The organism is Polycladidibacter stylochi (assembly GCF_001562055.1).
GTDB lineage: Bacteria > Pseudomonadota > Alphaproteobacteria > Rhizobiales > Stappiaceae > Pseudovibrio > Pseudovibrio stylochi.
This window is the reverse complement of the sequence record NZ_LLWE01000025.1, coordinates 1-57,066: the sequence shown is the minus strand read 5'-3', so window position 1 is coordinate 57,066 and position 57,066 is coordinate 1. Positions and strand designations below refer to the sequence as shown.

Sequence of the window (57,066 nt, the reverse complement as noted above, 5' to 3'; positions counted from 1 at the left end):
CAGCAGCAATTCGGAGTTTGATGCCTACTTTGCCCATCGCTCCCAAGGAGTTTTAGATATTATTGGTGGCGTTAATGTTGAAGCTGAACTTGTGACGCGGGAAGAGTTTGCACTTACTGCAGATTTGAGTGGGGCAATACGGCAAAGAGTTGTGGGGCGCACGGTTAGTCAAAAAACGACCAATAGTATAGGTGTGCAAAATGCCAGTGATGAAGAAACGGAAAACTATTCATTCAAACTGGATGCCTCTGTTGCATATGTGGTTGAGGCTTCAACCCAGCTAAGGATTGGTTATGAAGGGGACTATGGGACCCGCCGTGCTAGTAACCGCTTTTTTGTACAAGCTTCTCATCTGTTTTGATTGGGGCATAATGAAAAGGTCCGTTAGTTTAGCTTAAGTCTAGTACCTTTGCGTAGTATGCTTTCTGTTTGAGAGCAGTAATTGTTTTTGCTGGCTTCGTGTAGCACTAGAGGGGGCAGTATTTGCAGAGGGGCTTTGCTCGCAGATACTGCTTGAATGATAATCAGATTGGCATTTGCGTCTTCTGTCGGGTGGATTGGTTTTATTTTTATGCCACCAAAGCGGCCAGTCATGGGCTCAAGAATTTGCTGCAATCCATCAGCTCGAAAGATAATTGTTAGTGTCCCGGCGTCTTTAATCAGGTCTTTGGCGGTTTTAATCCATGGTTCCATCCCGCGTTCGTCCAGTACATGGGCGGTATGGCGGGCCTGCTTATCGGTTTCACGAAACTTGCCCTTGGCATAGTAGGGCGGGTTCATAATGATATGGTCGGCCTGGTTGGGGTGTAGGCCGGTTGCATGGCGCTGGGTTCCTTTGGCGGTGAGGTCAGTCTGCAGTAGTTTCACACGACTTGCGAAACTGGCGTTCTCGGGAAAATCAAGTGCGCCTTTGGCTAATGCAGCGGTAAATGGATCAATTTCAACGGATGTAACTGTGATTTCCGGCAGGCGCCAAGCTGCACAAAAGCCGGCGGTGCCAACTCCTGCTCCCAAATCCATCACATGTCCTTTGCAGCATTCTGGCAGGGCTGCGGCAAGTAAAACAGCGTCAATACCCGCGCGGTGATAGCCACGTTTGGGTTGCTCAACCAGCACGTGGCCACCTAAAAACTTGTCTTTTGTGGTCTCTAGAGTTCTTGCGAGTGCCGGTTTTGTTGTGGCAGTTATCGGGTTGTTTGACATCATTTTTCGCTTAGTTCATCGCCAAGCTGCTCTTGGCGCAATATGCTGCGTGCAGTTTCAAGTTGCTCGGCATCTACCATAATGCGCTGGTAGATCATAGGGATGCCAGCATATAGACTGTTCATGTTCTGGTCACTCAGCAAATAGCTGATGTTGTTTTCTTCCAAAAGGAAAACAACCTTACTAATTATAACGGGATCATGGGTGCGTAAAAGCTCTTCCATCATAATGCTTTCTGGTTTGTTGCTGCGGGAGTGATAGTTCCAGCTCTGTAAATTTAGTATAGCCGCATCGCTGGGCATACGCATAATCCAGCTTTTTGCTGTGTGTATTTTAGAAATATGAGTAATTGTGATTTTCAAGCCTTGCCCTTGTTATCGCGCACTTTTATTGTCCCAGAAAATTCACAGGAGAGTTGCACGTGGGCATGCCAGAAGCACAATCTGCACAACAGGCGACAGCCAGTATTAAGCCTTTGGTCGCGCTGGTGAGCGCGGACATGGAACGGGTGAACGAGTTGATCTTGTCTATGGCAGGTTCCAATGTGGAACTGATCCCGGAAATTGCCCATCACCTGATCGATTCCGGTGGCAAGCGCTTGCGGCCGATGTTGACCTTAGCCTTTGCGCAAATGTTTAAGTATACGGGCGATGGCCATGTGACACTGGCAGCCTGTGTGGAGTTTATGCATACGGCAACACTCCTGCATGATGATGTGGTTGATGAAAGCGATATGCGGCGTGGTAAAGAGGCTGCGCGTATGTTGTGGGGCAATCAGGCAAGCGTGCTGGTGGGTGACTATCTGCTGGGTCAGTCTTTTAAGATGATGGTGGAAGTGGGGTCGCTGGAAGCGCTGCGCATTCTTTCCGAAGCATCTGCCATTATTGCCGAAGGCGAAGTGTTGCAATTGGCGGCGGCACAAGACACCAGCACTCAAGAAGCGCAGTATATGCAGGTGATTGAAGCGAAAACAGCCGCTCTATTTGCTGCAGCTTCTGAGGTTTCTCCCGAAATCGCCGGCGAAAGCGATGCAGTACGTGCGGCCTGTCGTAAGTTCGGTATGGATTTGGGACTGGCATTCCAGCTGGTTGATGATGCGCTTGATTACGGTGGCTCCGCTCAGGACCTTGGCAAAGATATTGGTGATGATTTGCGCGAGGGAAAAATTACCTTGCCGGTGGTTTATGCCATGGAGCGCGGCACACCGGAAGATTTGGTATTCTGGAAGCGCTGCCTTGAAGAAGGCGATGTGCGTGAAGGTGATCTGGAACATGCCATTGCGCTTTTGAAAGCAACTGGTTCACTGGCAGATACTATCGAGCGCGCCAAAGCGTTTGGTGCTTCTGCCAAGCAAGCTTTGAGTGACTTGCCCGATGGCGCTGTGAAAGATGCGCTGGTTTCATGCGTGGACTATTGCATTTCACGGGTGAGCTAGTTTTTTCCAAATAGAATATGAAAGGGGCCGCAGCTGGTGCTGCGGCCCCTTTGTTTTTTAAGTTTATGTTTGCCACATGTGTTAAAGCGTACCGGTATCAGCACCTTTCAACACTGCTTGTGCTGCAGCTAAGCGGGCAACTGGCACACGGAACGGTGAGCAGCTCACATAATCGAGGCCGGTTTCTTCGCAGAAAGCGATAGAAGCCGGATCACCACCATGCTCACCGCAGATGCCAAGTTTAATATTCGGACGGGTTTTGCGGCCATGCTCGGCAGCATGTTTGATCAATTCACCAACACCGTCACTATCCAGCGTGATGAACGGATCTTTTTCGATCAAGCCTTTTTCCTGATACTTGCCAAGGAAAGAACCCGCGTCATCTCTGGAAATACCAAAGGTGGTTTGGGTGAGATCGTTGGTGCCGAAGGAGAAGAACTCGGCAGATTTGGCGATTTCTTCAGATTGCAGGGCTGCGCGTGGCAACTCGATCATGGTACCGATTGAGTAGTCCAGCTTGATGCCTTTTTCTGCTTCAACCGCTTCAGCCATAGCTTCAATACGCTGCTTGACTTCGTCCAGCTCGGCTTTCAAGCCAACCAGTGGTACCATGACCTCGGGTTTCACTTGAACGCTGCGAGATTTGGAAACTTCTGCCGCTGCCTCGAAAATGGCACGAGCTTGCATTTCGGCCACTTCCGGATAGGAAATGAGCAGACGACAGCCGCGATTACCGAGCATAGGGTTGAATTCGTGTAGCTCTTCGGCGCGTTCTTTCAAGTCCTCGGCGTCAACGCCCATGTGCTTGGCAACCTCGGCAATTTCCGCATCCGTTTTGGGCAGGAACTCGTGCAGTGGCGGGTCAAGCAAGCGAATGGTGACGGGTAGGTCATCCATCAGCTCGAAGATTTCGATGAAATCACCGCGCTGCATAGGCAGTAGTTTATCCAGTGCGGCGCGTCGTTCTTGCAATGTGTCGGCAAGGATCATCTCGCGTACGCTGGTAATCCGATCGCCATCGAAGAACATATGTTCGGTGCGGCACAGGCCAATACCTTCAGCTCCAAAGGAAAGAGCGACCTTCACATCGGTTGGCGTTTCGGCGTTGGTACGTACCCGCAGGCGGCGAATATTGTCGGCCCATTGCATGAGCTTTTTAAAATCGCCAGAAAGTTCGGGTTGACGCATTTTTACCTGACCGGCAATCACCTGCCCGCTACCACCGTCAATGGTGATGATATCGCCCTTTTTAAAAGTGCGGCCATCGGCAACCATCACTTCATTGCGCATATCCATGCGGATTGTGCCGGCACCGGCCACACATGGTTTGCCCATACCGCGGGCAACCACTGCGGCGTGGCTTGTCATACCACCGCGCGAGGTGAGGATACCTTCTGCCGCATGCATGCCGTGAATGTCTTCGGGTGAAGTTTCCACCCGGCAAAGAACAACCGCTTTGCCGTCGGCTTTTTCGGCCTCCGCTTCGTCGGAATTGAAGACGATTGCACCGCTGGCCGCACCTGGTGAGGCAGGCAAACCTGTGGCGAGTTCGTCGATTTCGGCGTCAGGATCAATGGTCGGGTGGAGAAGCTGGTCAAGCGATGTTGGGTCAATGCGTTTGACAGCTTCTTCCTTGCTGATGACGCCCTCATCCGCCATATCAACGGCGATTTTGAGTGCTGCTTTCAGTGTCCGTTTGCCGTTTCTGGTTTGCAGCATCCATAATTTACCGCGTTCAATGGTGAATTCCATGTCTTGCATATCGCGGTAATGGGTTTCCAGCTTTTTGCAGGCCTCGGCAAATTGTTGGTACATTTGAGGCATGGTTGCTTCTAGTGAAGGCTTGTCGGATCCGGCGGCGATGCGTGCAGCTTCGGTAATATCTTGCGGAGTGCGGATACCGGCGACAACGTCTTCACCCTGAGCGTTGATGAGGTATTCACCGTACAGGGCGTTTTCACCGTTGGAAGGGTTGCGGGAGAAAGCAACACCGGTGGCAGAATCATCGCCCATATTGCCAAAGACCATGGCTTGTACGTTCACTGCTGTGCCCCAATCGGAAGGCAAATCATGCAAACGGCGATAGGTTTGGGCGCGTGGTAGCATCCAAGAACCGAAAACAGCCCCTATTGCGCCCCAAAGCTGTTCGCGGGGGTCATCGGGGAAGGGTTTGCCGAGTTCTTCTTCGGTTTTGGCTTTAAACAGCACAACGACCTTTTTCCAGTCCTCAGCGGAGAGATCAGTATCAAGCACCAGATCGTGCTCGTCTTTATAATCCTCGATTATTTCCTCAAAGTAGTCGCCATCGACATTGAGCACCACATCAGAATACATCTGAATGAAACGGCGGTAGCTGTCGTAGGCGAAGCGTTCGTCATTCGATTCCTTGGCAAGGGCTGCAACGGTAGTGTCGTTGAGGCCAAGGTTTAGCACGGTATCCATCATGCCGGGCATGGAGACGCGGGCGCCTGAACGCACAGAAAGCAGAAGTGGGTTGGCTGGATCACCGAATGTGCGGCCTGTGAGCTTGCCTACGGTTTCAAGTGCTGCATTTATTTGCGCATCAAGTTCACTCGGATAGCTTTCGCCGCCTTTATAATACTGCGTGCAAACTTCAGTAGTAATTGTAAAGCCGGGTGGTACAGGTAAGCCTAATCGTGCCATTTCGGCAAGGTTTGCGCCTTTGCCGCCAAGCAGATTACGCATACTCGCATCGCCATCAGTGACACCTTCACCAAAGATGTAGACCCATTTGGTCATGACACCCCCCATATGAAATTACGGATGACCGGAATGGCCACCTCTTCAGAAAACTAATAGAGCGCAAAATGATTTGCATGATATATTTGTAAATATAGCAAGCATTTTGCAACACGCCTTTGGGGATATTGCGTATAACCTTAAGTTTATTATGACAATGCTTTGCAAATTTATCATGTTAGAAAGTTTGTTTTTCTGTAGTATGTTGCTATGTCCAATCGGGAGTGGCGAATTTATTTTCGGTTTCCAAAACAAATTACTGGTAGTTTCCATTGGCTTAGAAATTTTAATAGGTGAATGATGCCGCAATAAGGCCATATACCTATGTTAGCTGCACAAAATATTAAGGGTTTTTCTTCGGAAATGTGCTGTAATAAACTTTTGTAAAACGCAACACCTTATTATGCTTGCATTGGCCGGCTTGTTGTCGTTGAAATGTCTGCTACAGTTCAGCTCCAAAGGAAGCACTTAGGCTAAGATGGACTTAACTTGATTCTGGTATGTATGGCTCTACTTCCACTGTGATGTAAGAAGCGCTAATTTATTGTCATTACTGATTAAGTGACCTAACCAAAGAGAAGTAAGTATTGATGCGTAATCCTCGTCTCCCTCATGTTGCAGCATTGGCTAAGAAAACGGGCCGTGTTGTTGCGTTTTTTGTGGCACTATCGTCGTCCGTGGTCGGGAGCTTTGCATCAAATAGTGACCAAACACACTCGGAGAGCTTGTCGGGTTATTATTTAGCAGCGCGAACTGCTTTGATCGAGCAGGATTTTAAAAATGCCGGCCGCTACTTCTCAAAAGCCTTGGCGCTTGATCCCGATAATTTCTATCTTCAAGATCGTGCGTTTACAATGTATCTGGCTGATGGGCAAATTGATAAATGCCTAGAGCTAGGCAAGAAACTGCTCGAATCTGATCCTGAGCACTTTCTTGCCGGGTTTGTTCAGGCTGTTCACGATGTACACGCGCGGCAGTACAATGCTGTTATCGGCATGGAAGATGAGGTAAGTACCAACCCTCTCGCCCGCATGACTTTTGCCTTGCTCAAAGCATGGGCCTATGCGGGTAATGGTAATGTTGATGCAGGCGTTAAGGTCCTGCAAGAGCTTAAAGGCCCGACTTGGTTTGAGCTGTTTACCGATTACAATATCGCCTTGATGCTGGAACATGCAGGGGAGAGTGAAAAAGCGCTTCCCCACTATGCAAAAGCCTATGAGGCTGATCCTGGTGCGCTACGTTCCATGAGTGCCTATGTTAAGGCACTGGCAGCAAATGGTCAGCAGAAAAAATCACTTGAAATACTCGATAAGTTCGAAAAGCATGTCCCGGATCATCCCAGCATCATCTCGTTAAGGGCACATATTGTTAGTGGAGCCATGCAAAAGCCCATGGTTGGCAGCATTGATGCGGGCGTGAGCGAAGCTTTATACGGGCTGGGTGCAGCTATTAGCCGTGATGGTGAAGAGCTTTCGGCGGCATTCTTGCAATTATCGGTTTATCTTGAACCGCATTTTGATGAAGCGAACATTGCGCTTGCAGCACTTTATGAGCAAATGGGAAACTATGAACGCTCAATTGATTATCTGTCGAAGGTGAGCCCAAGTTCGCCCATGAAACGTGATGCTGAAATTCAAGAAGCGCTGCATTTAAATGTGATAGATGAACTTGAAAAGTCGAAAAGCAAACTTGAGGCATTGATTAAAGAAAAGCCGGATGATGTGGAGGCTTATACATCGCTTGGTAATGTGCTGCGCTCACATTCTAAATTCGCAGAGGCAGAGGCTGCGTATAGTGAAGGGCTCAAACTTGTTGCAGAGCAAAAAGAGCAGAACTGGGTTTTGCTGTATTTTCGCGGTATTACACGCGAGCGCCAAGATAAATGGGATCTGGCCGAAAACGACTTTAGGAATGCACTCGAAATTCAACCAGACCAACCAATGGTGTTGAACTATCTTGGATACTCTTTGGTCGACCGCGGGATGCGCTTTGATGAAGCATTGAAGATGATTAAAAAAGCGGTGCGCTTGCGGCCAACTGATGGTTACATTGTTGATAGTTTGGGGTGGGTTTATTACCGGCTGGGTAGATATGATGAGGCGGTGAAAGAGCTGGAGCGTGCTGTTGCGTTGCGGCCGCATGATCCGCTGATTAACGAGCATCTTGGCGATGCCTACTGGAAGCTTGGGCGGCGTCTGGATGCCGGATTTAAATGGAACCATGCCCGTGATTTGGACCCTGAGCCGGAAGACTTGAAGCGTATTTTGGGCAAGATCAAAAATGGTTTGAGTGCGGATACCACTCAAGAGTCTGCGGCTGTGGGTGACTAAGGTATTTGCCAAAGGCTTAACGGCTGGTGTGCCTCCCCGGTCATTCGATTGATTTAGGTTTGTTAGATGAATGTAGAAAGTTTTGGGTTAAAGTCAGCGCAGGCACTCGCGCAAGCCAAAGTAAATCTGGCCTTGCATATAACAGGCCAGCGCGCAGATGGTTTTCATCTTCTCGATTCCTTGGTGGTGTTTCCCAAAACCGGTGATATCATTGAGGCGCAAAAGGCCAGTAAGACGAGGCTTGAACTCATTGGGCCTTTTTCACATAGTTTGTTGCATGATGATCCGGTTGATAATCTTGTTTTGCGGGCAGCCCATTTGCTTGAGGAATCTCTTTCTGTATCGCAACCGGTTGCCCTTAGACTGGAAAAGAACTTGCCCGTTGCCGCCGGTATTGGTGGCGGGTCGGCGGATGCGGCTGCAACGCTTTTTGCGCTCTGCCAATTGTGGGGCATTAAGCCGGACCACACGCGGCTTAGCGAATTGGCCGCACAGCTGGGAGCTGATGTTCCCATGTGTTTAAACTCCAAACCTTGTCGTGTGCGTGGTATTGGTGATCAGATTGAAAATATAGCTGGATTGCCAGCATTTGCCGTGGTTCTTGTTAATCCTAAGGTGAATTTGTCAACACCGGCTGTTTTCAAGCAGCTTGCAGCGAAAGAAAACGGCCATCTACCCAAGATCCCGAACCGGTTTGAAAGTATTCACCAATTGTGCGAGTGGCTTAAGGCAACGCGTAATGACTTGCAAACACCGGCTATTTCGCTTGTGCCGCAGATACAAAAGGTGCTTGACGTTTTAGAGGCACAGCATGAATGCCTATTTGCCAGAATGTCCGGTTCTGGCGCCACATGCTTTGCCATTTGTACCGATTTAGAGGCGGCGGAGCGTCTGGCTGTGCATATTAAAGAGCGGGAAGATAATTGGTGGGTGCAAGCCGCTGCTGTTTAGTGAATTTGTCTTATCGTTAAACAAAAGCAGCCGGTCTTTTAAGAGGACCGGCTGTTTTTGTATCATGTTTCTTTTAAGCTCTGTTATTGTAGTTGAGCTCTTTAAGCGGTTTCCAATTTGACGTCGCGCTCTTTAGGGTTAAGGGCATGTTCGACATCGTAATCGTCTTGCCAGAGCTTGAATTTTGCCAATGGCACCGGCTTGGAGAATAAAAAGCCCTGTAGGATTTCGGCACGCATTCCTTTTAGAACGTTGTATTGGTTGGCTTTTTCAACACCCTCAATACACACTTCCATGCCAATTGACTGACCCAACTGGATAAGTGAGCGCACAATTTCACGAGCATCTTTCTCGTTTTCAATGTCTTCAATGAAAGTGCGGTCAATTTTGATCTTGTTAAAGCGGTGTTTGCGCAAATAATTCAGGTTGGAGAAGCCGGTACCAAAGTCATCCAGTGCTATCTTCACGCCAAGCTTTTGTATTTCGTTCAAGATTTCACCGGTGGATTCGCTGTAGTTGAGCAAAATCTCTTCGGTAACTTCCAGTTCCAAGCGAGAAGGCGGGAGGCTGTGTTTATCGAGCAGCCTTTGTACGAGGCTTGGGAATTCAGGGTGCCCCAGCTGGCTTGGGGAGACGTTCACACACATGGTTACATCAGGTAGGAATGCAGCATCTTGAATGGCTGTTTCCAGTACCCATTCACCAATTTCCTTAATAAGAGGCGTGCCTTCTGCAACTGGTAAGAAGGCTCCGGGTGGCATTAGGCCCTGCTTCGGGTGGTTCCAGCGAATAAGTGCTTCCGCTGCAATCGCCTTTTTACCAGTACCATCCATAATTGGCTGGTAATAATTAACGAATTCGCTCTTCTTAAGAGCCCGTTTGATTTCCTCTTCCATTTGCCGTGACATGAGAACACGCTCTTCCATGCTTTCACGGAAGATGACAAAACGATTTCGCCCTGCTTTCTTGGCTTCATAAAGCGCAATATCGGCGCGGCGCAGCAAATCAGAAAGGTCGGCACCATGTTCTGGGCTGAGAGCAACACCCATTGATGCTGTAGTGAGAATCCGGTGGCCATCTAGTTGTATGGCTTCGGCAACAGCATTCGCAATCAGCTGGCATGTTTCGAGTATTTCATCGGTGCTCTTGCGCTGATTGATCAGAATGAGAAATTCGTCGCCGCTGATGCGTGATACAAGGTCGGTTCGTGGTATCGTGCGGCGCAATCTGGTTGCAACTTGCAGGATAACATTGTCACCAACCGTATGGCCTAAGCTGTCATTGATTTGCTTGAACTGGTCGAGATCAAGGTAAATCAGGCCGGATTGCAAGTTTTGCATACGCGAGCGTCTGAGGGCACGTGAAGCCGATAGGGTAAAGTAAGTACGATTTGGCAGGCCGCTTAACGCGTCATGCAAAGCGGCATGGGTGGCCTCTGCCTCGTTCACAACCAGCTCGTCCGTTAAGCGAATAGAACGGCGTAATAATAAGAGCGTTGCCAGCAAAATTACCAGAAATGCACCAAGTAAATACGGCGCGGCGCGGCTATAGATTGTGCCGCTAGCGGCTGAAGTTTGCCAGGTTACATGAGCAACTTCTTGCCCCGAACTGCCATAGAGCGGGATAGAGGCAAATTGCCGTTCACCTATTTCCGGCTTTTTGCCGATAGTGATGTGCTTCAGGCCTGTAGAGGCCTCAAAAGCATCAATGGCGCGGGTATCCAACAGGCGCACCCAAATGAGGTAGCCGCCAATAAAATCTTTACCCTTGGAAATTCGGGTGGATGGAATAATGGCTGAAACAGTTGCTAATCCATAGCCATTATCCAAGTGTACAACATCGCGAATTGTAATTGGATCTGGCGATTTAGCCCTTAATGGCCCTGGTACATTGGCTTGTTTGCGGCGCTGTTTGGCTGCAGCTTTCAGATTCGCCAGAGTTTGCTTGAGCTGAAGACCCAATTGGGTTTCAAAGACTTTGTTGTGCCATGGCAAGTCTTGGCGGTAGGTGTAAATCGGCTTCATTTCATTATTTAAAATAATGAATACATCACGATCACCGCGGTTGCTTGCAGTGGGGGTCAGGTCTTCATCAAGGAAAATCTGGGCTTTGCGACTGGTGATCGCATTATATGCCTTGTCTGAAACGGCAATTCGCTCGACTTCGTTGGCAAGGCTGTTGCGATAAACCTGCAAGTAGCTGGATACCAAACGACGTTCTTTCGCAATTTCGTATTGCATGGCTTGTTCGGTTGACCAAAATAAAGCCAAACTAGCTATTATGAGCGCACTCAGTACCACCAGTAATAAAATAAAAGCGATCATGCGTGACATACGCCGACGGCTAGACGATAATTTTTCAGGCGAGTGGCCGCGCAAGATCACCGAGGCGACCGCGTCACTTGTTGAACCTTGGACTGACATGCGTTCTCTTGGTCGTTATTTCCGGAGCGGGGCGAACAACGGGAATCGTAACGACCCCTGATTGCTATTTTGAGATTGTATACTTGAGCGAGCCTGTCCAAAAAAACAATGTTTGAAACCATATATTTATTCGAGCTGTGAACAATGTGGAAATACGCAGCTTTCATTTAGAATTTTCGGCTGATTTGACCATAATGAAGGCAGAATTAATCGATTATTCTATTTAATTGGCAGTTACGGTAGGGATAATCTTTTTTTTAGAGCTCGGTTACTAAGGTTTATTTTAAGGGAATAGGCCCTGTAGAAACTAAGACAAGCACATAACTCGGTTTTTATATAATATTTAGACCCTTAAATGAGGCATGGGATGCGCGGCTAATAATTATATGATCGTGTAAAACAATATTGAGTGGTGAGAGCGCATTTTGGATTTTGTGGGTCATTTCGATATCTTGCCGTGAAGGGGTGGGGTCTCCCGAGGGGTGGTTGTGGACCAGAATGATAGCCGTTGCGGCTAATTCCAATGCCCGCTTGGCCACCTCCCTTGGGTATACCGGTGTATGGTCTATAGTTCCTTCTTGCTGCATTTCATCGGCAATTAGATGGTTTTTTTTATCTAAAAATAAAATACGGAACTGCTCTTTATCATTGTGGGCCATAGCTGCACGCAGATAATTTATAACTGCAGACCAAGAACTTAGCAGTGTTTTATCGTCAATTGACTGCTTGGCATACAATACAGCGCTTGCTTGTAATTGCTTTAAAAAAAGTGCGGTTGCTGGCCCGCACCCATCGACTTCCATAAGTCTTTTTTGTGGGGCGGCAAGGACTTTGGTGTAGGAGCCAAAGTGTTTAATCAGTTTTTTGGCAAGCGGTTTGGTATCGCCCTGCTTGATACAGGCAAACAGCTGCAATTCCAGTAGTTCATAGGGTTGAAAGCTTTCGGCACCCTGTTGCAAAAAGCGCTCTCGCAAGCGCTGGCGATGGCCATGATAATGCTGTGTGTTTTTTCCGGTTTTATTGAGCGCAGTTTTAGGCGCGCTTTGCGGCATGGCTGGTTGCGTTTTGGTGTTCGCTGATAACCCATCGGCAAAACCCAGTTGGGTTTGTTCGCCAAAGCCTTGCAGGCTGGAGGTTGGAGCGAGAGCTGCTGTTTCTTGTTTGCGCTTCACTCAAACCTCCTTTCTTGTTTGGGCTTACGCTCTATTAAACTTGCGTATCTTGGCCCCTTGCCTCTAGGGGATTGAATAGCCCTTTGGGTGAGAGGGTGAATATCTCGTTACCATCTTCGGTGATGCCGATTGAGTGCTCAAACTGGGCTGATAACGAGCGGTCACGCGTGGTGGCAGTCCAGCCATCCTTATCAGATACTTTTGAGTGCGGCTTGCCCAGATTTATCATGGGCTCAATGGTGAATATCATGCCAGGCTTAAGCTCTTCGCCTTTGCCTGGTTGGCCGTAGTGCATAATGTTGGGCATATCGTGGAACAGACGGCCCAGCCCATGGCCGCAAAACTCGCGGACAACAGAACAGCGCTGCGCTTCGGCATAGGATTGAATGGCGTGGCCAATATCGCCTGTGGTATTACCGGGTTTGGCAGCGGCAATACCAAGCATTAAAGATTCGTGGGTGACCTCGATCAGGCGTTCGGCGGCACGTTTGAGTTTGCCAACCGGATACATGCGCGATGAATCGCCATACCAGCCATCAACCACAAAGGTCACATCCACATTGACAATATCACCTTCACGCAGTGGTTTGCTGTTGGGCATGCCGTGGCAAATGACGTGATTGATCGAGGTGCAGCAAGAGTATTTATAGCCACGGTAATTTAGTGTTGCTGCATGGTAGCCGCCATTATCCATACCGAATTCATAGACAAAGCGGTCAATTTCGGCTGTGGTGACACCGGGTTTTACAATATCGACAAGTGCATCTAGGCAGCGTGCTGTAAGCTGACTTGCTTTGCGCATGCCTTCAAAATGCTCAGGACCGTATATTTTGATCTGTCCTGTATTTTTTAAAGGGGCAGAATCTGCCTCAATATAGCTCACCATGGCCCATAACTTCCTTAAGCTCTATCGCTTTATCTATAATTATTCGTCTATAGCCCTTATGCTCAAATTACCTGCAAATGACAAGATAGCGTTAGGCAACGCTTCCATAAACCTTCAAAAAAGAGCCGGAAAAACTTAGGTTCCTACGTGTTTTCCGGGGGTGGTTTCTTGGTTCTTTATATCAAAGAGGTTTTCGGGAAATGAAAAAAAAGCGTTTGGGTTGGGGAAGATGTCATTTTCCAGCTTGCAAAATGTTTAGAAGCGCTTTAGGCAATGGCTCAACAAGCGGTCGTGGTGGAACTGGTATACACAGCAGACTTAAAATCTGCCGCCGTTAGGCTTGCGGGTTCGAGTCCCGCCGTCCGCACCAAAATCCTCCGTAGAAATTAATAGTTAATTGTGTATCGACCGCCTTTTGCGGTCATATTTGCCGGTTTGTGGTGCTGGCGGAAGAAATCGTAGCCTTTTTTCAATTGCTGCCAAAACGCGATATTTGGATTAGTTTGAAAACGCTGCATATTTTCATCGGTTAAAGCAAATGGGTATATTGTAACGGGAACCTGAGGTTTCTTCTCTGGTTGCGACGCCGTTAATGCTTCAAGTCCCATGGAAACATAAAGATAAATCTCTTCCATTTGCTCATTACCCATGGCGTAACAGCCAATGGAAAGGCAATTACCATGAACCATTAAGTAGCTACCTGTGCGGCCGTTTTGGCGGTCAAAAGCATTCGGGTATCCAAGGTTAAAGGCAAGGTGATAACTACTTTTCGGATTCAATTGTTGAGGCGTTATATTGTAAAAGCCTTCGGGCGCTTGCCTATCACCTTCTTTAAGTTTGGGGCCGAGCTGACCGGAGTATGTGCAAATATCATACTCGGTAATTAGGCTATAGCGCTCGGTGTTGCTTGCATAAACCCTCAGTTCTGCTGGCTGTTTGGTGATTTCGATATAGATCTTGGCGGGGTAGGTTAGCCCGTTTTGCGCCAGTATTGTCTTTATCTTTGGCAGCTGGCTTTCTGTAACTTCCGCCAAATTTGCCGAACCTTTAAATTTGATCGGAGAAAAGTCGTAGGCGAGTAAAGAAAGGGCAATAAGTGTGATGCCCCCCAAAATAATTTTAAAGAATTTATGGATCATCATATTTATTTGTTGCAGTGGTTGGCTCGTTTTAATTTCATATGTAATCAATAATGGCGGCAATTGGCACGAGATGTCTATATCAATGCGGTTTTTTGGTTGGCTATGGCTGAGAAGCTTACCTAGGCTGGTTGTTTGCACAGTCCAAGTTACCGTTGAACACCAATGATGCGCTGTTGTTAGTGAATAAAAATTCAACCTATGAAAATATGACGCAAGATATTGGCTAACTAGGAAATAGCCTCTTTTATTATCAGGTAAGTAAATTTATCGTGGTGAGTAAAGCTAAATTATTTATGTAAGTAGTCTCAAATGATTTACCGCGTGGGATGAGAATAAATAGCTGAATTGGGTTGGTTTCTAGTCATAATCGCATATTTTTGCGGCGAAAGCGCACAGGTTTAATGCTACGACTATAGTTTTAAAGCATATTGATGATAATATATTTGCTGATCAAGCGCCTTGGGGGAGACGCAATAGTGGATATTAGACAACTTCAATACCTGGTTGTTTTGTCGGAGGAAAAGCATTTCACACGTGCTGCGGCTGTTTGTAATGTGACACAACCCACCTTATCGGGCCGTATTCGACAACTGGAAATCGAGTTGGGTGTGCCCATTGTGGAGCGCGGGAAAAAGTTTCATGGCCTCACGCAAGAGGGAGAACGCATTGTTACATGGGCCAAGAAAATACTCTCGGATTGTAACAGCCTGCGCTCGGAAGCCAACGGGCAGGGGGTTCGTGTGCCCAGCCGGGTCAGCATGGCGGTTATTCCATCAGCAGCAACGCAAGTTTCACATTTAGTACATGAGCTGAAGGCAAGGTGGCCGGCGGCGCATATTGCAATACAACCGTTGAGCCATGATGAAATACAAAATGCGCTGAACGACTTTGCCGTTGATTGCGCAATCACCTATCTCGCTGAGCTGGATCAAGTCACATACAATTGCGATCACTTGTATAACGAGGATTACCGGTTGTTTGTGGCATCCGACCACAGACTGGCTTGTCAAGAAACAGTCAGTTTGCATCAGGTTACCAGTTACCCGATGATTGCGCTTTCGGCGCGGTTGAAAAATCGCCAGTTTGTTGACGCGGCATTTCGCCAAGCGGCCTGTTGGCGCGAGCCGGATATTGAATGCGGCTCCTTGGAAATGATGCTAAGCCTGTTGCCTGGCTCTAAATATGCAGCAATTATGCCCGAGCACTTTTCCAGCTTTGCCGGACCTGATGTGGTGACCATACCGCTTAGTGATCAAGGTCTTAGTCATGAGGTCGGGTTTATCAGCCTGCGGCGTGATATGGAGCCGGTATTGGTGCAGGGCTTGCACGATATTATGGCCAAATATGCCCGCAAACACTATGAAATGGCTTAGGAAACCTGTTTCTGGAATACGCGCCAAAATGGTAGGTCAAAGCAGTTTGAGTACATCTATGAAATAGCATAGTGTTTTTGAGCGCTCATTTGTGCTCTTGTTAGTAGATAAGCAAAAGGGGAGGCGTGGCACCTCCCCTTCATTTCAGTTTTGCTCAGTCGTTAACAAGTTTGTTAAGCGGCTTTCTTTTCTTGCTGGTGAACTTCGCCTTCACCTAAAGCACCCTCTGGCAAATGATATTTTTTCGCTACAGGGCGCATAAGTAGGTTCGCGACAAGTGCAGCCATGAGCAGGAAGGCCATAAATGTCATGGTTGAGTTGTAAAGACTCGGTGTTGGATCAACAGTGCCTGCTGGGACCACTTCCATAAGGCGGGATACAGAGATCGATTTCGCTGCAATCATCTGCTCTAACTGGTCTTTACCGGCACCAAAGGTTTCCATGAATTTCGAGGCTTCAACTTTTGCTGCCAATTCATGAATAGCTTCATTAATGGAGCGTTCGCGCAAGAAACCGATCAGGAAAGGTCCTGCAATACCGGCTGTTGACCAAGCGGTGAGCAAGCGACCATGAATACCACCTACGTATTTGGTACCGAAAATGTCTGCCAGGTAAGCAGGGATTGTCGAGAAACCACCACCATACATGGTAAAGATAATCATGGTTGCGGCATAGAACATGACCAACCACATGACACTTGGGCTCGCGCCTGCTGATGTGGCGATATATGGGATAGACAGGTAAAGGAAAGAGCCCAATACAAAGAATATGGTGTAGGTATTACGCCGTCCAATGTAATCGGAGAGTGATGCCCATCCAATGCGGCCCAGAGCGTTGAAGACCGAAATCATCAGCACATAAGTTGCTGTGAAAGAGCTGTCGACGATGGAAGGCAAGCCATTGCCAAAGATTTCACTAATCATGGTTTTGGAAACGGAGATCACGCCGATACCTGCTGTCACGTTGAAGCAGAGCACAATCCAGAGCTGCCAGAATTGCGGGGTACGCAGTGCGGTATCAATATGCACGCTGTGTGTTGTGACAAGACCTTTGCCCTTTTTGTCTTCTTTCGGGGCAACAAATCCTTCCGGTTTCCACCCTTGTGCGGGCACACGGTAAGCAAAGCTGGCAACTAGCATGACGACAAAGTAAATAGCGCCCAAAGTAACGAAAGTTGCTGCAGCGCCAGTACTGCCGGTTCCGGCGGCATAAACGCCTTCGATTGCACCGTCGAAAGCCTTGGCGGCATCGGCACCGCTTACGAAAATGGCTTCAACTTTTTCACCGGCCACTGTTGCGTAGCGAACACCGTTTTCAATGGTGGTTTGGACTTGATCGAAAGTACCTAAAAATTCAGGGGCCTTTGAATAGAGGCTCAAGAACCATGATTTCATCGGTACCGCAATCATTGCGCCGCCGCCAAAACCCATAATGGCCATGCCGGTTGCGAGGCCGCGCTTATCGGGGAACCAGCGGATCAGGGTTGAAACGGGAGACACGTAGCCAAGGCCCAAGCCGCAGCCACCGATTACGCCATAACCAAAATAAACAAGCCAGAGCTGGTGGGTCATGATACCAAGAGCACCAACCATATAGCCGCCGCCCCAGCAAAATGCTGCGACCGTGCCGACACAGCGCGGGCCAACTTTTTCCAGCCACTTACCGCCAACAGCTGCAGAGATGCCAAGGAAACAGATGGCAACGGAGAATACCCAAAGTACAGAGCTTAACGACCAGTCTTGCGCCGCTGGAGCGATACCACCGATTTCGCGAATTAATGAAGGGTTGTACATGCTCCAAGCGTAGGCGGAGCCAATGCAAAGGTGAACAGCGATAGAGGCGGGTGGGACCCGCCAGCGATTATAGCCCGGTTTGGCAACAATGGCTTCCTTGAGTAGGAAGGATGGAATTTTCATTTTTAGCTCCCCCGTTGGTGGAAGCGCCCTAGCTTGATGAGGTTGTCTTCAAAGCCTTGGTGCGCCTTTGAAAACAAGTTTGCAGTGGGGGGGAAACTTTTTGAAATCGAATGGGCTGATAAGCTTATAGATTTTATCTATAAGGCTGTTTTATCATTGTTTTTCTAGAAATATCAGTGCTGCTTGAATTTAATCGCCTTGTAAAATATCCCTCTGATATATGGGAATAACTTATGTATATCAGAGTGTTAAATGTAATAATATGTAAAGTTTTTAGCTTAAAATAATTCCGGTGACTGATATTTTCACCGTCAAAATTTGCTTGAAACAAACTTAGGGCAGTTCGTCGCAGGCTGTGGGTAGTTTCAAAAATGCAGTAAGGGCACATGGATTATGCGCCCTTACCACTAAATTCTATTCGGCTGGCTCTGCGGCCAATTGGGCTTCTGCCTCTTCTTGCTTTTTTTGCAAGGGACGCAGGTGAATGAACCAGTACGTGAAGCCAATCATGACGGCACCGCCGATAATATTGCCAAGCGTCACCGGAATAAGATTCTTTACCAAGAAGTTATAGAGGTTGAGATCGGCAAATTGGCTGGCGTTTACACCTGCCACATGCCAGAACTCGGCACCGGCAAAGCTTTGAATTGCGATGCCAATTGGAATCATGAACATGTTGGCAACGCAGTGCTCAAAGCCTGCAGCGACAAACATGGCAACCGGTAGGATTATAATCAGTGCCTTTTCCAGCATGCTATGGCACGAGAATGAAAGCCAGACAGCCAAGCACACCAGCATATTACATAGGATACCAAGTGCGACGGCCTCGCCAAAGCTATGGTGGAGTTTGTGCTGGGCAATTTTCATTGCATTCACCCCCCAATCTCCGCCTGCTTGCATGTAAACTTTACCGGCAAAGATAAGGGCGACAAACAAAAGTGCACCCACGAAGTTGCCCAAGTACACGGTTGTCCATGTGCGCAGCATATCTATGGTGCCAATTTTTTTACTGGCATAGCCCACAGATGTGAGAACAGTTGAGGTGAATAACTCTGCTCCGGTGATGATAACCAGCATCAAGCCAAGAGAAAAGGCGACACCACCAATGAATTTTACCAGTCCGTAGGAGCTGGCACCAGAACCAATGGTGACGGTGATATAAAAGGTAAAGCCTATGGCAATGAACACACCTGCGGTTATGGCAAGCATGAAAGAGGTCAATGGGTTCTTAAGCGTTTTGCCAATGCCATACTCTTCGGCAGTGTGAGTTAGCGCGAGTGGGCTAACGGCTTTTGCAAGTTGCAGCTGTTGCACTGTTTTGTATCCTGATCAAAGTCACGCACAGGAAAGTTGTGTCGAGATAAGTATACGATCCGAGTTTTGTTTACCGGTGCGCAGAATGCTTGGGGAAGAAGGCACCTAGTAAAATATTTGTGATAGATATAATCTATAACGAGAAGATTTACAACACGACAAAATCGCACATCTCCTTGATATTTCAGGAGGTATTTGTGTTTAAATAATTTAAACTTCCTAGGGGTTATGCGTAATCCTATGGGTTATCCTCATTTTAAAATGATATTTTTTAGGGGCTAAATTACGAAAGATCGCGGCCAAGCCGTTGATATTTTAAAGGTGAGGCCAGAACGGTTTACGTGAAAATACAGTTTTGCTAAATAGCAAACCATCGTTTTTATGGTGTGTTTGTTTTGGGCTCGGGTCTTGTATTTAGATTAAAAAAGATCTGCTAGCTTGGTAACGTATGTTCTGCTGATGCGGGCATGCAAATGAAATAGGCGCAAATGCCAGTGATTTTGAGGGTATAATTGATGCTTTTGATTGGGCCAGTATTGCGCATTTTAGGGTATTTCTTTGTCGGTCTCGCCATTTTGATGCTTTTACCGGCGGCGGTTGATCTTTACAATAATAACGCGGACTGGATGGCATTTGCGCTCTCCTCGTTGTTCACCGGCATGTTCGGGCTTTTGCTGGCTGTTGCAACCGCGGGCTATCAAGTTGAGCGGATCACGTTAAAACATGCGTTTTTAATAACGACACTTTCCTGGCTAGCGCTTCCAGCGCTGGGTGCCTTGCCATTCTTGAGCCTTGGTGTTGGGTTTGCCGATGCATTTTTCGAAACCGCCTCGGGCTTTACCACAACGGGGTCCACGGTGCTTTCAGGGCTGGACAGTATGCCGCCGGGGCTGTTGTTTTGGCGTTCGTTAACCCAGTGGGTTGGCGGTGTTGGCATCATTGTGATGGCGATTTTGCTCATGCCGTTGTTGCGTATCGGTGGCATGCAGCTGTTTCGCACGGAAAGCTCCGAGCATGGGGAAAAAATTGTTAGTCGGGTCAATAACCAAATGCGGCTTATTGGCGGGGTTTATGTTTTTCTCTCGGCAACCTGTGCTTTGCTCTACATGTTTTGCGGCATGAGCCTTTTCGATGCCGTGAATCACTCAATGACAACGCTCAGTTCTGGTGGGTTTTCCACGCATGACGCATCGTTTTCTTTCTTTCAAAGTAAACCGGCGGAGGTGGTTGCTATCATCTTTATGCTGGCCTCAGGCTTGCCATTTGTGGTGATGATTAAAAGTTTGACAAAAGAACCGCTGGCAGTATTTCGTGACCCGCAATCACAGGCATTTTTTATTGTAATTTTGTTCTTTGCCCTCGGTATTACCGTTTATCTTGGGGTAACGCACCAAACATCCTTTGGTAAAGCCTTGGTCGAATCGTTATTCGTGGTGACTTCTATCATCACAACTACGGGCTACGGTCTTGGTGACTATACCACTTGGGGACCTCCTATGATCGGGGTTGTTCTATTAATGACCTTGATTGGCGGGTGTACCGGCTCGACTGCGGGCGGCATTAAGATATTTCGTTTTATGGTGTTTTCCGGAACGGTGCGGGCGCATCTGCGGCAAATGCTGCGGCCTGACCGGGTTGTGATTGTGCGTTATGGCAACACAAAAATTACACCTGACCTTTCCTATTCAGTACTGGCATTTCTGGTGGTTTATATCGGGGTCGTCGGGGTTATTACTGTTATCCTTGGGGCGTTAGGTCTGGATTTGACCACAGCGTTGAGTGCGGCTGCGACCGCTTTGGGTAATGTGGGGCCGGGTTTGGGCGATCAAATCGGACCTGTTGGGAACTTTTCCGAACTTCCAAGCAGTGCGAAGACAATACTGGCCTTGGCTATGATATTGGGCCGCTTGGAGTTGTTTACCATTATCATCCTTTTCGATCCTGAGTTCTGGCAGACCTAGCCGTGTGCCCGGCCAATACGTAAAATCTAATGGCTTTCCATTGAACGGCTGGGGCTTTGTTATCTATTATCCGTACTCCCGCTCAAAGGGTATTGCCATGCCTTGTTGGCTTTCTAGGTAGGTTGCGCTCATTTGCATTCTCTGCTCATGTACTAAGCTAATGTTTGGAGCAAATTCTTGTTGTTTGGTTTGGCCAATCAACGGATCTTTGTTCCAAAGCTACAGTAATTTTGGCGTGTCTCTAGTGCTTTAGTAGCTTAGGGTAGCAATTCTAGTTAATTTACCTATAAATTTTAAATTTTTACTGGGATATCTCACGGAGAGTATTTTCCCGTTCGGGAAATAAAATTATTTGCCTATGATGTAAAAACAATTTGTTTATATGGGTTGTTTATTACGCAAATATACGTTCTAAGCTGATCGATATTAAAGCAGTTTGCGTCCATTTGGATAATTATAACGGCTCTAAGCTTGGTAATTGCGTATCTTTAAAACTGTTGGTTATGCTTGGCCTTTAGGCCGTAACTTTGAGATGGTAGTGTGGTTTCAATTCGGCCCGTATTAAGTGTACTTGGTTATTTATATCTCGGTCTTGCTGTCGCTATGCTGATTCCGGCACTGGTGGATGTCACCATGCGTAATGCTGATTGGCAGGCTTTTGTTTTCTCGTCTCTTAATGTCGGTTTGGTGGGCATGCTGCTTATTGTCGCCATGGGTAGTGCTTTGCGAGAGGGGTTGGATACACGGCAAACGTTTTTACTCACAACACTGTCCTGGGTTACGCTGCCTGCTCTTGGTGCATTGCCCTTTTTATGGCTGGGCGTGGCTTATGTGGATGCCATGTTCGAGGCGGTTTCGGGGTTTACTACCACCGGTTCTACGGTGCTTTCCGGGTTGGATAGTTTACCACCGGGTTTGCTGGTTTGGCGTTCCTTGATGCAATGGATGGGCGGTGTTGGGATCGTGGTTATGGCCATTGTGCTCCTGCCGTTTTTACGCATTGGCGGAATGCAGCTGTTCCAGACGGAAAGCTCGGACCAGAGCGAGAAAATTGTTTCGCGCTCGGTAGAGCTTATTCGTCTTATCGGCCTGACCTATCTGTTTTTAACGGTGGTTTGTATAGTGGCCTATTGGGCCTCCGGCATGACCATATTCGATGCCTTTAACCATGCGCTCACCACAATTGCGACTGGTGGCTATTCCACCCACGATAAATCCTTTGGTTATTTTGAAAATCCGGTAACGGGCTGGATTGCGGTTGTGTTTATGATTATCGGCTCTTTGCCATTTGTGTTGCTCATTCAATCACTGCGCGGTGCACCAATGAAGCTATGGAATGATCCGCAGGTGCGCTCGTTTTTGTGGCTTATAACGTTGGTCTCGCTTGCCCTGACAATTTATCTGGGCTTATCGCAGGGAATTCCGTTTTCCAAAGCGCTGCTCAGTTCCACGTTTAATGTGATCTCTGTGATTACCGGTACTGGTTATGCTATGGGCGATTATACCACTTGGGGGGCGCCGGTGGTTGGTCTGGCGCTGCTGTTGAAGTTTGTGGGCGGATGTACGGGTTCCACCACTGGCGGCATCAAGATTTTCCGTTTTCTGGTTTTCTTTGGCACTGTGAAAGCGCATTTACGGCGTATGGTACGGCCCAACCGGATTATTGCCGTTTCTTATGGACCAACCCGCTTAACGCCCGAATTAACGTTTTCTGTTCTGGCGTTTTTGGTGGTCTATCTGGGCACTGTGGGCATTTTGACCTTGATCCTCTCCACTTTCCATCTGGATTTGGTGACTGCGGTTTCCGCTGCGGCGACTTCTGTTGGTAATGTGGGGCCGGGGCTGGGACCGGTTATCGGTCCTGCAGGGAGTTTTGCTTCCTTACCCGATACGGTGAAGTGGATTTTAAGTGCGGCCATGCTGTTGGGCCGGTTGGAGCTGTTTACGGTTCTGGTGCTGCTGGATCCCGATTTCTGGTCTAAATAACAGTTTGCAATGATGTTTCGAGGTGAAAAATGCAACTGCCAAGCCCGATGCTGGAGGGGCGGCTGATTAAGCGCTACAAGCGTTTTATGGCCGATGTGGAACTTTGTGATAGCGGCGAGGTGGTGACCGCGCATTGTGCCAATTCGGGCTCGATGTTGTCACTGTTGGAAAGCGGCATTCCGGTTTGGGTCAGCAAGAGCGATGATCCCAAGCGCAAGCTGAAATACTCGTGGCAGCTTTTGCAAATCAACGGTGCCATGGTGGGAATCAATACAGCTTTGCCCAATAAAATTGTCGAGGAAGCGTTGCTTTCTGGCTGGGTGCAGCCTTTGCAAGGCTTTACCAAGCTGCGCCGCGAGGTGAAGTATGGCAAGAACTCGCGTATTGATATTTTGCTGGAGGGGGCAGAGGGCGGCTTGATCTATGTGGAAGTGAAAAACACCACGTTACTGCGGCAAAGCGGGTTGGCCGAATTTCCAGATAGTGTGACCGCACGCGGCACCAAGCACTTGCAAGAGCTTAGCGATATGGTGGCACAGGGCCATCGTGCGGCCATGGTATTTTTGGTGCAGCGGGATGATGCGGATGAGATGGCCATTGCCCGCGATATTGACGGGGCTTATGGCGCGGCCTTTGATGCAGCGCTTGAAGCTGGCGTTGAGGTTTATGCGTTGGGCTGCCGGTTAACTTCTGACGAAGTGGTGGTGGACCGTGAGGTAACGCTGAAAGCGTGAAGCATTTTTGAAGGCGTGAAGTGCGGAGCAAAGGGGGGACGTCGTTTTCTCAGTTTATCAGGGTACCCCTTAAAACTAACTGACCAGGCGAATGCAGATCGTGCTTGCTCGTTCTTCTATCGCTTGCTAGTATATTATGGTTGTTAGTCGGAGGCGGCGGCACCGGCAAGGCGCGAGATGGTGGCAACCCATTGATGACCCCCCCCGGCGCTAAGGAACCGTCCGCTCTCCGCATTTTTTCTTACATAGCTGTTCTGAACGAACATCGGCGTTTGCTTTGCAGCCGCTTTGCTCTCAAGAACTGTTTATTCCCTCAATCATCTCTTCCATCAGTTGCCGCCTTGGTGCTGACGAAATTGTCGTTGGACTTAATTGTAGTTCTATTCGATTTGATTTGGAGTAAGTTATGTATATTATCAAAAAATATGTGATACCGTTTTTAATATCTACGATCTGTTTAATCGTCGTCTGGGGGATATCCCGTCCTATCGTAAATCAACTGGATGTAAGCAAGACCGTTCAAGGATTTCTCATAGTTATTCCGGGAGTGCTGGTTTTCGGTTGGGTTTTTAATTGGTTGTCGAACCCTGTGAAATCTAAGCACAACCAATCATCCTGTTGATCACATAGAATTAAAGGACAACTCCTCCTTTGCTTCAAGCATCAGACGGACTAGCGTGCGAATGTGTACGCTTAGTATGTGATGTAGGTAAGAGGCTGGAATTATCAGTTGTTGTCATTAGTAAAGTTCAAAGTTGCAGTGGTGACTACATGTTGTCTTGCTGCCTCTTATGTTGTCGTCATTTGGGCACCGTTAAATATTATGCCGCCTCCGTTTCATCTGGGCGCGCTTAGTGTTGTGCTGGTTGTCGGTGTCTTATTTTCTCCGCTGCTCGGACGCCGTGGCGACTATGGCATGCTATGGACAGCGCTTAGCGTGCAAGGGATTATGGTCTGCTCTACAACGATTGTCAGTCTTGGGGTAACGCTTTTATTCGGTCAGCTGCCGAGTGATCTAGAGAGTGTCGGGGCGCTTTTGTTGATGCTCTTCCAAGCGAGCATGTTTGTATATGCGCTTGCCCTTGAGCAGCTCAGCGTATTTTTGTTTTGTATTTTCGTTTTGCACATTGCGACATGGTATTTCCGCGCATTCAAACGCTCGCCACCTAAGCCAGAGCAATGAGGAAAGGTGTTGGCTGCCCTCTTTACTAACTTAGCAATAAAAAAGGCAGCCGGGGCTGCCTTTTATCATCGGTCGAAGCCGGTTTTTAACCTGCTGTATCATTTGAAATTGGTGGTTGGAAGGACCAGCCCATGTCCCAAGGGAAGTAGACCCAGGTGTCTTGCGAAAGCTCGGTGACGATTGTATCGGCCAGCTCGCGGCCCAAAGGCTTGGCGTAAACGGTGGCAAGGTGTGCTTTGGGCAGCATCTCACGCACTACCTTGGCGGTTTTACCGGTATCCACCAGATCGTCAATTACCAGAACGCCTTCGCCTTCACCGGCAATCACGTTGGGATCAATGCCTTTAATGACTTCCAGTTTTCCCTGGTCGTCATAATCGTGATAGGAGGCGATGCAAACGGTTTCGATTTTGCGAACGCCGAGTTCGCGGGCAATAATGCCTGCGGGTACAAGGCCACCACGGGTGATGCAGACGATGGCATCAAACGGGCCTTTGTCGGAGAGGCGCCAAGACAAGGCGCGGCAATCGCGGTGAAATTGGTCCCACGAAACGGGGAATGCTTTGTTCTGACCTTGGTTTTCCATCTTGAAACTCTAGTCCTTGTATTTTTGGTAGGCCGCCTGTTTCAGGGCTTCCACAGCTGCGCTTGCACTTGCCAGTACATCAATATCGCGTGATCTTACAACTACCTCTGTGGAAAATCGCCCATCTTTTGCCTTGGGGTAAGAGCCAATGGCGGTTTGCGGGTGGTTTTCCTGAATGAGGGCCAACTCTCCGGCAATTTTACTTTCGGGTAAATCGAACAGGACAGAGGCGGATTGCATTTTGATTCCCGTTTGTAATTCAGGGGCAATTGCATCCAGCATGGCTTGCATTATGGCGGGGACACCGGCCATTACAAAGGTATTTTCCATGCGAAATCCGGGGGCAATGGAAACGCGGTTTTCAATCAGCTCGGCACCAAAGGGAATACGCGCCATTCGTTGGCGGGCGGGGGTAAATTCTGCTGCAGTGTAATGGTCTTCCAGCAATTTATAGGCGCGCGGGTCGAGATCAATGCCCACGCCAAAGGCTTTGGCAATGGAATCGGCGGTAATATCGTCGTGGGTCGGGCCAATACCACCAGAGGTGAACACATAGGTATAGGCCGGGCGCAGGGCGTTGACAGCTGCAACTATTCTGTCTTGCTCGTCGGGCACGACACGCACTTCTTGCAGGTCAATACCAAGCTCGGTGAGGAAAGTCGCTAAATAGCCGATGTTCTTGTCTTTGGTACGGCCCGACAGGATTTCATCGCCAATCACCACGTATGCGGCACTAATGTTTTGGGGTGTTGGTTTGGTTGTGGTCATTGGGCTTATCCTGAAGTTTATAGGGTCTAATATAAGGGTTTGGGGATGTTAATGTGTCCCGTTTTGCGCTTCTGGAGGCAGCGGGGGCGGGGTCCAGTTGTATATCCAGTCGTATTTGCCAAGTAAAATGCTCGGGGGAGTGGTGCGCATGACCATATTGCGCCCCAATGACAGCGGGGCGGGCAGGTGATAAATACGCTCGTTGGCAAGGGCTGTTTTGGCAACTTTTTCTGCGCGTTCACGGCGCTCGTTGGCATAGGCTGTTAAGGCGACCGGTGTTGCACCAAACTTGCCAATTTGCTGGGCAAGAACGGCGGCATCTTCAATGGCCATGCCTGCCCCTTGAGCCATAAACGGTGTCATGGCGTGAGCTGCGTCTCCCAGCAAAGCGATGCGCCCTTTGCTCCAGCAATCGCCCGGTAAAATGTGGCACAGGGCCCATCTGGTCCAGCAGTGCGCCTCGGTAAGGTAGCGAGTGATTTTAGGGGACCAGTTTTTAAAATGCGGCAATAGGTTGTCTATTGTGGTCTGGTGCGACCAGTCTTGCTGCTGCCAGTCTTCATGAACAATGGCAACGATATTGAGCTGCGTTCCTGCAGAAACTGGGTAATGAACCAAGTGGGCTTTATGGCCCAGCCACAGGCCGGTATTTTGGCGCATATTGGCAGGCAAGTGCGAAGCGCCAATGGTGGCGCGGTAAGCGACCCGGCCAGAGTACTTTGCCGGGGGGAGTTGTAATTGTTTGCGAAGGCTCGACCATACCCCGTTGGCGGCCAATAACAAATCAAACTCAGCGGTGGTTGTGCCCTTTGTTTCCAGTAGGCCGTTGGCCAGTTCACGCTTGTTGCAGGTTGGTTCCAGATTGAGAGAGAGCTTTTCGCCTTCAATATTGGCGGATACGACACTGCTGTTTAAATGGGTGGTAATATTCGCGCACTCATTAACAGCGGTTGCCAAGAGAGTTTGTAAATCGGCGCGATGAATAACGTAGTATGGGGCCGCGTAGCGCTTGCTTGCGTAGTTCCCAAGCGGAATAGCTGTTAGTTTGCGCCCTGTTGCTGCGGTAAAAACATCAATACTATCGGGCTTGATTGCAACTTCTTCAAGCGGCTCTTGTAGGCCGAGTTGGGCCAAGCAGGCTACCGCGTTGGGAGAGAGTTGTAAGCCTGCGCCCACTTCGCTTAGTGCGGGCGCGGCCTCGAACAAGTTCACGTTATAACCATAACGGGCAAGATATAGGGCGCAGGTCATACCGGCAATGCCAGCGCCTGCTATTGCTATTTTACCTCTGGCCATGCCAGCCAAAACTCCTGTTTGCATTCATGCACAATGGCCAGCCGTTCGGTGGTCGTGTTTGTTGGTTTTAAGCTGCAACAGGTGTGTAGACGCAATCAGAAGGTGAGGCGTCGTGGGCACTCAGTTTGTCGTCATATTTATAAAGTGTCGAGCAATAGGGGCATACAACTTGGGTTTCAGCGCCCATGTCGAGAAAAATGTGCGGATGATCGAAGGGAGGGTTGGCCCCAATACACATAAATTCTTTCGCGCCTATGGTTACGCTGTCATGTCCGCCTGAGTTTTGGAAATGAGGAACAGCATGATCGGCCATAAGGGCACCTCCATTTATTAACAGAACCTATAATGTGGGGTCCGTTGTTTTTCATTGCTAAATATTGGCGCACCATATCCGGTTTGAAAAAGAAAAAATAGTTATTTTGCAGCGAATTTAAGCATTTTGCCTCATATTTTGCATGGTGGGGCACCTTGGGCGAATGTTTACAAAACAGTTGTTATGAGACGAATATTGAGAGAATTTTGCGGGTTATTTTCATTCTATGCTTTTCATTTTGGGGGCATTGGTTATTTTGCCGCCAGCTAATGAATATTAAAGGTACTCAGGGAAATGCCGGTTTTTGATAATAATGGCGCGCCAATTTCTTATATTGATGAGGGTGAGGGCGACCCGATCCTGCTGATTCACGGGTTTGCTTCCAACAAGTTTGTGAACTGGGTTTATACCGGCTGGAGCGAGCTTTTAGTAAAAGATGGGCGACGGGTAATTGCGCTGGACAATCGCGGCCATGGCGAATCGCATAAATTTTATGATGCGGCGGATTATGGTGCACCGGTGATGGCGCAAGATGCCCTGAACTTGCTTGACCATTTGGGCGTGGGGCAAGTGGATATTCTTGGCTATTCCATGGGTACGCGTATTGCTACATTTTGCGCCCTTAAGCGGCCCGAGCTGATCCGCTCCTTGATTTTTGGCGGTATGGGATACGGGGTGGTTTCCGGTGTTGGTAACCCCGAGCCGATTATTGCGGGCTTGCTTGCAGATAAAATTAGCGAGGTGAGCGATCGTACGGGGCGGGCATTTCGGGCATTTGCCGAGCAAACCAAGTCGGACCGTAATGCCTTGGCCGCTTGTATGGGCTCAGTGCGTAAACCAATCAGCGAGCAAGACGTCGCGCAAATAACCCAGCCAGTTTTAATTGCTGTGGGCAGCAAGGATGATGTGGCAGGTTCGCCGCAGCGTCTTGCGGATTTGATGGTGCAGGCAGAAGTGCTGGAAATAACAAACCGTGATCATATGACAGCGGTTGGCGACAAGATATTCAAGGCCGGTGCCCTGGAATTTCTGGAGCGCTTTAACTAAAGTTTTGTAGTTCATTGTTTTTTATAGGCGTTCAGGGGTGGTACTGGTTGGTGCCATGAGAGATAAGGGCTTGTACTAGTAAGTGCCATAATTTACGCCTATAATGAAGGCTGGTTTAGCCAAACGAGTGATTAAGGAGTGCTTAGGCATGGCGATGAGTTCTTCAACCGCTGCACAAATTGTTGAGCATGATCCGATTTGGGCGCGGGTGCGCAGTGAAGCCGAGCAGATGATTGCTACTGAGCCGGCATTGGCTTCATTCGTCTATGAGACGGTGCTGAACCATAATGGTTTGGAAGAGGCAATTGTCCATCGCTTGGCCGATCGGTTGGGGCACGAGGTGGTTTCCTCTTCTCTCATTCGGCAAACCTACATGGATTGTCTGGAGCGTGATAGTAAGCTTGCCGAAGCTTTTCGGGTAGATTTGGCAGCCGTGCTCGACCGTGACCCGGTATGTCTACGCTATCTGGAACCGCTGCTCTATTTTAAAGGCTTTCATGCGCTGCAGACCCAACGCCTGGCACATTCGTTATGGCTGAGTGGGCGCAAGGACTTTGCGCTTTACTTGCAAAGCCGCTGCTCGGAAATTTTCCAAGTCGATATTCATCCGGCTGTTCCTATGGGGCGCGGGATCTTTATCGATCATGGCACTGGTGTTGTGGTGGGTGCTACTGCGGTTATTGAAGACAATGTTTCTATTTTGCAAGGGGTGACGCTGGGCGGTACCGGCAAAGAGAGCGGCGACCGGCACCCGAAAGTACGTTATGGTGTATTGATTGGTGCGGGGGCCAAAGTTTTGGGCAATATCGAAATTGGCCATTGCTCGCGTGTTGCGGCTGGTTCTGTTGTTTTGAAGGATGTGGAACCTTGCTCGACAGTGGCTGGCGTGCCTGCAAAGCTGGTGGGTGAGGCAGGGTGTTCGCAGCCTTCAAGGGCCATGGACCAAATGCTGGGAAGCGGTCAAGCGAAAACATCGCAAAACCAACAGGGATAAGCTCAATATAGGGGCTTGGCTTTACCGATTGTTTCTGTAGGTTGGGGCCAATTGTGTTTCTTAAAGTAAAAGGAGAAGGCTGTGAAAGCCGAGGAAATCCAAAAGCTGCAAGCGTTCTTTCGTAAGACATTCGGTAACCAGGATATTGAGATCCGTGCACGCCCGCGTAAAGATGATTCTGCGGAGCTTTATATTCGCGACGAGTTTTTAGGCGTGATTTTCCGTGATGATGAAGACGAAGATTTGTCATGGAGCTTTCAGATGGCTGTTCTGGAAGTTGATCTGGAAGATCTTTAAGATTTGCCAGTTGAATTTAGAATTTGATCGGGGCTCCTTCGGGGGCCCCTATCTTTTTTAGGGGGGACGCACTGGCTTGTAGCTGCTTTGAAGCGGGTTCAAGGTGCCATGCTGATAACTCTTAGCAATAGGGTTGAGAGTTCTCCATTCGTTAAGAATTGCAGCCAAGTTGATATGCAATTGTGCGCCGGTTTTTCTGATTCTAGTATTTATATGCTCTAGCAAGTAATCGGGGTAATGAAAGCGAAAAGAAATTTTGTTCTATTTTGGTATATTTTGTACCATTTTGGGAAAATTAAATATATTCGAAATACACGTAAAGTAGATAATTATATATTATTTTGAAAATATCCTTATGATTCAGTACTATAAAAAATCATAGGAGTTAATGAATTGATAATTGCCAGAAGTTGGCGCTAATATATTCGATAATTACTCATTAATATTTAAATGTGTGTAGTGATTGGAGTGAGCACATGTCTTCTTGGTTTATTCTTGCGTTGCTGATTGCTTCTGGCTTCATATTCTCAGGGCTGGTCGTGAGTGGTTTTCGGTTGCTGCATAAGGTGCCGTTGACCTTTGGAAAAGCCATTGAGCTTGAGTATCACTGGGCCTTGCTTGCCATTTTGTTGCTTGCTGCGGGGCCTCTATTGTTTTTTGAATTGTTTGTTGAGAAGCTGCGCTTGAAGCAAAGGTTTGAATCTTTATTGGCGGGTGCTGTTGTGGTGATGTGGTCGAGTTTGGTTGGTATTCCCAGTGCTGTTTTCCTGTTTATACCTCTTGCAAAAATCGGATAACAAAAGCTGCTGGAAGCCTGCTTATTAATCATCGTTTTATATTTATGGATATTAGTGCTCAATGTTCACCATTTAGCATTTGAAGAGAGTCAATTGATGCGCCTTTATGATTTGAGAGGCGATTATAGGCGTGCGTTTTGTCTGGCGCATTGAGTGGTGTATTGCGGCCAGCTTGTATTTGCGCAAAAGGGCAGGAATGACACGTTGTTGAACCGTTTCTCGTATGATTTGAGTATGTTTTGCACACAATCGCTCACACATAGTAATATTCTGGTTTAGGCTATTGTATTGGTTGTTATTTTGGGTTTTGCGGCTTATGTTTTTGAATGAAAATGGGAGGTTCTATGGCCGTCTACAGTCTACAAGGTGTCAGTCCGCAATTGCCGGAGCAGGAGAATTACTTCATTGCCCCTAATGCAAGCGTTATTGGGAACGTAATTGTTGGCCGTGAAGTAAGTATTTGGTTTTCCGCAGTAATTCGTGGAGATCGTGATCTGATTTCTATTGGTGCACGCTCAAATATTCAAGACGGTAGTGTTTTGCATACGGATCCGGGATTCCCCTTGTTGATTGAGGAAAATTGTACTATCGGCCATAATGTTATCCTCCATGGTTGTCATGTGGGGGCAGGCTCATTGATTGGTATGGGGGCAACCGTTTTGAATGGTGCCAAGATTGGCCGAAACTGCCTTATTGGTGCTAATGCGCTGATAACAGAGGGCAAAGAAATACCAGACAATTCGCTGGTCGTTGGTTCTCCCGGGCGCGTTGTGGGTACCCATGGTGAGGAGATGGCCGCCAAGCTCAAGTTATCCGCTGATTCATATGTTGAGAATTGGCAGCGATATGCTAGCGATATGAAAACTCTAGATTAACGCGGAATGCTGGCAACTGTTGTTACCCGCTTGTCGGAAATGGCAGACCATTTGGCCGGATGACGTGCCGATTGACGTTTAACATAGCGGTAAGGTGTTGAATACCAAGGTAAAATATCCTTGGTTTGATTGTCGAGGATAATATCTCCTTGGTCTGTTCTCACCGTTAAAACGGCATGGCCGGTGTTGTTCATATCCTTGACAACCGTGATTAGGAGTGCGCTGGATGGCCAGCCTATAGCGTGTAATCTACGTTGTTTTTCAAGTACATATTCTTCACAGTCCCCGGTCCCGAGGCTGGGGAAAGTCCAATATTCGCTGGTGCCGTAAAGTTCTTTATCGCTCACAGGTGCTATGCTTTTATTGACCTGATTGTTAATCGTTGTTAGCTCACGCCATCTTGATTTTGTTAGGCGGACAACCAATGGCGTTGGCTCTAATGTATTGCATAAGGTACTGTTTTCTTTGCAAAATTCTACATGCCCCTGTGGAGGCTCAGTTGGCCCGATTATGGGCATGAAAGGGCCAAGAGGTTGATTGGCATGGGTAACTTGCAGGAATAAAAATAGAATTGTTGCCGCTAGGATGATTATCCAAGAGTACTGGCTGTGCTGCCAATTATAATAGCGATAATTTCTTATAATTTCCGCGCAGTTAGCACCAATTTTGCGAGGCATATCTATCAACTCCATTAAGGTAAGTACTAGAGTTACCTAGATTGCTTTCTGCATAGATAACGAATTGATTAAAATACAAAGTAATTTATTATTGTTTTGTTAGTAAATGCCTATCGATGAGTGACGTTAATTGTTGGAATCTTGATCGTAATGAGGAAATACTTATTTTGTATAGGTATTTAGATGGTGTTAGCCGTATTTAAAGCTGCGTGATAATGATGAAAATTATAGGTTGTCGCCTTTTTTAAATATTAACTATATCGAAAATTTAGGTAAATTATGGCGGCAAGGGGTTCACTGCCATCAATATTTACATGTTTTGTTTGCGTGCGATGATGGTCTATGCACACTTTGAGCTATTGAGTTGATGGTTTCTAAGGGGCCGAGTTTTAGAGCTCAGTTTGTGGATTGCTATTAAAGCTCTATTATTCAGTTAGTTGCTGCTCAAGATGTTCAGGTTTTTGAATCTGTAAAAACTCGATCGCTATCCCTTGTGCGAAAATACGCGTAACTTTCCCCCTCAAACACCCTAGTTTGAGATGTGTGCCAATCGGAGGGCGTATTTGTGTTCTGATAGCGGCTCCGGATAGGGAAACATCAATTATTGTGCAACTGTACTCGCTCTTGTCTTCAAGCTGTATTCTATAGGTCTGGCGCTTTGGGAGAAACCGCTCGTGCCTTCTTTCTTCATGAATGGCTGGCACGTCTTTATTGGCGAGCCAGTGCAAAACTGCAGAATAGCATTCTTTTTTACGAGGGCTTGCGTTAATTTTTATTGTAAAACCAATATCTAAGTGGTTGATTATAACACCTTCCACGCGGCCGATATGGTCTAGATAAGCAATGATATATTCGCCGATCCTGCCAGATTGCAATGCTATTAAACTCATCTGCTCAGGCGTTATATCAACTGCCTGACATGGGTGCTCTTGCCGATCTTCAAGCATAAAACGCCCAAGAACACTCACAGCTACGCGGTTCTCGTGCCGCTCTTTTGCAAACGTTTGTTTGCTGGCTGTGAGAGTTGTGTCTAGGGCATCTTCCATATCTGGTCCTTATATACACAGCGTATACGTGAAGAAAATTAAGCTAGATATCTTTGGCAAATCAGAAAACTAGCATGTTATAGCCCGTTTGATGAATTATTGTAGTTTACCCCCATCCAATACCCTAAGGTGTTTGATTTGTTTTCCTGCAATCATTGCTGGCGAAAATCTTGGCGTTTGTTTATTGGGTTGGGGTATTGCTCTATTGCCGTCAAATTGTGGTAGGCGGCTTAGTAAATCACTTGGTTCCCTGTGTAAGTTCGCTGATTTGCTGGCTTTTATTTCGTCGGGCCAGACAATACGCATTGAATTGATTGCTTGTTTTATAATCTGGTTGCATCCAAACCAGTAAGGACGCTTCATTGGAACGAGCGAGCCTAGTATCCGTGTTGTGCCTTCACCTTTAACCTTTAACGGTAATAAGAGAAGTTCTATTTGTATGCTATCGTTATACTTGGTTTTTCCAGTAAACGTAATAACTGCGGCTGCTGTTTCTTCAGTTATCGCATTTAAGACAGTTTTCACTGTTGCATTGTCTTTTTGATTCCACAGATTTAAAAAGTTAAACCCTTTCAATTCTCTAGCATAAAGCGTGCATATACGTGTACCCGCTAGCCGAAACAGGTAGTCACCGTTTTTTTTCAGCTCAATAATAAAAGTATCGCCTAAAACCGGCTTAATGGAGGATGGGTGAATATCGCTCCTATATGGTGCCTGTCTATCCGCTCTTACTTGGTCCCAATAAGTATATAATAAACGTGTTGCCCCGTGTTTCATTCATTACCCCTAAACGCAACGCTGATGCTTGGCCTTCATCAATTACAAGTATGTGTTGAGTAGTGTCCCTCTTATGGACAAGTTTCACTATCCTTGGCTCCTTATGGTCTAAGATGCAGGGGCTATGCCAAGTATTGGGGTATTTTGTATTAACTCTAGAATCCATGGGGGATACTAAGACTTGAAAAATCATTATACTTTTGAATAGGAAGGCAAGAACATATTGGGTAATTTACCTAGGTTTGGTGAGAAATAATTATTTTTCTGGGGTTTAGTAATTAATTTTGACAATATCTCTGAGATATTAGTTGCCTTTTCTTTTCCAACAACTTTAATAGGTAGCGCATTACCGTTGATGGTTCCCAGGGTTATTTCGGGGGGAACGATTTTGGGAGAAACCTCCGGTTAATGCCACTTTAGAAAAGCCGTTAAGTGCGATCGGGGGAGAGCGCTGGCGGCTTTTCTTTTCTCTTCTATTATCTTAGCTAATTTGGGCTTGAGCGCGTATTCTTTGCTATCTTTGAAAGTTGTTTTAATAGTAAGCTGTTGTTTCGTAACTGTGCCAATGGCGTGAGCGATATGTCCTATAATAATAGACCAGAGAATAGCGGGGGCGATCCCCAGCATGAAAAAGCGCCAGTGAACCGTGGTGCCAGACAACCCGTTTTCAATTTACCTCCTGTTGTTGTTGGCTTAACAGCACTTTTTTTCGGGGTTTACTATGGCAGCGAGCTATTGCTTTCACCTCGGCAATTAAGCTATGAAATTGCGTTATTCGGGTTTTGGCCGTTTCGCTATCAGTTTTCATTGTTTGAACAAGGCGGGTGGCCAGGTAGCACTGGCTCAGCGCTATGGAGCTTCGTTAGCTACGCATTTTTACATGCCAACTCAACGCACCTATTTTTAAATTGTCTTTGGATGGCTATTTTCGGGGGTGCTCTGGCAAGGCGCTTTGGGGCTATACGTTTCTTGGTATTTTCCGCTGTAGCATCTGTTGCAGGCGCCGTTGTTTATTGGATGTTTAATCCGTACTTACAAGCTCCTGTCATCGGCGCTTCGGCGGCAATTTCGGGTCAGGTTGGTGCTATTATACGGTTTGGTTTTGCCATTGGGGGGCCATTGAACAAGGTGGGGTTGCCCGAGCATCTTAGTTACTTTGTACCAGCACTCAGCCTTCGGGAGCTTGTATCTAACAGTCGTGCTATGGGTTTTGTTGTTGTTTGGCTGATTTTGAATTATGCCTTTGGTGCCGGTAGCTCGATATTTATAGGGCAAGAGGCTGTTATTGCATGGGAAGCACACTTGGGTGGCTTTTTATGCGGTCTGTTGTTGTTTGACCTTTTTGATGTTGGGCGGAAGTTTAACTAAAGATTAGCGGTTTTAATAGTCCGCCAGTTGTATGGCTAGGAATTTCTAAAATCCTCTGGCAAGATATATGAGTTCTTGTGTGTTTTAGGCTTGGAGGAGATTTCAATGACAGTTTCAGCCATTTTGGATGCTAAGGGGCGGGAAGTTTACGCTGAAAAAAGCACGAGTACTATTGGCGAAATATGTGCTGTTCTTTCCGGCCGCGGTATTGGTGCTGTGTTGCTGAGCGATGCACCCGATAAGATATCTGGCATTGTCTCCGAGCGGGATGTGGTACGGGCCATCGCAATGCATGGTAGCGAGGCAATGGGGCTACCGGCTGCTGATTTTATGACAAAGGCAGTGAAGGTATGTGATGAAAGCGAGACATTGCTTGTGGTTTTGGCACGTATGACCGAGGGACGCTTTCGTCATATGCCCGTTGTGGATGATGGTCGGGTGATTGGCCTTATATCTATCGGGGATGTGGTGAAACATCGGATTGCCCAAGTTGAAAGAGAGGCAGAAGAGATGCGTAGTTACATACACACCTCGTAGAGCCTATTGGGTTCATTCAGTGCCCTGCGGGTTGGCCAAATGGTCTCAATGGTCCCCACAATTATGATGCTAGTAGAATGGATGAGTGGCTTTAGAAGCTATCATTTCGCGAATTTCCGGTAGCGTTCTTTGTGTGGCTTCGTAGCCTAGCTCTATGGTTTCTTTGGCTCGGTGGAAGTCGAAGAGACCAATATGACCAAGTCTGAGTTGTATGGTTGTATCTGGAGGGTCTCCAGCCAAACGTGAGCGGGCGATACGATCTTGGATTATGTTATAGCTGTCCATCATAACGCCGGAAATACCGGGAAGCCCTTTGGGTTTACCAAACAGTTTTCTGCGGACTAGGCGCTTCGCAATTTGTAAATGATTCCCATTTTCGTGAACTGAATCAGCGTCTTCCTCATCACTTGGTACTGGTGGCAAGTCGTGGAGAACAATTGAGCCACGGCCAAAACTGTCTGAGCTTAGATTTACAGCAATGACCTGCCTTGCTCCAAAAGCGCGGCAAACTGAAACCGGGATGGGGTTTACCAATGCGCCGTCAACAAGCCAGCGTCCACCATAGGCAACGGGTTCAAAAACACCGGGAAGTGAGCTGGAGCAACGTAAGGCATGGATTAACGAGCCTTTGCGTAACCAAATTTCATGGCCCGTCCCCAGTTCGGTGCAAACGGCGGCGAAAGGTTTGGGTAGGTCCTCAATATTTATAGTGCCTAAATGGTCCTCTAGTAACTCAAGTAGTTTATTGCCAGAAATCAAACCAGAGCCACCAATAGATAAATCCATTAGTGAAAACATTTTACGGCGACTAAGGGATGTTGCGAATTCTTCCAGAGCATCAAGTTGGCCAGCGAGGTAGCAACCACCCACGATAGCTCCAATCGAGGTGCCACCAATGTAATCGGCGTGAATGCCGGCATTCGTCAAAGCACGCAGTACGCCAATGTGTGCCCAGCCTCTTGCCGCACCTCCACCTAGTGCAATACCAAGTGATTTTGGTGGCGCTTCTTCAGGTTTCGAGAGGTTGGCATCCTCAGGTTTATCGGAGGCCCACAATTTAAATGGTTCCAACACGCTCATTGCCTCCTTCACATCCAGTGGAATTGAGTAGTTTACAATCTAACCGGATAGGGGTGGATATTTTTTAAAGAAAAGCGATTTTAATGGCGAATAAACTATTTAGATAATTAATAGCAGGTTGAATAAAAAAGAGGAGTGCTACTATAGCACTCCTCAAGATAACTATTCGTTCTTGCCATAAACGACTTTTGGGTCATACACCGGGGCGTTTTCTGTTAAATCGAGTGTGATGTTACCATCATGACTTTCGACTTTTCGATAAAAACAAGAGTGGTATCCGACGTGACAGGTGGCGCCATTACCTTCAACGCGTACCCGTAGCCAAATGGCGTCCTGATCGCAATCCGTTCTTACTTCACATACCTTTTGTATTTGGCCTGAGGTACCGCCTTTTTTCCAGTACTCTTGACGTGAGCGGCTCCAATACCAGGCTTCGCCCGTTTCAATTGTTCGCTTTAACGCTTCTGCATTCATATACCCAACCATCAATAACTCACCATCATCAAAATGGGTTACAACTGCTGGAATCAGACCGTTTTCATCGAACTTCGGTGCAAGTGTATTGCCGTGCTCTAGTTCGTGTTTATCTGGTTGTGCTGGGAAAATGCTGGCTTTTGTCGTTGTATCACACATTATATCGATCACTGGTTCATAATAGGCGTTGGCTTACTAAGCGCCTTGCCTGACAAGTTGCATAAACCGTGCCTGTTCGGCTGGGTCTTCTTTAAAAATGCCTGTAAAGCTATTTGTAAGTGTTGTCGCGCCTTGCTTTTGAATGCCGCGCATGGACATGCATTGATGCTGCGCTTCAACCATGATGGCTATGCCCTTGGGGTTAAGGCATTCATCGATAGTCGAAATAATCTGTGCCGTCATTTTTTCTTGCGTTTGTAATCTCTTAGCAAAGATATCAACAACCCTTGCAAGCTTGGATAGACCAACAACGGCATTTGCGGGGTAATAGGCAATATGAGCTTTCCCTACAAAAGGCAACACATGGTGTTCACAGAAGGAGGTGAATTCAATGTCTTTTAGCAAGACAATGTCAGCATAGCCTTCGACTTCTTCGAATGTGCGCTCTAGATGTTCTTTCGGGTCTTCGTTGTAACCGGAGAACAGATCCTCATAGGCTTTGACAATTCGCTTTGGTGTATCTAACAGGCCCTCGCGGGTGGTGTCGTCACCAGTCCAGCGCAGGAGGGTTAAAGCGGCTGCTTCGGCCTCTTGGCGGGAGGGCTTTCCTTGCGTTTTTGCTGTAACTTCAGTGCTTGGCGTAGTTTTGTCTACCGGCCGAAGGGCTGGTTCCATTGGGGTTACTCCATTATAGCCGTATTGCGGGGTTCTTAGCATATGAACCTGCCGTGGCCCAAGAAAGTGTGCAACTAAGTAGCAATACAAAAATACCGCTTACGAAAGATTTAAGGCGGACTGTTTTATTTCTCACAGTTACCATGTAAAGGTGGGGAAGTGTGTTACGTGCTGCCTAATGCTTGTTACACGCCCTATATACTGTAGAAAACTGTTTGTGAAAAGAGCAGTGCAGCATGAAGAGACAGTGATGCTGAATGATGTTTATAATAATAAAATCTTAGAGTTTGCCGGCAATATAGCGCTTTTGGGTGAACTCCCAGACCCTCATGCAAGTGCAAAAGCGCATTCTCGGCTTTGTGGATCTACGGTTCGGGTGACATTATGTGCTGAAAATGGGGTGGTAACGGAATTCGCGCAAGATGTTAAAGCGTGCGCGCTAGGGCAGGCATCAGCCTCGATTTTGGCAAAGCATATTATTGGCAGCCGGTTTGAAGAGGTTGTTTGTGCGCGAGATCAGCTAGCGGCCATGCTTAAAGAGGGTGGGGCGGCACCAACCGGCCGTTTTGAGGATTTAAAGTACCTCGAACCCGTTAAAGATTATCGGGCGCGACATGCTTCTACACTATTGGCATTTAATGCAGTTGTTGATGCCATTGAACAACTGAGTGCGCAGTGTGAAGCTCATTAAAGGGTTGGCTGCGCTCTGATAATGTGTATTGCAACAGAGCGGCTACTATGTGTATGAACTGTCATAATGACAATTCTCGACAGTCTCGCGTGAGCTTTCCGGCGCGACTAGGGTTGTTGTTCATTATTATTTACCGTTACAGCCTATCTTTATTTATGGGGCGAACTTGTCGATATGCGCCGACATGTTCGGAGTACACAGCGACGGCTTTAAAACGCTATGGTCTTTGGAAAGGTGGTTGGGTCGGACTTGCGCGGATTTTGCGTTGTAGACCTAATGGAGCGAGTGGTTTTGACCCCGTACCGCAAGTATTACCTTCACAGGCAAGGTGGTATGCCCCATGGCGCTACGGTGATTGGCGAGGGGATAATATTGACCCCAAAACACGGCTTGATTAGTTCACAAGGGGTGAATTAAGCTTGAGAGCCAACATTTGATAGTTTTCTTTATCTATGGTTTTCAACAGGTTGGCTCCCTATAGCGATATTTATACAGTTAAATTTAAAAAATGAGCCGCGTGCCGTTGACAATTACCCGCTGAGATCGCATAAACCGCCCCACACCGCACGGCGAGACACACTTCGTAGCGTGACGGAGGAGTGCCCGAGTGGCTAAAGGGGGCGGACTGTAAATCCGCTGGCTATGCCTACGTTGGTTCGAATCCAACCTCCTCCACCATCCCTCTTTCGAGGATTGTAATCTTTCCCATATAATCATAGATAGAAACGAAACAGTACGTTTCGTGTATGGTGCTTTTGCTTGTGCATTGCAATGCTATATTGCCTGCGAAGTGTGACGGAGCATGCATTATGGATTTGGGTGGTTTTGCCGAAAAGCTGATGGGAATGGATGATGCGAGTTGGCAGCGTCATAGTAACCCATGGAGTGGCTGGTCACGGCTGACTGTGTTGCCTTTGTTTGCGCTGGCAGTATGGTCACGTGTCTGGATTGGTTGGTGGTGTCTTGTACCCATTGGACTGGTCTTGTTGTGGGTATGGGTTAACCCGCGGCTGTTTGGTGTACCTAAATCTACTGATAACTGGATGTCTACAGGTGTTCTTGGGGAGCGTATTTGGCTCAACCGTAAACAAGAACCTATTCCACGGCATTTGGGCGTTATGATAAATGTGCTCAACCAGATTTCAGCTTTGGGTGCTGTAGCCTTTGTTTACGGGTTATGGTTTTTGGATGTCTGGTGGAGTGTGGCTGGTACTGTGGTGATGTTTTGTGCCAAGTTGTATTGCATTGATTTTATGGTAAAACTGGTGGCTTGGAAAAATCAGGCAGTGCACTAGGTTGTTTGGGATTTGTAGCCCATCGCAACCGCTGCCTTGAAGCAGTTTGCTACTTCATAGAAGCACTCAAACTGCTTAAACTATGATATTGACGCGTATTCTTACCTGAAAACTGCTAGCACTTTTCGAGAATACGCTTTAGTGGAGATAGCTGCGTGAGCGAGATTAGCATCGAGGGATTGCCAAGTTTTAGCTTTGGCGATACGCCGGAATTGGCAGACGAGCTGCTGGCATTGGTGTTAAATGGCATGAAAACCGCAACTTGTGGTGATTTGCATTACTATGATAGCGAAGGTTTGCGCATTCCGCAGGCCGGCGACCAATATGTCATCACCAACGGCAAGGGTGAGGCGGCTTGTGTTATTGAAATGGTTGATGTGAGTATTCGCCGTTTTGATGAGATCGACGAAGTCTGGGCGGTGCTTGAGGGTGAGGGCGACCTTTCGCTAGAGCATTGGCAGAAGGGACATAAAGAGTATTTCACTCGCCTTGGGATATATGCGCCAGATATGCAGCTTGTTTGTGAATATTTCAAGCTAATCAAGATTATCAAGAAAACGGCTGGTGCGCGTTAGTAACCAAGTGCTGGACCTGTTCGCACGAATAGGCTAATACAGCGCTTGGACCTCAACACATAACATTCTGCTTACCTGCTACTGTGTGCAGGAGTGAGCTGGAGCTTTACGATGATTAATCTAAGTTTTCCCGATAATTCTATCCGTGAATATGATGCCGGAACCACTGGTTTTGATGTGGCAGGCAGCATTTCCAAGTCGCTGCAAAAAAAAGCCCTTGCGATTGCGCTTGATGGTGAAATGCGAGACTTGGCAGATCCGATTAGTGCAGATGCTGCAATAGAGATTATTACCCGCGATGATCCGCGTGCACTGGAGCTAATCCGCCACGATGCGGCACACGTGATGGCTGAGGCTGTGCAAGAGTTGTGGCCGGGTACGCAAGTGACCATTGGCCCTGTAATTGAAAACGGCTTCTACTACGACTTTAAACGGGAAACGCCTTTCACCACCGATGATTTGCCTGCCATTGAAAAGAAAATGCAGCAAATCATTCAGCGCAACGCCAAATTTACCAAGGAAGTTTGGTCGCGCGAGCAGGCTAAAGCTTATTTTGCCGACCAGGGCGAGCACTACAAGGTTGAGCTGGTCGACGCGATTCCCGAAGGGGAAGACGTTAAAATCTACCGTCAGGGCGATTGGCTAGACCTTTGCCGCGGGCCGCATCTTTATTCCACTGGGCAGATTGGCCAGGCATTCAAGCTGATGAAGGTGGCTGGAGCATATTGGCGTGGTGACAGCAACAACGAGATGCTGACCCGTATCTATGGCACCGCATGGTCTAACGAGAAGGACCTTAAAGCCTATCTGCATATGCTGGAGGAAGCGGAAAAACGCGACCACCGCAAGCTGGGCCGCGAGATGGACTTGTTCCACTTCCAAGAGGAAGGACCGGGCGTTGTTTTTTGGCACCATAAGGGCTGGAAACTGTTCCAAAACCTGACCAACTACATGCGTCGCCGCTTGGCCGATGATTATCAAGAGGTGAATGCACCGCAGATTCTCGATAAATCTTTGTGGGAGACTTCTGGTCACTGGGAATGGTATCGCGAGAACATGTTCGCGACCGAGACCGAAGACCACCGGGTGTTTGCCATTAAGCCGATGAACTGTCCGGGTCACGTGCAGATCTTCAAGCATGGTTTGCGTTCTTACCGTGAGTTGCCTTTACGTATGGCCGAGTTTGGTGCGGTGTCGCGCTATGAGCCATCTGGCGCGCTGCATGGTTTGATGCGGGTGCGAGCATTTACACAAGATGATGCGCATGTGTTCTGTACCGAAGAGCAGTTGGCGGAAGAATGCTTGAAGATTAACGAGCTTATTCTTTCTGTCTACGAGCATTTCGGCTTTGAAGAGATCGTTGTCAAGCTGTCTACCCGTCCAGAGAAACGTGTAGGTTCTGATGAGGTTTGGGATCACGCCGAAGAGGTGATGAGCCGGGTCTTGAAGCAGATTGAAGAGCAAGCTGGTGGCAAGATCAAAACCGGTATTCTTGAAGGTGAAGGCGCGTTCTACGGGCCTAAGTTTGAATACACCCTTCGTGATGCTATTGGCCGGGAATGGCAGTGTGGTACTACGCAGGTGGACTTCAATCTGCCAGACCGTTTTGGCGCGTTCTATGTGGACAGTGACGGCGAGAAGAAAGAGCCGGTGATGGTTCACCGTGCGATTTGTGGCTCGCTTGAGCGGTTCCTCGGTATTTTGATTGAGAACTTTGCCGGTCACTTCCCGCTGTGGTTGGCACCGCAGCAATATGTGGTGGCGGCGATCACTTCGGAGGCTAACGAGTACGCGGAACAAGTGCATGCCAAGCTGAAGAAAGCTGGCCTTGCGGGTGAGCTTGATCTGCGGAACGAGAAGATCAATTACAAGGTGCGTGAGCATTCGTTGGCAAAAGTGCCGGTAATTGTGGTCGTCGGTAAGCGTGAGGCTGAAGAGCAATCGGTGAATATTCGCCGTCTTGGCTCGAAAAACCAAACACCGATGAGTCTTGCTGATGCAATCACCTCATTGGTGGATGAAGCGACACCACCTGATCTGCGCGAAGAAGACTAAGTTATCTTATCAGGGCGTGGCACGATTTTGCTCGTGCCACGGTTTTTATGCATGTCAGTTGAGCTTGCAACGATTTAGCAAAGTGCCCTAGCTCTTGAGAATATACTCTGCCAAAGTGACGCCATTGGTGTAGCTCTTGCTATTGGTTAGAGTGAATTCGGCTAATAAAGGATTGGCACCAAATAAGGCAATACCTGAACCAATGGCAACCGGCGCGACTTTCAATTTTAACTGATCAATTAAGTTATTGCTGGCAAGTAAGCCTGCTAATTGGCCTCCTCCGCATAAGTATATGTCGGTTTTAGCGTTTCTTTTCAGCTGTTCGATGTACGTGAGCGGATCTTGACGTACTATATCGACTTCGCCTTTTGCACCAAAATCAAGTGTTTTCGAGATGATATGGTGTTGCATATGCGGATATGCACGTTTGCCGGGGGTAAGCCCAAACGCATAGCCATACTCATAGGTATTGCGGCCCATTAAAACGTGGTCGAAGTTAGCTAGTTTCTTGAAGTATTCATCAGCATGGGGACCTTGTTGTGGCAAGAACTCTGCACTGCCATCTAGTGTCGCGATGAATCCATCTAATGAGCAAGCTACATAATAAACTATGTCAGCCATTCGATTACTTTCTTTTGTTTGCTCTTACAACTTGCTTGAGTGTCGCCAATATATTAAAAAATATTTGTTTTCCTTCTCTGTTACTTAAGCAAATTGTACAAGATCAACTGAATAACTGGCGTACACGGTTGTCCTCTAGATATGAAGAGGCTATCCGCATAAAAGCTTCGAATTTATTTCAAAAGCACCCTATTATTATCACAGGAACGTATTTATTAAATGCGCCTTATTGACGTTAAGCCAAAGGTGGATGACTTAAATTTGTTTTGAAGCTTTTGCCGTGAAATTATGAGGCTTGAAAAACGCTAGGTGCAATTAGATATTGATGCTGTTTTAAGCATCTTCGCACCGCCTTAGGCTGAAGTTTACCTACCAAATACCTTTGCCCACCAAATACCAATAAACCTTAGAAAGGTTGTAATTTGATGGTTAGGTTTCAGAGAGTCTAACCAGCGTTTAAAAGCCAATCATATTAATTGTGCTTTGCCTATATAGATATAGATCTGCACTCGTTAACGGGCTTTGGTCATGGCCTTCATCTCCTGTATTAAGCTAAGGCTTACACGGGGAATAATGAAGAAGGCAATCCACAAATTTTGAGGGGTAAATTAAGATGGGAGGGACGCGTTGCACTCAATCGTGTCGATAAAAAAGGCCGCTGCTGCGGCCTTTACTGATCAATTGGTCTGTGTCGTTTGAATAGCTTTGATCGCTATGGGCTTTTCAAAATCGCCGGTCAGAACATCAAAGTTATCTTTGAACGTGTGGCCGCTGTTTTGTGCGATAACCTGATAGCGACCTGAGGCGAGCGTTAAGTCCAGATAAGCACCATTGCCGCTGGCGATTTTATCACCGCTTGATGTCAAAACAGTCCAAGCAGTATTGGCAAGTGAAGAATCTGTATGTTCGTCGACGAGTTTGAGGGTTACACTGCCGGCTTTCATATAGAGCATTGCTTCTGTCAGTTTGCCTGCGCCAACATGGATATCTGCTCTTACCTTGGCATTGATTTCGCCATAGCGAGAGACAATATGATAAGTGCCTGCTGCAACTGGAATTAATGCACCAGCCTTGATGTTTGATGCGATTTTTTTCCTATTGCCTTCACTATCGTATGTCATGTCATAGATATCAAAGCGCAATTGTGAGCGTGGTACTTTCAAATCTTTTGCAAAAGCTGCATCAAGGCGGATACCGCCTGCGTTTAACAGTATTGTGCCCGTTGTGACGCCTGGTGTGAGATCATATCGGGTTACAGTGGTAACATTGCCATAGGCTGTATGAACCAGATACCTGCCTGGCTCCAAGCGTAATTCGCAATCGCTATCTTGGACAGTCTGGATTAGGTTTAGCGACCCGTCGGTGTTTTCTTTGGCCTCATATACATGCCAAGTAAGACCCTTGGTGAGATTTGGCATGCCCTTTGCCAGTTTCGCAACCAGATATAACGTTGCTTGCTTTGTTGTGTCCGGTGCTTGCAGCTGGCTGTTTGCATTTGGCGCGTAAGGTAAAACACTGGTATTAAATGTGGGGGTGAGTGATGCTCCTTGATAACCGCTCAATGGGTCATAACTGATTGGCGCAGGTGCAATTGGACCTGAGGCGCGAGCTTGCGCTGCGGTTTGAGAGAGAACATCAGGCGCAAAAATTTGCGTGAGAGGTTTGGTTTCCGGTTGAGGCAGGTTGCCCGTGGCATGGGCCGGAATTGACATGCCTGTTGCAACTAAGAATGCTAGAGTTGCACGCTGTACTAATTGTTTACATGAAGACACGCTGAAAATTGGCTTCACAGGTACGCTCGCTCATCAACTGTGGGTGTTACTGCAAGGCGACACTTTGAAAAAATGTGCCAAATATGTTGCGAATGACCGTACCTTGTGAAAATGCGTTTTGGAAGTGTTTTGTTAAGATTTACTGTGGGATTTGGGAAAACTAAAGCAAATATGGCGAGAATGCGGCGAGTATATACGGATAATTCATGGGTTGCCTATAAAAAATAGGCTGGATTTAAGGTTCTTCTTGTGAAAAATGAGGAATACTTCTAAGTAAGTATTTTGACGTTATAGGTTGGTTTTGTTGCACCCTAAGATTTGCTCGGGGGTATAAGCCCAAGAAAACAATGGGTAAGAAGATTCGAAGTATTGCTCTTTCGTCACGGGTTGTCTGTTAGGGTTATCTAATTTACATTTAAAATCGAATAGTAAATCTTTTTATTTAAAGGTGAAGTAATGTTTTATCGTTGTAGTGATGGCCATGGTTTGGCGCATGACCCATTTAAAGCACTCGTAATACCAAGGCCGATTGGCTGGATTTCTACTTTAGATGATAAGGGTATTGCCAACCTCGCACCCTATAGTTTTTTTAATGCTGTTTGCGATAATCCTCCGATGGTGATGTTTTCTTCCAGTGGTTATAAAGACAGTGTGCGGAACATAGAATTAAATGGCGAGTTTGTTTGTAATTTTGTTGATGCAGACATGCTTGAGAGAATGAATATAACCTCGAAACCAGTACCCGCTGAAGTAGATGAATTCGAGCTGTGCCAACTGGAAAAAGCAAAGTGTGAGGTTGTCGCGCCGCCACGTGTTGCGAAAGCTAAGGCCGCTTTGGAATGCAAACTCGTTTCAACTCAACGATTAAACGACCGGAATGGGATTGAGACAAACAATTACATGGTCATTGGCGAAGTTGTCGGGGTGCATATTATGGAGGATATGCTGGTTGATGGCAAAGTGGCGGCGAATAAAATGATGGCTTTAAGCCGGCTGGGATATATGGATTATGCGCATATTGAAGAGACGTATAGCTGCGGGCGCCCTTGATCAAGTCTTTGGTTTATTCCGTTAATTGATGCTTTTGCACGAATAAGTTTGAAGCGAAATGGCGTCAAAACCTAGCTGCCGGCTACTTTGAATATACTTCTGGTATCCAATATCTGTTTTTTCCAATGGGCAAGCATCAATGGCAATTATTTGCAAACTCTTTGCCATGAGAAGACACTTATTCCTCAATATCTCATAGGGTGGCAGCCACTTGGTATTTTCTAACTGTTCTTGAGCTCCCAATAAGTCTTGCAGGCTTTGGGGGTTCCATTTAATTGCAAGAATTCGACCTGTCGCAGGCGAATTGTTTGGGATTAGGTTTGGTATCTGGGCTTTTGCACCAAATTCTAAAATGAGTTTAAAGTGATTGACTGGTAGTCCCCATTCGATTTCGATAGTGGAGAGTATTAGGTGTAGCTTTTCCAGGTCGGCGATTGTTGTAATGATCGGGCAGACTATGCCTTTTAGATACTTGAGATCGTAAGGAGCAAGTGCATTATGCAGTGCTTCTTCTTGCAAAAATGGTAACTCAAAGAAAATGTCCGCTTGCTCTTGGCGAAGATATGAATTTATCAACGCTGGCTCACCAAATGGCAATTGGTATTGCGGACTGCGATGTGATTTTAAGACAAGATAATTTAACCCATCCATTTTTAGCTGTGAAAGTTCATCGGTGTGGCAAGTGCAGAGAGTGAGCATGTTTAAGTATCTCGCGGGAACTTGAATAGTGAAGAGATATTCACCGATTATAGTTTCAATTTCGCGTTAAAAGTCTCTTTGCTGGTAATTTTAGCGTTAAAAATACCGTAGTGGTTGCAAGAGTAGCGGAATAAAAGTAATCTAAAGATGAATTTATTTAAGTTTAGGTTGCGTTGCAAGCTTGGGGAACATTGTGAAAGTTGCCGATAATTCTACAATTGCTCACCGTATTGAACAAGCGTTTGATAGTGCCAGCAAGGTAACGGGCACATCTTTTACCTATTTGTTGAGAGCTGCTGCTAAAGAGTCTTCTTTAGAGCCTAGTGCCAAGGCGCAAAATTCAACTGCTTCAGGGTTGTTCCAGTTTATTGAATCAACATGGCTTGAAACACTAAAGAAAAATGGTGATGCGCTTGGGCTTGGTGATTATGCGGCACACATTGAAAGGGGCAGGAACGGTAATTATACTGTAGCCAATGCTACATTAAAGAAGCAAATACTTGATTTAAGACATGATCCGGAAGTTTCGGCTTTGGTGGCAGGGGCATTTACGAGTAACAATGCGACGGAACTACGCCGAGAGCTACAAAGAGAACCCAGCGCCGGCGAATTATACCTTGCCCATTTTTTAGGGGCACGTGGTGGTGCCAAGCTTATTAAAGCCAGTGTAAATGCACCGCAAATGCCAGCAGCTGTTATGTTTCCTACACAAGCAAAAGCCAATCATTCGATCTTTTATGGAAGTGATAACCTGCCCAGAACTGTCGCAGATGTTCATGAAAAGCTTATAGCTCAATTTTCTGGGGTTGATGCGCTGTTCTTAAAAAAGGGGCTGGAAAGCACTCAAGTTGCACAAAATGATGAGCTGGTGAACAGTCCTGCTGCGCGTGCGCACAGCCGCATTTTTACGGCCTTTCGAGTTGCAGAAGAGGTAGGGCCATTTGACCGGCTTTTTCGTGATAACCAAAGCTCACAAAAGCGTATTGCCTTAAATAGCAGCTATCTCACCGCCTTTACCGAGCAAGAACAGGTTCGGGATGCACAAAAGCAATTGCCAAGGCCAAAAATTACCAAAATTAACCAGCCGCTTGACCTTACTGAGTTTTTGAAGAAGACATGATCTTCTATGCGGAATAAAAGTGTTCATTTTTTGGTTGTAATTTACTGGAATAGAGTTTGAAATTAGACGTAATGGATTATATCTAGCTGTTTTAAAATAATAATACTAATATTTTATGTGCAAGTTATGAATTGAACAATCTCTTAAGAATTATCGTTAATAGTGTACCAATATTATTTCGTTTGGGTATTTTATAGGATTGATTCTAGGGATGGACATAGAGCAACTACTACAATGGGCAAGAGGTGCCACCGTTGAAGGGCGGATTGAAGCAGCGCGTATTTTGTCGCGTGCCTATAAGTCTGAAAGCTTGTCCTTTGATGCCTATGAAACTGTTCTGGCGGGACTTACCTATCTTCTTGAGGACCCATGCGTTGCTGTTCGTGAAGAGATTGCGTTGGCTTTAAGTGAAGCTTCTGGTGTGCCCCGTTTTTTATTGGGGGCGCTTATTCAAGATGTTGATTGTGTGGCTCTGCCTATTCTATCCACTTCCAAGGATCTATATGAGGCTGAGCTTATTGATATTGTAGCCTCAGGAGGCCGGGATCGTTCGGTGGCTATTGCAGCGCGTGCTGAAATTGAGGTTGGCCTTGCTGCTGCGATTGCAGAAGTTGGCTGCCAAGATGCTTGTCTTGTTTTGATTGCAAATGCGCGTGCTGCTATCACGAGCCACAGTTTTGAACGTATCATTGAACGATTTGGTGATAGCCGATCGGTTCAGGAGGTACTAAACAATCGCGAAGACTTGGCAATGCCACAACGCCATATGCTGATACAGCGCTATACCGAGAGCTTGCAGTTTCACCCGTTAGTGAATGGCGATAGTGTCTCGCGCTCTTCTATTGAAGTCGTCCAAGATGCACAGGATAAAGCGACGTTATCACTCGCCTGGAATGCGGATGTTCATGAACTAGAAGCCCTCATTGATCACCTTGTTGCACGCGGACAAATGAATGGTTTGCTGCTTTTACGCGCTGCAGTATGTGGCTGTGCGCCTTTATTTGAAGGCGCTTTGGCCCGGCTTACAGAGTTACCAGTTACTCGAATAGCTCAAATTCTTGAAGATCCTAGCAGCCATGCGGTTAAAGCATTACTGCTAAAAGCATGCCTGCCTGAGCGGGTTTGTGGTTTATTACAGCGCAGTTTAGAGCTTTGGCAGGAAGTAAGTTGTTTGGTGATGGATCACTGGGAAAAGACGCGGGTTGTGGTCACTGAGCTGCTTGAAGAGCAGAGGGACCTGCTTATTCCCGAGTTGGGTGATCTTCAGGATTTGTTGCTGCGTTTGGCAACAGAAACCTCACGTGAGAGTGCAAAGCGCAAAGTTGCAGATTTATTAGCGGCGTAAATGTTGCTATTTTAGCTTACACTTATAAATTCAAGTTCTTAAAGTATGTTAGATTATCAATATATGAACTAAATAAGGCCGCGCTCTCACCAAAGAGCGCGGCCTTATAAATTCAAATACTGCTAATATGTTTTAAGCAGCCGCTGCAAGGCGCTCCCATAGCGGGCCGATGAGCACCCACGCAATTGCAACAGGCGCTACCACGCGCATAATCCACTTCCACACAATTAGCATTGGGAATGGCAGCTCACCCTGGTTGGTCAGCTCGGCTGCAATCTTGTCATAGGCAACCCAACCCACAAGGACAGACACCGCAACGCCGCCAATTGGCAACAAGTACCAGTCAACAGTGTTGGATAGTAAATCCAGTACGCCATAACCAAACAATGTGTGACCACTCCAGATACCCAGAGATAGGGAACAAGGAATGCTCAGCAAGAACACAATCACACCAACAGTGAGCGTCGCGCCAACGCGGCTCATGCGGAACTGCTCGGTAAAGTAGGAAACAGGGATAGAAACCAGTGAGATAGATGAGGTAATGGCCGCCACAAACAACATGAAGAAGAAGAAGGCCTGGAACAGCTGCCCACCCCACATATCACTAAACACAGCTGGCAGAGTGATGAAGGTCAAACCGGGTCCGGCACTTGGATCGAAGCCGAAAGCAAACACAGCAGGCAAAACCAGGAAGCCAGCGAGTACAGCAACAAATGTATCCAGGAAGCAAACCCATGCCGCAGAGCTGCGAATATTCGTTTTCTTATCAAGGTAGGATCCATAGGTGATCAGCGCACCCATCCCTAAGGAAAGCGAGAAGAAGGCCTGACCTAAAGCCGCGCTAACGGTACCCATGTCAACCTCAGCCCATTTGGGCTTCATAAGGAAATCAATACCCGCAGATGCGCCATCCAATGTTACCGAACGCGCAACCAGCACAATCAGCATCAAGAATAGCAGTGGCATTAAAACCTTAACAGCCTTCTCAATACCAGCAGACACACCAGCAATGACCACAGCAAGGGTCAAGCCCAAAAAGATAATGTCATAAATAAGCGGACGTGTTGTATCGCTTACCAAAGCGCCGAATTGGCTGCCCAGTGACTCGGCGCTGCCACCGAATGTGGCACCTGTGATGGTGTCAACAAAATAGGCGATCGTCCAACCACCAATAACTGAATAATATGAAAGTATAATGATTGCTGTTAAAACACCCAGCCCACCAGCCCAGGACCAGGCTGCACCACCAAGTTTACGAAATGCACCAACAGGGTTGAGTTGGGAGCTGCGGCCAATAGCGATTTCTGCCATCATGAGGCCAATGCCAATTGTTGCCATAAAAGCGATATAAATAATCAAAAAGGCGCTACCGCCCTCCGAGCCCGCAAGATATGGAAACTTCCAGACATTTCCCAAGCCAACAGCAGAACCTGCTGCAGCCATAATGAAGCCAAATCGGCTTCCCCATTGTTCACGTTGCATTGTTAACCCATCGAGGTTGTGTGAATTGAAAGTGTTTTCACTCTCAGATTTGGAATTTGAAATATATATGCGCATTAATTAACAAAACGAGATAAAATGAGCACATACTTCCAACAAGATGGGGCAGCTTTTTACAGGACCTAAAGCCAGTGTCCACTAAAGTTTTACGAGTGAACTTACATGTCTCACCGCTACAAATATAAGTAAATATGCAGCAAAATGAGATCCTATCAAAAATGACTTACAATTAGAATATTTAATCGATATAATCACTATTTGCGGCAGAATATTGCTTACGCTACCTTTGGTGTAACCCTCAAAGGTGGTTAACCAATTGCAACGATATAAGCGAATAATCAGTGGATTATTTTCGCAGGAGAGAATATTTGGAAATATATCTATTAGATTACACCAAAAGCATGCCATATTCTCATTCGAAATGCGACGATTTGATATTGATTATTTTTATTTATTATAGCTTTAATCAACGAGCTGTAGGCCCGAGTTCTTTATTACCGGGCTGAGCAATAATATGCCAACTCTATGGATTAAGTTCTGACTAAAGTGCCGTTAAGTTTAATCTACCTTTGGGAGTGCCACGCCGTGGCGCGCTCATAATCTTCAGGACTATCAATATCCTCGGTAAACACCGGATCACTTACATCAATATACTTTATTTGCGCTTCATATTGAGGTGGCGATCCATATTTAACCAACTTTCTTAATTTCAACTCGCCGTTGGCAACAGCGCCAATCAAATGCACAGGAACAACCAACGGATAAGCAGAGACACCTTGATGTACGGGTACAATCAGCTTTTGCCCTTTAGCTTTTAAATAAGCTTCAGCGATAAGCCGATATTGGTGTATCCCAAGTGATGGCATATCGCACTTCGCTAGTAAAACACCATCATACTTTCTGGTATCTAAAGCATTGAGGTATTCGAATCCGCAGGAAATTGAATTATCTTGACCAACCAGATAGTTTTCATTGTAAACTCTTTGTAGCTCTAAAGAGCTGAGTGCATTTTCAACCTTTTCGCTCTCATGGCCCGTAACGACGTAGAGAGGCCCTAACCCACTTGAAAGCAAACGCTCTGCACACCTTTTGACCATTGGCTCACGGTGAATAGGCAGCAACATTTTGTTTTGCCCTTGCATACGTTTAGAACGCCCAGCTGCAAGTAACAACAAAGCTAGCCGTGGAAGGTTTCCCACTTCATAAGCATTCGGCCCATTCAAGTTTTGCATCTTCCACTCACGAATAGTTATTCCAATAAGCAATGCGGATTTAAGCTCAGAGCACACCTACAACTCATATTATGGTATAAATGGCTTCACACTTACTATTACAAGCTCTAGAAAAACGCAAAAAATGCAAGTGCCTGCATGCATATTCATGAAAATTATATGTTAATTCAGTGAGTTATAGTCACTTTCAAAAGCAATACATTCCTCAGTCTTCGGTTTATCACGCCCTTTCAAGTCGCCACATTCGAGTTTTGCCATCGATTCCACACAGGCAACAGCAGGTGCTAATAAACTTTCTTGCTGATAAGCAATTGAATAATCTCCATGAATTCTATCGCAAGCTTCTTTCATTGTATCATTTAAAACAGTGCGCATTTCTTCACTTAGCGGTTGTGTTTTTTCAAACTCAACGGCAACACAGTGCTTTAACTTCTCACAGAGTTTTAATGTTGCTGTTTTCAATGCATCTGCTCCGGCAGGGGAAGTGCCGAAAACAAACAGAAGCCCAATGAGCGGGCATGCAATTTTCAAATTGTAATTCATAGCTATTTGTTCCAATCTAAAAGAAATGATTGAAGAAAGCCCAATAAAGGTAGCTTCTCCCATGCTGCTTAGGCACTTAAGGCATAAAAGAATGTGGTACAATCCTGCTATTTTTGCCTAACATATATAAGAGATTATGGAGCTTACAATGACTTCCTATTGGGCTTTAGGCCTCATGACTGGCACAGCCTGTGACGGCAACATCGATGTCGCTCTGATAAAAACGAATGGTGTCGAGATAGAGGAATATGGCCCATTCAAGCTTCACCCGTACTCGCAAAGCACAACAGAGCTGATTCATGCGGCATTAAAAGCTGCTGAAAGCTGGCAATTTGCCAGCCAAGAGCCTGCTATTTTTAAAGAGGCTGAGCGGGCCTTAACAATTGAACAGGCCAATGCTGTCAATTCTTTTTTGAAACAGGAAGACATAAAGCCAGAACTAGTCAAGGCTATTGGTTTTCACGGCCAAACGGTTTTACATCGCCCAGCTACCAGCCATAGGGCCGGAGATACGCGTCAACTGGGTGATGGCAGTCTATTAGCACAGCTTACAGGTATACCGGTTGTTTACGATTTTAGAGCCGCAGATATTGCCAAGGGGGGCCAAGGTGCGCCACTGGCTCCTATTTATCACAGTGCGCTTATTCGCAGGCTTTCAACCGATACATCGGCACAACCCTGGCAGGCAAAAGACATCGCAATTCTCAATTTAGGCGGTGTTGCCAATCTTACCTGGTGGGATGGTGATGAAAACCTTTGTGCATTTGACTGTGGTCCTGCCAACGCCCCTATAAATGACTGGATATCCAGAAATACCTCTCAAACATATGATAGTGATGGTGAATACGCCAGATCAGGAATGGTAAACCAAGATATTTTAGCGCAATATCTCAAGCATCCTTTTTTCACACAAAACTATCCCAAGTCATTGGATCGTAACAGCTTCACCACAGAAGCGGTCAACAGTCTTAGTACAGAAGATGGTGCTGCGACCTTGACCGCGTTTATCGCCGAAGCAATAAAAATCGCTCTACATCAATTACCTTACTATCCAAAGCGAATAATTGCCTGTGGTGGAGGCCGAAAAAACAAAGAAATGATGCGATTAATTGCCAATATTGCCGGTGTCACTGTTCACTTGGCAGAGGATGTTGATTGGCGTGGCGATGCTGTGGAGGCCGAGTGTTTTGCTTTTCTAGCAGTGCGTCATCTACAAAAACTTCCCATAAGCTTTCCATTCACAACTGGTGCTCCATACCCCTTACAGGGTGGTAAACTCGCATCAATCATACTGGATAAAAGTAGCAGGAAATGATTTTGTCTTTCTCTCCAGTTTTTTTTAGAGTTAAAACCGAAAGATAGCTACTGAATCAGCAGCATGTTTCAAATGGTTAAGCCACTAAGTCTCAGGAGCCCCCTTTGCCCAATCCGCAATATACCAAACTCGCTATTCTCTCCAGCGGTACGGGCGAAGCCGATAGTGCCCAACAAGAGTTGTCCGCGCTCTACGGCAATTACCCAAGCGAACAGGCCGAAGTCATAATTGCCTTGGGTGGCGATGGCATGATGTTAAAATGCCTTCATGATCACCTAAACAGCAACAAGCCAATTTACGGCATGAATCGCGGCTCAATCGGCTTTTTAATGAACGAATACCGTCCAGATGGACTGTTGGAGCGCTTGAACAACGCAGAAACCAGAAGCATCCACCCCCTGTGTCTTGAGGCCACGGATAGCATCGGGCGCTCATACACAGCACGTGCCATTAACGAGGTCTCGCTTCTACGCCAAACACATCAGGCGGCGAAGCTACGCATTACCGTCGACAATCGCGTGAGAATGGATGAGCTCGTTTGTGATGGCGTTATACTTGCAACACCGGCAGGCAGCACGGCCTATAACTTATCAGCACATGGCCCAATTTTGCCATTGGATTCGCCACTCTTTGCCCTTACGCCCATCAGCCCATTTCGCCCAAGGCGTTGGCGTGGCGGGCTTTTGCCCAATACATCCACTGTGACTATTGAGGTTTTGGAAGCCGATAAGCGGCCAGTTAGCGCAACTGCCGATCATGAGGAGTTTCGAGCGGTTGCAACTATAAAGGCTTTTCAAGACCCAACGTCGCGATGCACCATGATGTTTGATTACGATCATAATTGGGATGAGCGTATCCTTACAGAAATGTTCAAATACTAACATCTGTAATTTACATATTTTAGTAAAAATGTAATATTGTTCAGCGTGCGGCAGATTGAACAAATGTGAAATGTTCACTTTGTTCATATCAATCCCGAAGACAAAGAGAGTTAGAATAACTGGAAACCGTTCATGTCAGTAAAAAACGGCTTGCCGCAAAGTGAAGAATACGAACTCCTGAAGCCCCCTTCAGACTTATCAAAAAAAGTTCGTCAATTAAGCCCTATTGAAGCGCAAAAATTCAACCCGGTAGCAGCTGCAGAGGCTGCAGTTGGCAAGCTTTCTATACAGTTTTCCGGTTGGATGGAAAAAGAAGTTAAGGACCTTGTAACCGCTTGGGATACCATTTTGAGCCAAGGTTTCACTGAAGCAAACTTTGAAGCTCTATTTTGTAGTGTGCATGATTTAAAGGGCCAGTCTGAAACCCTTGGCTACCCACTCATAGGCCGGGCCGCACGAAATTTAAGCTCGCTCCTATATTATGCAAAAAAAGACAATAGCTTTCCGAAAGAACTTATAGGGCAAAACATTGATGCCATTCGAGCAATGGTAAATGAAGATGCGAAAGATGAAACCAATGCTTTGGGATTGCAATTGGTTGAGCAACTGGAAAATCTTATAAAAAGCAAAATTAGAGAATATAATTAAAAATATAAGATTTTTATTCACAATTTCCCGTTGCTATTACTGTTAAAAGATCTGATATCTGCTCGGGAGTTGTCTTTTTACTATATAACTACATAAAATATATTTCTAAAATACTATTTTGTATATAAATATAACTAATCATTGCGATAAAATAAATGAGATGAAGCTACTATTGGTCATTAAGTTATTTGAAAGCTGTTAATTTGAATTGGGACGGGGAATATGTTTGTAGAGAATTTTAGGATACTGAACCGGAAAGAACGATTTTGGCTTTTACATAAAACTCTTGGCGCTAGTAAATTCTCAGAATTGGATCGTAATTTTTTAAGTGAAATTGATAGAGAACTTGGTTTGAGTGCGCCAATGCCACATAATGCATGGTGGGCGATGGACTATCACTTTGACTGGATTTGTGCCGCACTGTGGATGACGAAAGGTAATTATCTCGCGAGGCGAGGGGATGAGTTTTAAAATAGCTGTGATGGAATTGCGCAGATAGTGGAAGGAAATCAGTTGGATGCGGATTTACTGATTGCCTATGATGAAACGTTAATTATTTGCGAGGCAAAGGGGGTTGGTATCTGGTCACGCAAACAGATTGCTAAAAAAATTGAAGGATGGAAGAAGATCAGAGACCTTGCAAAACAATGTGGGGTGAAGTTGCAATTGCACGTTGTGCTTGTATCTCCTGTCGAGTCTGAAAATATTTATCTTGATAGGGAAACAAAAGTTAATATTTGGCCGGATTTTCTGAAAAATTCAGAGGGCAAACCTTACTTTTTGAAGCTTCCTTTGCCGCAAAAGCTTTTGGGTGTTAAGCGCTGCCATGGGGAAGGTGTTTATCATGATGGTCAAACTGGTAGTGGACTGGCCGGGGAAAAGTGGAGGGACTTCTGATAAGTTAAGATCAGGAGGACTTCATGGGGCGACCAAATTATACAGAAGAGTTTAAGCGGGAAGCTGTGCGGCTTGTTGAGGTGAGTGGACGGGGAATTAAAGAAATTGCGGAGGATTTAGGTGTAGCGCGTTCAAGCTTGCAGCGTTGGGTTCGGGAGTTCCGGGACCAGGATCTGCTGTCTGGCCCGCATGAGGATGTCAGCAATGAGCTGGCCCGTTTGCACAAGAAAATTAAACTTCTTCGAGAGGAAAGGGATCTTTTAAAGTGTAGCTGGCAAAACAAACAGTAGAG

At 46.7% G+C, this 57,066-nt stretch carries 55 protein-coding genes, 2 tRNA genes and 1 pseudogene (1 of these 58 only partly in view); 32 read left to right on the top strand and 26 right to left on the bottom strand.

What is annotated here, in order from left to right; all coding sequences use genetic code 11:
- A protein-coding gene (locus AYK67_RS09420) for an autotransporter family protein (RefSeq protein WP_068085539.1) crosses the window boundary here: on the top strand, positions 1-361 show its 3' end. Its footprint begins 2,888 nt before the window's first position; only the last 361 of its 3,249 coding nucleotides appear in the window; its start codon lies beyond the left edge, outside the window; its stop codon occupies positions 359-361.
- 23 nt (positions 362-384) lie between these two features.
- Here AYK67_RS09420 and AYK67_RS09415 read toward each other — a convergent pair whose 3' ends face one another.
- Both AYK67_RS09415 and AYK67_RS16910 read right to left on the bottom strand, forming a co-directional pair.
- Positions 385-1,203 carry a tRNA1(Val) (adenine(37)-N6)-methyltransferase gene (locus tag AYK67_RS09415; protein WP_068085533.1) on the bottom strand — a complete coding sequence of 273 codons (819 nt, stop codon included), beginning with the start codon at positions 1,201-1,203 and terminating at the stop codon, positions 385-387.
- Complete coding sequence (locus tag AYK67_RS16910) at positions 1,203-1,565, bottom strand: putative signal transducing protein (RefSeq protein WP_082735733.1); 363 nt, start codon at positions 1,563-1,565, stop codon at positions 1,203-1,205. The genes AYK67_RS09415 and AYK67_RS16910 overlap by 1 nt, the downstream gene beginning before the upstream one ends.
- A gap of 65 nt (positions 1,566-1,630) precedes the next feature.
- Here AYK67_RS16910 and AYK67_RS09405 point away from each other — a divergent pair, with 65 nt between their 5' ends.
- Positions 1,631-2,638 (top strand): polyprenyl synthetase family protein, encoded by a 1,008-nt coding sequence (locus tag AYK67_RS09405; protein WP_068086405.1) that lies wholly within the window; start codon positions 1,631-1,633, stop codon positions 2,636-2,638.
- Between the two features lie 81 nt (positions 2,639-2,719).
- On the opposite strand, the gene ppdK is transcribed toward AYK67_RS09405, so the two are convergent.
- Positions 2,720-5,398 (bottom strand): pyruvate, phosphate dikinase, encoded by a 2,679-nt coding sequence (gene ppdK, locus AYK67_RS09400; protein WP_068085531.1) that lies wholly within the window; start codon positions 5,396-5,398, stop codon positions 2,720-2,722.
- Between the two features lie 590 nt (positions 5,399-5,988).
- Between ppdK and AYK67_RS09390 the strand changes: the two genes are divergently transcribed.
- Both AYK67_RS09390 and AYK67_RS09385 read left to right on the top strand, forming a co-directional pair.
- Positions 5,989-7,728 (top strand): tetratricopeptide repeat protein, encoded by a 1,740-nt coding sequence (locus tag AYK67_RS09390; RefSeq protein ID WP_068085528.1) that lies wholly within the window; start codon positions 5,989-5,991, stop codon positions 7,726-7,728.
- 66 nt (positions 7,729-7,794) lie between these two features.
- Positions 7,795-8,679 (top strand): 4-(cytidine 5'-diphospho)-2-C-methyl-D-erythritol kinase, encoded by an 885-nt coding sequence (locus AYK67_RS09385; protein ID WP_068085527.1) that lies wholly within the window; start codon positions 7,795-7,797, stop codon positions 8,677-8,679.
- Between the two features lie 101 nt (positions 8,680-8,780).
- Here the strand turns inward: AYK67_RS09385 and AYK67_RS09380 are convergent, their stop codons facing one another.
- The 3 genes from AYK67_RS09380 to map all read right to left on the bottom strand — a co-directional run bounded on the left by AYK67_RS09380 (position 8,781) and on the right by map (position 13,160).
- Entirely contained in the window at positions 8,781-11,102 is a 2,322-nt protein-coding gene (locus tag AYK67_RS09380) for a bifunctional diguanylate cyclase/phosphodiesterase (RefSeq protein ID WP_068085522.1), read from the bottom strand.
- 332 nt (positions 11,103-11,434) lie between these two features.
- Positions 11,435-12,154, bottom strand: coding sequence for a RadC family protein (radC, locus tag AYK67_RS09375; protein WP_068086401.1), 720 nt, complete (start codon positions 12,152-12,154; stop codon positions 11,435-11,437).
- A gap of 154 nt (positions 12,155-12,308) precedes the next feature.
- The gene (gene map, locus AYK67_RS09370; RefSeq protein WP_068085520.1) at positions 12,309-13,160 is read right to left on the bottom strand and encodes a type I methionyl aminopeptidase; all 852 of its coding nucleotides are present in this window, start codon (positions 13,158-13,160) and stop codon (positions 12,309-12,311) included.
- A gap of 285 nt (positions 13,161-13,445) precedes the next feature.
- Here map and AYK67_RS09365 point away from each other — a divergent pair.
- Positions 13,446-13,530: transfer RNA gene (locus AYK67_RS09365), tRNA-Leu, on the top strand.
- A gap of 16 nt (positions 13,531-13,546) precedes the next feature.
- Here the strand turns inward: AYK67_RS09365 and AYK67_RS09360 are convergent.
- Entirely contained in the window at positions 13,547-14,302 is a 756-nt protein-coding gene (locus AYK67_RS09360) for a L,D-transpeptidase family protein (protein WP_156453110.1), read from the bottom strand.
- Between the two features lie 476 nt (positions 14,303-14,778).
- Here AYK67_RS09360 and AYK67_RS09355 point away from each other — a divergent pair, with 476 nt between their 5' ends.
- Entirely contained in the window at positions 14,779-15,675 is an 897-nt protein-coding gene (locus AYK67_RS09355) for a LysR family transcriptional regulator (protein WP_162265097.1), read from the top strand.
- Positions 15,676-15,848: 173 nt separating this feature from the next.
- Here the strand turns inward: AYK67_RS09355 and AYK67_RS09350 are convergent, their stop codons facing one another.
- Together AYK67_RS09350 and focA are read right to left on the bottom strand one after the other, a co-directional pair.
- Positions 15,849-17,591, bottom strand: coding sequence for an OFA family MFS transporter (locus AYK67_RS09350; RefSeq protein ID WP_068085514.1), 1,743 nt, complete (start codon positions 17,589-17,591; stop codon positions 15,849-15,851).
- 414 nt (positions 17,592-18,005) lie between these two features.
- Positions 18,006-18,905 carry a formate transporter FocA gene (focA, locus tag AYK67_RS09345; RefSeq protein ID WP_206597525.1) on the bottom strand — a complete coding sequence of 300 codons (900 nt, stop codon included), beginning with the start codon at positions 18,903-18,905 and terminating at the stop codon, positions 18,006-18,008.
- A 515-nt stretch (positions 18,906-19,420) separates the two neighbouring features.
- Here focA and AYK67_RS09340 point away from each other — a divergent pair.
- From AYK67_RS09340 to sfsA, 3 genes are all read left to right on the top strand, one after another.
- Positions 19,421-20,866: a TrkH family potassium uptake protein gene (locus AYK67_RS09340; RefSeq protein WP_208976257.1), complete on the top strand. Its 1,446-nt coding sequence runs from the start codon at positions 19,421-19,423 to the stop codon at positions 20,864-20,866.
- Positions 20,867-21,406: 540 nt separating this feature from the next.
- On the top strand, positions 21,407-22,852 hold the full coding sequence (locus AYK67_RS09335) for a TrkH family potassium uptake protein (protein ID WP_244266904.1): 1,446 nt from the start codon (positions 21,407-21,409) through the stop codon (positions 22,850-22,852).
- Between the two features lie 29 nt (positions 22,853-22,881).
- Positions 22,882-23,586 (top strand): DNA/RNA nuclease SfsA, encoded by a 705-nt coding sequence (sfsA, locus tag AYK67_RS09330; RefSeq protein ID WP_068085513.1) that lies wholly within the window; start codon positions 22,882-22,884, stop codon positions 23,584-23,586.
- 143 nt (positions 23,587-23,729) lie between these two features.
- Here the strand turns inward: sfsA and AYK67_RS17680 are convergent, their stop codons facing one another.
- The gene (locus tag AYK67_RS17680; protein ID WP_274533524.1) at positions 23,730-23,852 is read right to left on the bottom strand and encodes a hypothetical protein; all 123 of its coding nucleotides are present in this window, start codon (positions 23,850-23,852) and stop codon (positions 23,730-23,732) included.
- A gap of 464 nt (positions 23,853-24,316) precedes the next feature.
- On the opposite strand from AYK67_RS17680, the gene AYK67_RS09325 reads away from it, so the two are divergent.
- The gene (locus AYK67_RS09325; protein ID WP_068085511.1) at positions 24,317-24,769 is read left to right on the top strand and encodes a hypothetical protein; all 453 of its coding nucleotides are present in this window, start codon (positions 24,317-24,319) and stop codon (positions 24,767-24,769) included.
- 85 nt (positions 24,770-24,854) lie between these two features.
- Here AYK67_RS09325 and gpt read toward each other — a convergent pair whose 3' ends face one another.
- The 4 genes from gpt to AYK67_RS09305 form a co-directional block, all read right to left on the bottom strand.
- On the bottom strand, positions 24,855-25,355 hold the full coding sequence (gene gpt / locus AYK67_RS09320) for a xanthine phosphoribosyltransferase (protein WP_068085509.1): 501 nt from the start codon (positions 25,353-25,355) through the stop codon (positions 24,855-24,857).
- A gap of 9 nt (positions 25,356-25,364) precedes the next feature.
- Complete coding sequence (locus AYK67_RS09315) at positions 25,365-26,123, bottom strand: competence/damage-inducible protein A (protein ID WP_068085507.1); 759 nt, start codon at positions 26,121-26,123, stop codon at positions 25,365-25,367.
- A 48-nt stretch (positions 26,124-26,171) separates the two neighbouring features.
- On the bottom strand, positions 26,172-27,419 hold the full coding sequence (locus AYK67_RS09310) for an FAD-dependent monooxygenase (protein WP_162265096.1): 1,248 nt from the start codon (positions 27,417-27,419) through the stop codon (positions 26,172-26,174).
- A 67-nt stretch (positions 27,420-27,486) separates the two neighbouring features.
- Positions 27,487-27,732 carry a zinc-finger domain-containing protein gene (locus tag AYK67_RS09305; RefSeq protein ID WP_068085502.1) on the bottom strand — a complete coding sequence of 82 codons (246 nt, stop codon included), beginning with the start codon at positions 27,730-27,732 and terminating at the stop codon, positions 27,487-27,489.
- A gap of 294 nt (positions 27,733-28,026) precedes the next feature.
- On the opposite strand from AYK67_RS09305, the gene AYK67_RS09300 reads away from it, so the two are divergent.
- The 5 genes from AYK67_RS09300 to AYK67_RS09280 all read left to right on the top strand — a co-directional run bounded on the left by AYK67_RS09300 (position 28,027) and on the right by AYK67_RS09280 (position 31,742).
- Positions 28,027-28,779, top strand: a complete 753-nt coding sequence (locus AYK67_RS09300) for an alpha/beta fold hydrolase (protein WP_068085496.1) — start codon at positions 28,027-28,029, stop codon at positions 28,777-28,779.
- A 148-nt stretch (positions 28,780-28,927) separates the two neighbouring features.
- Positions 28,928-29,773 carry a serine O-acetyltransferase gene (gene cysE, locus AYK67_RS09295; RefSeq protein ID WP_068085494.1) on the top strand — a complete coding sequence of 282 codons (846 nt, stop codon included), beginning with the start codon at positions 28,928-28,930 and terminating at the stop codon, positions 29,771-29,773.
- 81 nt (positions 29,774-29,854) lie between these two features.
- Positions 29,855-30,070 carry a DUF3126 family protein gene (locus AYK67_RS09290; protein WP_068085492.1) on the top strand — a complete coding sequence of 72 codons (216 nt, stop codon included), beginning with the start codon at positions 29,855-29,857 and terminating at the stop codon, positions 30,068-30,070.
- A gap of 476 nt (positions 30,071-30,546) precedes the next feature.
- The gene (locus AYK67_RS09285; protein WP_068085481.1) at positions 30,547-30,867 is read left to right on the top strand and encodes a DUF6949 family protein; all 321 of its coding nucleotides are present in this window, start codon (positions 30,547-30,549) and stop codon (positions 30,865-30,867) included.
- A gap of 344 nt (positions 30,868-31,211) precedes the next feature.
- A complete protein-coding gene (locus tag AYK67_RS09280) occupies positions 31,212-31,742 on the top strand; it encodes a gamma carbonic anhydrase family protein (protein ID WP_068085478.1) in 531 nt (176 codons plus the stop codon).
- Here AYK67_RS09280 and AYK67_RS09275 read toward each other — a convergent pair.
- The 3 genes from AYK67_RS09275 to AYK67_RS09265 all read right to left on the bottom strand — a co-directional run bounded on the left by AYK67_RS09275 (position 31,739) and on the right by AYK67_RS09265 (position 34,242).
- The gene (locus AYK67_RS09275) at positions 31,739-32,419 is read right to left on the bottom strand and encodes a transglutaminase-like cysteine peptidase (protein WP_068085475.1); all 681 of its coding nucleotides are present in this window, start codon (positions 32,417-32,419) and stop codon (positions 31,739-31,741) included. The two genes, AYK67_RS09280 and AYK67_RS09275, sit on opposite strands and share 4 nt — an antisense overlap.
- 425 nt (positions 32,420-32,844) lie before the next feature.
- Positions 32,845-33,465 carry a PilZ domain-containing protein gene (locus AYK67_RS09270; protein WP_068085472.1) on the bottom strand — a complete coding sequence of 207 codons (621 nt, stop codon included), beginning with the start codon at positions 33,463-33,465 and terminating at the stop codon, positions 32,845-32,847.
- Between the two features lie 96 nt (positions 33,466-33,561).
- Positions 33,562-34,242, bottom strand: a complete 681-nt coding sequence (locus AYK67_RS09265) for a PAS domain-containing protein (protein WP_068085469.1) — start codon at positions 34,240-34,242, stop codon at positions 33,562-33,564.
- A gap of 579 nt (positions 34,243-34,821) precedes the next feature.
- Between AYK67_RS09265 and AYK67_RS09255 the strand changes: the two genes are divergently transcribed.
- On the top strand, positions 34,822-35,610 hold the full coding sequence (locus tag AYK67_RS09255; protein ID WP_082735732.1) for a rhomboid family intramembrane serine protease: 789 nt from the start codon (positions 34,822-34,824) through the stop codon (positions 35,608-35,610).
- A gap of 105 nt (positions 35,611-35,715) precedes the next feature.
- Positions 35,716-36,147, top strand: coding sequence for a CBS domain-containing protein (locus tag AYK67_RS09250; RefSeq protein WP_068085459.1), 432 nt, complete (start codon positions 35,716-35,718; stop codon positions 36,145-36,147).
- A 69-nt stretch (positions 36,148-36,216) separates the two neighbouring features.
- On the opposite strand, the gene AYK67_RS09245 is transcribed toward AYK67_RS09250, so the two are convergent.
- The 3 genes from AYK67_RS09245 to folE form a co-directional block, all read right to left on the bottom strand.
- A complete protein-coding gene (locus AYK67_RS09245) occupies positions 36,217-37,227 on the bottom strand; it encodes a patatin-like phospholipase family protein (protein ID WP_068085456.1) in 1,011 nt (336 codons plus the stop codon).
- Positions 37,228-37,389: 162 nt separating this feature from the next.
- Positions 37,390-37,860 (bottom strand): phosphoribosyl-AMP cyclohydrolase, encoded by a 471-nt coding sequence (hisI, locus tag AYK67_RS09240; protein ID WP_068085453.1) that lies wholly within the window; start codon positions 37,858-37,860, stop codon positions 37,390-37,392.
- Positions 37,861-37,896: 36 nt separating this feature from the next.
- Positions 37,897-38,535: a GTP cyclohydrolase I FolE gene (gene folE, locus AYK67_RS09235; RefSeq protein WP_068085447.1), complete on the bottom strand. Its 639-nt coding sequence runs from the start codon at positions 38,533-38,535 to the stop codon at positions 37,897-37,899.
- A 250-nt stretch (positions 38,536-38,785) separates the two neighbouring features.
- On the opposite strand from folE, the gene AYK67_RS09230 reads away from it, so the two are divergent.
- The 6 genes from AYK67_RS09230 (at position 38,786) to thrS (ending at position 43,151) form a co-directional block, all read left to right on the top strand.
- Positions 38,786-39,226, top strand: a complete 441-nt coding sequence (locus AYK67_RS09230) for an iron-sulfur cluster assembly scaffold protein (protein WP_068085444.1) — start codon at positions 38,786-38,788, stop codon at positions 39,224-39,226.
- A 47-nt stretch (positions 39,227-39,273) separates the two neighbouring features.
- Positions 39,274-39,624, top strand: coding sequence for a membrane protein insertion efficiency factor YidD (gene yidD, locus AYK67_RS16905; protein ID WP_082735731.1), 351 nt, complete (start codon positions 39,274-39,276; stop codon positions 39,622-39,624).
- 195 nt (positions 39,625-39,819) lie between these two features.
- Positions 39,820-39,904, top strand: a tRNA-Tyr gene (locus AYK67_RS09225).
- Positions 39,905-40,035: 131 nt separating this feature from the next.
- A complete protein-coding gene (locus tag AYK67_RS09220) occupies positions 40,036-40,521 on the top strand; it encodes a DUF6653 family protein (RefSeq protein WP_068086383.1) in 486 nt (161 codons plus the stop codon).
- A gap of 155 nt (positions 40,522-40,676) precedes the next feature.
- Positions 40,677-41,096, top strand: coding sequence for an ASCH domain-containing protein (locus AYK67_RS09215; RefSeq protein ID WP_068085441.1), 420 nt, complete (start codon positions 40,677-40,679; stop codon positions 41,094-41,096).
- Positions 41,097-41,207: 111 nt separating this feature from the next.
- A complete protein-coding gene (gene thrS, locus AYK67_RS09210; RefSeq protein WP_068085437.1) occupies positions 41,208-43,151 on the top strand; it encodes a threonine--tRNA ligase in 1,944 nt (647 codons plus the stop codon).
- A gap of 87 nt (positions 43,152-43,238) precedes the next feature.
- On the opposite strand, the gene AYK67_RS09205 is transcribed toward thrS, so the two are convergent.
- Together AYK67_RS09205 and AYK67_RS09200 are read right to left on the bottom strand one after the other, a co-directional pair.
- Positions 43,239-43,772 (bottom strand): dihydrofolate reductase family protein, encoded by a 534-nt coding sequence (locus AYK67_RS09205; protein WP_068085434.1) that lies wholly within the window; start codon positions 43,770-43,772, stop codon positions 43,239-43,241.
- Positions 43,773-44,449: 677 nt separating this feature from the next.
- A complete protein-coding gene (locus tag AYK67_RS09200) occupies positions 44,450-45,484 on the bottom strand; it encodes a hypothetical protein (protein WP_156453109.1) in 1,035 nt (344 codons plus the stop codon).
- Positions 45,485-46,000: 516 nt separating this feature from the next.
- Here AYK67_RS09200 and AYK67_RS09195 point away from each other — a divergent pair.
- Complete coding sequence (locus AYK67_RS09195; protein ID WP_068085431.1) at positions 46,001-46,594, top strand: flavin reductase family protein; 594 nt, start codon at positions 46,001-46,003, stop codon at positions 46,592-46,594.
- 21 nt (positions 46,595-46,615) lie between these two features.
- Here the strand turns inward: AYK67_RS09195 and AYK67_RS09190 are convergent, their stop codons facing one another.
- The gene (locus AYK67_RS09190) at positions 46,616-47,113 is read right to left on the bottom strand and encodes a hypothetical protein (protein WP_156453108.1); all 498 of its coding nucleotides are present in this window, start codon (positions 47,111-47,113) and stop codon (positions 46,616-46,618) included.
- Positions 47,114-47,486: 373 nt separating this feature from the next.
- On the opposite strand from AYK67_RS09190, the gene AYK67_RS09185 reads away from it, so the two are divergent.
- Both AYK67_RS09185 and AYK67_RS09180 read left to right on the top strand, forming a co-directional pair.
- Complete coding sequence (locus tag AYK67_RS09185) at positions 47,487-48,413, top strand: lysozyme family protein (RefSeq protein ID WP_068085426.1); 927 nt, start codon at positions 47,487-47,489, stop codon at positions 48,411-48,413.
- A 211-nt stretch (positions 48,414-48,624) separates the two neighbouring features.
- Positions 48,625-49,758 carry a DUF2336 domain-containing protein gene (locus tag AYK67_RS09180; RefSeq protein WP_068085423.1) on the top strand — a complete coding sequence of 378 codons (1,134 nt, stop codon included), beginning with the start codon at positions 48,625-48,627 and terminating at the stop codon, positions 49,756-49,758.
- 132 nt (positions 49,759-49,890) lie between these two features.
- Here AYK67_RS09180 and AYK67_RS09175 read toward each other — a convergent pair whose 3' ends face one another.
- From AYK67_RS09175 to AYK67_RS09165, 3 genes are all read right to left on the bottom strand, one after another.
- Positions 49,891-51,240: a sodium-dependent transporter gene (locus AYK67_RS09175; RefSeq protein ID WP_068086380.1), complete on the bottom strand. Its 1,350-nt coding sequence runs from the start codon at positions 51,238-51,240 to the stop codon at positions 49,891-49,893.
- Positions 51,241-51,821: 581 nt separating this feature from the next.
- Positions 51,822-52,490 carry a nucleotidyltransferase family protein gene (locus AYK67_RS09170; protein ID WP_156453107.1) on the bottom strand — a complete coding sequence of 223 codons (669 nt, stop codon included), beginning with the start codon at positions 52,488-52,490 and terminating at the stop codon, positions 51,822-51,824.
- 162 nt (positions 52,491-52,652) lie between these two features.
- The gene (locus AYK67_RS09165; protein WP_068085417.1) at positions 52,653-53,096 is read right to left on the bottom strand and encodes a hypothetical protein; all 444 of its coding nucleotides are present in this window, start codon (positions 53,094-53,096) and stop codon (positions 52,653-52,655) included.
- Positions 53,097-53,181: 85 nt separating this feature from the next.
- On the opposite strand from AYK67_RS09165, the gene AYK67_RS09160 reads away from it, so the two are divergent.
- From AYK67_RS09160 to AYK67_RS09135, 6 genes and pseudogenes are all read left to right on the top strand, one after another.
- A complete protein-coding gene (locus AYK67_RS09160; protein ID WP_068085414.1) occupies positions 53,182-54,348 on the top strand; it encodes an anhydro-N-acetylmuramic acid kinase in 1,167 nt (388 codons plus the stop codon).
- A gap of 104 nt (positions 54,349-54,452) precedes the next feature.
- Positions 54,453-55,229 carry an NAD kinase gene (locus tag AYK67_RS09155; protein ID WP_068085411.1) on the top strand — a complete coding sequence of 259 codons (777 nt, stop codon included), beginning with the start codon at positions 54,453-54,455 and terminating at the stop codon, positions 55,227-55,229.
- A gap of 132 nt (positions 55,230-55,361) precedes the next feature.
- A complete protein-coding gene (locus AYK67_RS09150) occupies positions 55,362-55,877 on the top strand; it encodes an Hpt domain-containing protein (RefSeq protein WP_068085407.1) in 516 nt (171 codons plus the stop codon).
- 222 nt (positions 55,878-56,099) lie between these two features.
- Positions 56,100-56,348 carry a hypothetical protein gene (locus AYK67_RS09145; protein ID WP_068085404.1) on the top strand — a complete coding sequence of 83 codons (249 nt, stop codon included), beginning with the start codon at positions 56,100-56,102 and terminating at the stop codon, positions 56,346-56,348.
- A 42-nt stretch (positions 56,349-56,390) separates the two neighbouring features.
- Positions 56,391-56,774 (top strand): hypothetical protein, encoded by a 384-nt coding sequence (locus tag AYK67_RS09140; RefSeq protein ID WP_156453106.1) that lies wholly within the window; start codon positions 56,391-56,393, stop codon positions 56,772-56,774.
- 23 nt (positions 56,775-56,797) lie between these two features.
- A pseudogene (locus tag AYK67_RS09135) lies at positions 56,798-57,046 on the top strand (transposase); the annotation flags it as partial.
- Positions 57,047-57,066: the final 20 nt, after the last annotated feature.

What these genes read in the sequence shown, in the direction of transcription:
- AYK67_RS09175 (WP_068086380.1), bottom strand. Translation starts at nt 51,240, where the DNA reads ATGCAACGTGAACAATGGGGAAGCCGATTTGGCTTCATTATGGCTGCA.
- AYK67_RS09415 (WP_068085533.1), bottom strand. Translation starts at nt 1,203, where the DNA reads ATGTCAAACAACCCGATAACTGCCACAACAAAACCGGCACTCGCAAGA.
- AYK67_RS09145 (WP_068085404.1), top strand. Translation starts at nt 56,100, where the DNA reads ATGTTTGTAGAGAATTTTAGGATACTGAACCGGAAAGAACGATTTTGG.
- AYK67_RS09160 (WP_068085414.1), top strand. Translation starts at nt 53,182, where the DNA reads ATGACTTCCTATTGGGCTTTAGGCCTCATGACTGGCACAGCCTGTGAC.
- hisI (WP_068085453.1), bottom strand. Translation starts at nt 37,860, where the DNA reads ATGTGTGATACAACGACAAAAGCCAGCATTTTCCCAGCACAACCAGAT.
- AYK67_RS09350 (WP_068085514.1), bottom strand. Translation starts at nt 17,591, where the DNA reads ATGAAAATTCCATCCTTCCTACTCAAGGAAGCCATTGTTGCCAAACCG.
- AYK67_RS09380 (WP_068085522.1), bottom strand. Translation starts at nt 11,102, where the DNA reads ATGTCAGTCCAAGGTTCAACAAGTGACGCGGTCGCCTCGGTGATCTTG.
- AYK67_RS09255 (WP_082735732.1), top strand. Translation starts at nt 34,822, where the DNA reads ATGTCCTATAATAATAGACCAGAGAATAGCGGGGGCGATCCCCAGCAT.
- AYK67_RS09250 (WP_068085459.1), top strand. Translation starts at nt 35,716, where the DNA reads ATGACAGTTTCAGCCATTTTGGATGCTAAGGGGCGGGAAGTTTACGCT.
- AYK67_RS09315 (WP_068085507.1), bottom strand. Translation starts at nt 26,123, where the DNA reads ATGACCACAACCAAACCAACACCCCAAAACATTAGTGCCGCATACGTG.
- AYK67_RS09195 (WP_068085431.1), top strand. Translation starts at nt 46,001, where the DNA reads ATGTTTTATCGTTGTAGTGATGGCCATGGTTTGGCGCATGACCCATTT.
- gpt (WP_068085509.1), bottom strand. Translation starts at nt 25,355, where the DNA reads ATGGAAAACCAAGGTCAGAACAAAGCATTCCCCGTTTCGTGGGACCAA.
- thrS (WP_068085437.1), top strand. Translation starts at nt 41,208, where the DNA reads ATGATTAATCTAAGTTTTCCCGATAATTCTATCCGTGAATATGATGCC.
- AYK67_RS09310 (WP_162265096.1), bottom strand. Translation starts at nt 27,419, where the DNA reads ATGGCCAGAGGTAAAATAGCAATAGCAGGCGCTGGCATTGCCGGTATG.
- AYK67_RS09385 (WP_068085527.1), top strand. Translation starts at nt 7,795, where the DNA reads ATGAATGTAGAAAGTTTTGGGTTAAAGTCAGCGCAGGCACTCGCGCAA.
- AYK67_RS09390 (WP_068085528.1), top strand. Translation starts at nt 5,989, where the DNA reads ATGCGTAATCCTCGTCTCCCTCATGTTGCAGCATTGGCTAAGAAAACG.
- radC (WP_068086401.1), bottom strand. Translation starts at nt 12,154, where the DNA reads ATGCCGCAAAGCGCGCCTAAAACTGCGCTCAATAAAACCGGAAAAAAC.
- AYK67_RS09280 (WP_068085478.1), top strand. Translation starts at nt 31,212, where the DNA reads ATGGCCGTCTACAGTCTACAAGGTGTCAGTCCGCAATTGCCGGAGCAG.
- AYK67_RS09200 (WP_156453109.1), bottom strand. Translation starts at nt 45,484, where the DNA reads ATGTCAATTCCGGCCCATGCCACGGGCAACCTGCCTCAACCGGAAACC.
- AYK67_RS17680 (WP_274533524.1), bottom strand. Translation starts at nt 23,852, where the DNA reads ATGTTCGTTCAGAACAGCTATGTAAGAAAAAATGCGGAGAGCGGACGG.
- AYK67_RS09245 (WP_068085456.1), bottom strand. Translation starts at nt 37,227, where the DNA reads ATGAGCGTGTTGGAACCATTTAAATTGTGGGCCTCCGATAAACCTGAG.
- sfsA (WP_068085513.1), top strand. Translation starts at nt 22,882, where the DNA reads ATGCAACTGCCAAGCCCGATGCTGGAGGGGCGGCTGATTAAGCGCTAC.
- yidD (WP_082735731.1), top strand. Translation starts at nt 39,274, where the DNA reads ATGTGTATGAACTGTCATAATGACAATTCTCGACAGTCTCGCGTGAGC.
- AYK67_RS09150 (WP_068085407.1), top strand. Translation starts at nt 55,362, where the DNA reads ATGTCAGTAAAAAACGGCTTGCCGCAAAGTGAAGAATACGAACTCCTG.
- ppdK (WP_068085531.1), bottom strand. Translation starts at nt 5,398, where the DNA reads ATGACCAAATGGGTCTACATCTTTGGTGAAGGTGTCACTGATGGCGAT.
- AYK67_RS09230 (WP_068085444.1), top strand. Translation starts at nt 38,786, where the DNA reads ATGCTGAATGATGTTTATAATAATAAAATCTTAGAGTTTGCCGGCAAT.
- AYK67_RS09205 (WP_068085434.1), bottom strand. Translation starts at nt 43,772, where the DNA reads ATGGCTGACATAGTTTATTATGTAGCTTGCTCATTAGATGGATTCATC.
- cysE (WP_068085494.1), top strand. Translation starts at nt 28,928, where the DNA reads ATGGCGATGAGTTCTTCAACCGCTGCACAAATTGTTGAGCATGATCCG.
- map (WP_068085520.1), bottom strand. Translation starts at nt 13,160, where the DNA reads ATGGTGAGCTATATTGAGGCAGATTCTGCCCCTTTAAAAAATACAGGA.
- AYK67_RS09300 (WP_068085496.1), top strand. Translation starts at nt 28,027, where the DNA reads ATGCCGGTTTTTGATAATAATGGCGCGCCAATTTCTTATATTGATGAG.
- AYK67_RS09170 (WP_156453107.1), bottom strand. Translation starts at nt 52,490, where the DNA reads ATGCAAAACTTGAATGGGCCGAATGCTTATGAAGTGGGAAACCTTCCA.
- AYK67_RS09275 (WP_068085475.1), bottom strand. Translation starts at nt 32,419, where the DNA reads ATGCCTCGCAAAATTGGTGCTAACTGCGCGGAAATTATAAGAAATTAT.
- folE (WP_068085447.1), bottom strand. Translation starts at nt 38,535, where the DNA reads ATGGAACCAGCCCTTCGGCCGGTAGACAAAACTACGCCAAGCACTGAA.
- AYK67_RS09305 (WP_068085502.1), bottom strand. Translation starts at nt 27,732, where the DNA reads ATGGCCGATCATGCTGTTCCTCATTTCCAAAACTCAGGCGGACATGAC.
- AYK67_RS09405 (WP_068086405.1), top strand. Translation starts at nt 1,631, where the DNA reads ATGCCAGAAGCACAATCTGCACAACAGGCGACAGCCAGTATTAAGCCT.
- AYK67_RS09165 (WP_068085417.1), bottom strand. Translation starts at nt 53,096, where the DNA reads ATGGGAGAAGCTACCTTTATTGGGCTTTCTTCAATCATTTCTTTTAGA.
- AYK67_RS09360 (WP_156453110.1), bottom strand. Translation starts at nt 14,302, where the DNA reads ATGATGATCCATAAATTCTTTAAAATTATTTTGGGGGGCATCACACTT.
- AYK67_RS09270 (WP_068085472.1), bottom strand. Translation starts at nt 33,465, where the DNA reads ATGGAAGATGCCCTAGACACAACTCTCACAGCCAGCAAACAAACGTTT.
- AYK67_RS09340 (WP_208976257.1), top strand. Translation starts at nt 19,421, where the DNA reads ATGCTTTTGATTGGGCCAGTATTGCGCATTTTAGGGTATTTCTTTGTC.
- AYK67_RS09265 (WP_068085469.1), bottom strand. Translation starts at nt 34,242, where the DNA reads ATGAAACACGGGGCAACACGTTTATTATATACTTATTGGGACCAAGTA.
- AYK67_RS09180 (WP_068085423.1), top strand. Translation starts at nt 48,625, where the DNA reads ATGGACATAGAGCAACTACTACAATGGGCAAGAGGTGCCACCGTTGAA.
- AYK67_RS09220 (WP_068086383.1), top strand. Translation starts at nt 40,036, where the DNA reads ATGGATTTGGGTGGTTTTGCCGAAAAGCTGATGGGAATGGATGATGCG.
- AYK67_RS09285 (WP_068085481.1), top strand. Translation starts at nt 30,547, where the DNA reads ATGTCTTCTTGGTTTATTCTTGCGTTGCTGATTGCTTCTGGCTTCATA.